Genomic DNA, 57,671 nt, shown 5'->3' with positions numbered 1-57,671 from the left:
GCGCCCGGCCGGCGTCGACTTCCAGACTGCCCAGCGTACCGTGGGTGATGTGTTTGAGCTCCGGCAGATATTCGGCGATCGGATGGCCGGACAGAAACAAACCCAGGGTTTGCTTCTCGGCTTCCAGTTTTTCTTTTTCGGTCCACGGTTCGACGGCGGTGGAATAGGCGTCGGCCTCGTTATCGCTTTCCTCGACTTCGACGCCCAAGCCGAACAAGTCGTTTTGGCCGGCCAGCGCCATTTTGCCATGTTGCTCGGCCACTCTGAGCGCGGTAGTCAGTTCGGCCATGTGGGCGGCACGGTTCGGATCGATGGTATCCAAGGCGCCGGCCTTGATCAGCGCTTCCAGCACTCGTCGGTTGACCTTGCGCAGATCGACGCGCTTGCACAAATCGTACAAACCCGAATACGGCCCGTTGGCGTTGCGCTCCTTCAGTAAATCCTCTATCGCGTTTTCACCGACACCCTTGATCGCGCCGATGCCGTAGACGATCTGGCCCTGGTCGTTGACCGTGAAGCGAAAATCGGACAGATTGACGTCGGGTGGCCGGATTTGCAATTTCATCTCCCGGCATTCCTCGATCAACACCACCACCTTGTCGGTGTTGTCCATATCGGAGGACATCACCGCCGCCATGAAGGCCGCCGGATAATGCGCCTTCAGCCAGGCGGTCTGGTAAGCAACCAATGCATAAGCCGCCGAGTGCGACTTGTTGAAACCGTAGCCGGCGAATTTCTCCATCAAGTCGAACACGTAGGTGGCGATACCTGCGTCGATCTGGTTGGCGACCGCACCGGCCATGAACTTTTCCCGTTCCTTGGCCATTTCCTCGGGCTTCTTCTTACCCATCGCCCGCCGCAGCATGTCGGCGCCGCCCAGCGTGTAGCTTGCCAGTTCGCGGGCGATCTGCATCACCTGTTCCTGATAGAGAATTACGCCGTTGGTCGGCTTCAGGATAGGTTCCAGCAGCGGATGGGCGTATTCGGCCTTGGCGCCGTGCTTGACGTTGATGTAGTCGTCGACCATGCCCGATTCCAACGGACCGGGCCGGAACAGCGCCACCAACGCAATGATGTCGTCGAAGCAGTCGGGTTTAAGCTTTTTGATCAGCGCCTTCATGCCGCTGGATTCGAGCTGGAACACCGCCGTGGTCTGGGCCTTCTTCAACAGCTCGTAACTGGGCAGGTCGTCGCGCGGGATTTGAGCAATGTCCACCGGCGGCTCGCCCTTCGCGGCGCGCTGGCGGTTAATCGTTTCCAGCGCCCAGGCTATGATGGTCAGGGTCCGCAGCCCCAAAAAGTCGAACTTAACCAGGCCGACCGCCTCGACGTCGTCCTTGTCGAACTGGGTCACCAAGTTGCCGCCGCCCTGCTCGCAATACAGTGGCGAAAAGTCGGTCAGTTTGGTCGGCGAGATCACCACGCCGCCCGCATGCTTGCCGGCGTTACGCGAGATGCCTTCCAGTGCGCGGGCCATGTCAATCAACTGCTTGACCTCTTCCTCGGCCTCGTACAAGTCCTTGAGTTCCGGGCTTTCCTTCAAGGCCTTGTCCAAGGTCATGCCGATTTCGAACGGAATCAGCTTGGCTAGCCTATCGACGAAACCGTAGGCATGGCCCATCACCCGGCCGACGTCGCGAATCACCGCTTTGGCCGCCATCGAACCGTAGGTGATGATCTGCGACACGTGGTCGCGACCGTAATGGCGGGCCACGTAGTCGATCACCTCGTCGCGGCGTTCCATGCAAAAGTCGATATCGAAGTCGGGCATCGACACCCGCTCCGGATTCAGGAAGCGCTCGAACAGCAAGTCGAACTCGATCGGGTCGAGGTCGGTAATCTTCAAGGCGTAAGCCACCAGCGAGCCGGCGCCCGAACCCCGGCCCGGTCCGACCGGAATGTCGTTATTCTTGGCCCACTGGATGAAGTCGGCGACGATCATGAAGTAGCCGGGAAAGCCCATCTGCACGATCACGCTCAATTCGGTTTCCAGCCGCTCGTCGTAGACCTTGCGGTTTTCCTCGAACGAGCCATTGCCGACCGGCGCGTGCTGCTGCAAGCGTTCTTCCAATCCCTCGCGCGACGCCTGCTTGAAATAATCGGCCAGCGTCATCCCCTCGGGGACTTCGAAATCGGGCAGGAAATTTTCGCCCAAGCGCAATTCCACGCTGCAACGCTTGGCGATTTCGACGCTGTTTTGCAAGGCTTCCGGCAAGTCGGCGAACAGCGCCAGCATTTCCTCGGCGCTGCGCAAATATTGCTGCTCGGTGTAATCCTTCGGCCGGCGGCTGTCGTCCAAAACCCGACCTTGATGGATGCAGACCCGCACTTCGTGAGCGTCGAAATCGCTCCGATTCAAAAAGCGCACATCGTTGGTCGCGACGACCGGCAAGTCCAATTCGGCGGCCAAATCCGCCGCCAGCTTGATGTAACGCTCCTCGTCCGGTTTGCCGACGCGCTGGACTTCTAGGTAAAAACTGTCCGGGAACAAACCGGCCCAGAATTCGGCGCAAGCCTTAGCCAGGGCAAAATTTTCCGACAACAGGGCCGCGCCAACATCGCCCTGCATTGCGCCGGACAAGGCGATCAGACCTTCGTGGTTTTCGGCTATCCAGGCTTTTTGCAGCATCGGAATGCCTTGATGCTGGCCTTCCTGGTAACCCCTCGACACCAGTTCGGTCAAGGTCACATAACCCCGTTGATTGCGAGCCAACAAAGTCAGGCGGTGCGGCGCGGCCGGTTCGTCGTCGTTGTAAATCAGCACATCGGCGCCGGCGATCGGCTTGATGCCGGCGCCTTGCGCGGCTTTGTAGAATTTGACCAACGAGAACAGATTGCTCTGCTCGGTAATCGCCGCCGCTGGCATATTGAATTCGCCGAGCTTTTTGACCAGCGGCTTGATGCGGACGATACCGTCAACCAGTGAGAATTCGGTGTGGATGCGGAGATGGACGAAACCGGGTGTCATTGATCAAAATCTTGAAAAGGATTGATCGGGAACGTTGAGTCTATATAGCGTGGCATTGGCGTCTTTATAGTCGAGGTTATGGCCTAATTTCGACTTTAGTACCGTCCGGCACCAAAGCCCATATCTGTTCAATTTCCTCATTCGTTAGAGCAATGCAACCACGAGTCCAATCCATTAGGCTATGAAATTTGCCTATCCAGCCTAAACCATTTCGGAGGCCATGAATCATGATGTCCCCACCTGGTTCACATCCCTTTGCGAGGGCAAACTCCGATTGTATTCTTTCCGGGTAGGATAGCCGTAGCGCACGGTGATAGTTAGAATTGGCCTTGTGCTCTGTGACGCGGAATAACCCTTCTGGTGTTTTATTGTCACCCGCGCATTCTTTGGCACCGATTGGAGAGCGTCCAAGAGCAACCTTAAAGGATGCAATTGGGTTGTAACCGGCATAAACAGTCAGTAACCGTTTCGATTTTTCAACCACGACCATATCAGAAATCGGATTTTGTTCTGCATATATGGCAGATGAAAACACTACAATCAGCCAAGCAAATGCATTAACTAATTTGCTCATGCTTCTCTCACAAACTTGTCAAGTTTTTAACCGGCGCATACGACCGACGATGTTGCGGCGATACGCCCAATTCCGCCAATGCGCTCAGATGGGTTTTGGTCGGATAACCTTTGTGAACGGCAAATTGGTAACCGGGATAGAGTCTATCCAGCACGTCCATTTCCGTGTCGCGCGCGACCTTAGCCAGGATGGACGCGGCGGAAATTTCGGCGACCAAGGCGTCGCCGCCGACCACCGCTTCGCCGGGGCAAGCTATGCCGGGCAACCGGTTGCCGTCGACCATGATGTAATCGGGTTTGATCGCCAATTGGCTGAAAGCTCTGCGCATCGCGACGAAGGTGGCTTGCAAGATGTTGATGCGGTCGATTTCGCTGGCTTCGGCGCGGCCGACCGCCCACGCCAGTGCCTTGACCTTGATTTCGTCGGCCAGCAGCATGCGCTTTTTTTCGGTCAGTTTTTTCGAGTCGTTCAAACGGGCAATCGGCTTGGCCGGATCGAGGATCACCGCCGCCGCGACGACCGGACCGACGAGACAGCCTCGCCCCACTTCGTCGATGCCGGCGATCAGGCGTGAAGGATTAACGGAGGATGCCGCGGGTGACATTGCGCAAGAAACTGACCATATTGGAAAGTTCGTTGCTTTCGCCGGCCATGCCTTCCATCTCTTCGATGGCGTCTTCCAGGCGCAAGTTGTTCTTGTACAAGATTTTGTAGGCCTGACGAATCTGGCGTATCACTTCCGGCGATTTACCGTTGCGTTCCATGCCGACCGAATTGATGCCGTGCGGCCGGGTTGGCCGGCCGCCAACCATCACGAACGGCGGAATGTCCTGAGTAATCGCGCTACCCATCGCCGAGAAGCTGTACTCGCCGATCTGGGTGAATTGATGGACCAGCGTAAAGCCGCCGAGAATGGCGTGATCGCCGATGTGTACGTGGCCGGCAATCGACGCACCGTTCGCCATGATCACGTGGTCGCCGATCTCGCAATCGTGAGCCACATGGGTATAGGCCATGAACAGATTATCGCTGCCGATCAACGTCAAGCCTTTATCCTGCAGCGTGCCGCGATGCATCGTGCAGAATTCGCGGATCACGTTGCGGTCGCCGATTTCCAACCGAGTCACTTCGTCGGCGTACTTTTTGTCTTGCGGGTCTTCGCCTATCGACGAGAATTGGTAAATCTTGTTGTCGCGGCCGATCGCGGTTGGACCTCGAATAACCACGTGCGGCCCGATTTCGGTGCCGGCGTCGATTTGCACTTCGGGACCGATGACGCTGAACGGACCGACCGAAACGTCTTCGGCCAATTCGGCCTTGGGATGGACTACCGCTCTGGAATCTATCATGACTTAGCTCGTCGCGACCGCGCACATGATTTGTGCGCCGGCCGCCAGTTCGCCATCGACTTCAGCGCGGCAGTCGAAAGACCATAGATGGCGTTTGTGTTTCAGATAGGTCACTTCCAGGCGCAACTGGTCGCCGGGCACGACCTGCTTTTTGAAGCGGGCGTTGTCGATGCCGGCCAAGAAGAAAGTGGTATTGCCCTGCCCCAATTTGTCGTCGCTTTTTGCGGTCAGTAGCGCGGTAGCTTGCGCCAGCGCTTCCAGGATCAGCACGCCGGGCATGATGGGTTGCGCCGGAAAATGACCTTGGAAAAACGGCTCGTTGAAACTGACGTTTTTAATACCGACCAATTTCGCGCCGGGTTCGCACTCGACGACTCTATCAACCAACAAAAAGGGATAACGGTGCGGGAGAAGTGCCTGAATTTGCAATATGTCTAGCGTACCTGTCATGATGGTCCGGAGTCGGTGGAGGTAAACGAAAAAGGGAGCCAGCCGGCGGGCCGTCTCCCTCGCTTTGAAGTCGGCGTTTCCGACGGAAACGCTCTTGAATTATTGCGACAGCGTTTCGAGCTTTTGTTGTACCCGCGCGGTCACGTCGATTTGGTCGTTGGCGTAAATGACGCCGTCGGTCAGCAGCAGGTCGAACGACTCTTCCTTGGCTAACGCTCTTACTGCTTCGACGATACGTTTTTGCAGGTTACCCAGTTCTTCGTTGCGGCGCATATTGAAGTCTTCGCTGAACTCTTGCTGAGCTCTGGCCGCATCGCGTTTTTTATCCAAAATGTCTTTTTCCAAACGGTGGCGTTCTTCTTCCCCCATCACAGCGGAATCCCTGCCGAGTTTGTCTTCCAAGGTTTTGATTTCTTTTTGCTGAGAAACCAAAGCTTTATCCCGAGGCGAAAATTCGGTTTCCAAACGCGTTTTTGCTTTCGCTGCCTGCGGGGCCTTCTCCAATACTTTTGCCACGTTGACGAAACCGATCTTCAGTTCCGCGTGACTAACGCCAGCAAACGCCATCAGCGTTAAGAATAAAGCAATACTTTTTTTCATGGTAATAACCATCTCCGGTTAAATTGTGTTAAGACAGAACGCAAGCCCGATTATAGGGTAAAACTGCCTTGAACTGAACTAAAATCCCGAGCCGAACGTGAACTGGAAGGCCTGAGTTCTATCTCCAGACTCGGAATTGAGCGGTTGAGCCACGCTGACCGCCAACGCGCCGAACGGCGACAGCCATTCCCCGGACAAGCCCACCGAATAGCGGAAATATTTGCGCAAATCGCCGGTGCTCAAGCCCGGCGACAAGGTACCGGCATCGACAAACGAGCCGATCCGCACCGACTTGACGTCGCTCAAAAACGGAATCGGGAAAAACAATTCGGCCTTACCGATCAGCTTGGTCGCGCCGCCGATCGGACGATTGGTGTAGGCATTCGAGTTGAGCGTAGTCGCGTCGATCACGCCCAGCGTATTCTGCATGAAGCCGCGCACGTCGCCGGTACCGCCGGCGAAATAGTTTTCGAAGAACGGCAAACCGTCCGTGCTGCCGTAGCCGCCACCGTGAGCCACCTCGCCCAATAAGCGGAACGTGAAATCGTTGGATAGCGGAAAGTAGTGTTGGTGCTTATAGCCGACCTTGTAATACTCGAGATCGCTGCCCGGTATCGTCGCCAACGCCGAAATCCGCTGCTGGCCGCCGCTATGCGCGAAGGTAGCCCGATCCAACGTGTCGTGGGTCCAACCGGCCGACGTGGACAAACTGGTAAAGCTTTTCGAGCGAATTTGACCGCTGGTATATTTGGTAAAGCCGAGAAACTTCAGAATGGTATCGGACGAATACGCGGTATTTTCGATTTCGGTCCGTTTCAATTCCAGGTCGAAACCCACCCTGTCGAATTCGTTTAGCGGAATGCCGAAGTTGACGCCGGCATTGGTGATCGTCGTGTTATACGCAGCCAAGTTGGCGGCATAGGCGTTACGCGAGGTATAGCCCAAATTGTAACCGAGCGACACACCGTCCAGCGTGTAGTAAGGATCGGTGAAACCCAAGTTGTAACGGGTCAAGATGCTACTGTTGTTGAACGCGAAATCCAGCCGCTTACCGGTACCGAAGATGTTGTCCTGCGACACATTGGCGTTGAAAATGATGCCCTGCACCTGCGAGTAACCGATACCGGCCTGCAAGTTACCGGAGGCTTTTTCCTTGACGGTGTAATTGACGTCGATCTGGTCGGCCACGCCGGTCACTGGCGGCGTTTCCACGCCGACTTCCTCGAAATAGCCCAAGCGGTCCAGACGAGTCTTGGTGCGCTCGATCTTACTGCTAGCCGCCCAACTGGACTCCATTTGCCGGGCCTCGCGGCGGATCACTTCGTCGCGGGTCTTGGTGTTGCCCTTCACGTTAATTCGTCTGACGTAAACCCGTTTACCCGGATCGACGAAAAAAGTCATCGCCACCGTTTTGGATTGCTCGTTGATTTCCGGCACCATATTGACGTTGGCGAAGGTATAACCTTCGTCACCCAGCCGGTCGGAAATCGCCTTCGAGGTCTCGGTGGCGTTTTTACGAGAGAAAATTTCCCCAGGTCCGACCTTAACCAGTTTGATCAAGTCCTCGGGCGGCACGATCAACTCGCCGGACAATTTGACCTTTTCCAGCGTATACACCTCGCCTTCCTTGACGTTGATCGTAATGTAGATTTCCTTCTTATCGGCGGTGATATCGACCTGGGTCGATTCGATCGAAAAATTGATGTAGCCGCGATCCAGATAATACGAACGCAGCTTTTCCAAATCGGCCGATAACTTTTGCTTGGAGTACTGGTCGTCCTTGGAATAGAAGGACAGAAAATTGGTGGTGCTGAGTTCGAATTCCTTGCGTAAGGCATCGCTGGCGAAGGTTTTATTGCCGACGATGTTAATCTGCTTGATCTTGGCCACCCGGCCCTCGGAAATCTCGATGCGGATGCCGACCCGGTTGCGGGTCAGATCGGTGACCTCGGTCTTGATCTTCAAGCCGTATTTACCGTGGCTGAAATATTGGCGGCGCATCTCCTGCTCGACCTTGTCCAACACTTGCTTGTTGTAAACCTTGCCTTCCGCCAAACCAATTTTCTTCAAGGCTTCGGTCAAGTCTTCCTTCTTGATGTCCTTGTTGCCTTCGATGACGATCTTGGCGACCGACGGCCGTTCGACCACGGTCACGATCAAGGTATTGCCGTCGCGCTCCAGCGTGATGTCCTTGAAAAAACCGGTATTGAACAAGGAGCGGATCGCCGAGGCTTGTTTTTCGTCGGTGAAGGTTTCGCCAACCGATACCGGCAGATAGTTGTATACCGTACCCGCCGAAATCCGTTGCAATCCCTTGACCTGGATGTCATCAACTACGAAGCTGCCGGCGTGGGCCAATTTGCCGGCCAAGGCACTCAGCAACAGTATTTGAAATAGCGGATTTTTCTTCACGCACTCAACCAAGATGTATAAATGGCGGCGATTGTAACACGCGTGCCCACCATTCTAGTGCGTTGAAAAGTAAATCATCGTTAATGCTGGCCGGGATTTTGCTTTACCTTTGAATTTCAAACGTAAACATCAACATTGCGAAATCCAACACAAAAAACAGCAGATAACAGCTTGATTTTATTTACGACGTCGTTGCTTTAACTCCAGCCCAAACGCAAACTGTCAATTCAACAGTCAAATGCGTTCCAAATCGTCTTAACAGCTTGTCCGACACCGATAAATCCGGGTTGTAAGGATTTTAATAGCAAGCCCTCTGGCGGAATCCAGCGACAAACGAGCACAAGACAATTTGGGCCATGAATCAAATGGGTTTGGGCGTTACCCAGATTTACCAAAAAACCACGTACTGGTAACGCTTGGGATTTTGCCAAACTGGCGTCTGAGATTGCTTACGTCAGAAATCGAGTCCTGATGGGTTACGGTATCAATCACTATCTGGAATACGGCCTATCGGTTCCTTGCTGCGATTCCAAACGTTCCGACCGGGCGATACGAATTGCTTTCGAGGCTATTAAACTGAATGGCCAATACAACGGCTAGCAAACCTCGCACAAACATTGGTTCGGCAAGGATACGGCTGATAGATCGGCGGCATTAACTATTACCGCGATAATCGGTTCGAACCAAGCCAAGAACAATTCGCCGAAATTTTTTATAGCGGCCGAATGTGCCGTGGACGCCGGGAATGAGGCCCTTCTTGAATCCGTAGAACAAGATGTGTGGGCTCTTCTTCATACAATGTCGTTAAATCAGTAAATTCTGCTCGATACACGCAACCGCGGCGGCCGAAGGTCTCATACCCAAGCATTCGGCTCGAATCAAAGGATTACCGCCGCGAGAAAACTCGATACATTCAAGAGTCAGCCGAGATACAAACCTAAGTTTCTAAGCCGACGCGCGCTTGGACCACGCCACCGCCGACCGCTAAGTCTCCGATCTGTTTCGCCGATGGCGTTTCGGGCCAGTGTCCTGTTCAGCGTTTCAAGCCGCCTCCCCCACCAACTCCAAGCCCCTAAACACCGAGCAGCGAATAAATACATCCAAGGTCGGCGCCAGTTGTTTTTGCATACAGAACTTGGCGACCAGCTTGGTTAGGCCCTTGATGTCGCGGCCGGAGGCGCCGGGGAACAGATCCACCAATTGCTCGATCAGTTCGTCCGAGATCGGCAGCGAGAACTGTTCGGTCATCACCTTCCAGATTTTGCGGCGGTCGGCGCTGTTCGGCGAGTGGTAGCGAATCATCGCGATGCAGCGGGAAATAATGGCTTCGTCGATGTCGTCGACCCGGTTGGTGGTCAGAAACAGCAGGCCGTTGAAGTATTCCAGCACCCGCAGGAACACGCCAACCACGGCATTGGAAGCCAGATTATCGGCGCGCTTTTTGATGTAAACGTCGGCCTCGTCGATCAGCATCACCGCGCCCCAGCGCTGGGCGCGGATCAGGGTTTCCTTCAGGGTTTTCTCCATTTCGGCGACGTTCAAGCCGAGCTGGCCGGAATGCACCCGATACAGCGGCCGCTTGATGATTTCCGAATACACCTCGGCGGTCAGGGTCTTGCCGACCCCGGCCGGCCCGGCGCACAGCACCGTGGTGCCGCCGGATTTGCCTTCGACGATGTCGTCCATCAGCATGTCCATTTCGGCGGTCAAGATGTCGATCAAATCGGTTTGCTCGGGCGGCAGGATCAGCTTTTGTTTCAGTTCCGGCTGGTAGACGTAGGGCTGCATATCGTCGACATGGACCCAGACGTGGTGGTGCAACTCCAGATGAAACAGCAGGATGTAGCCGTGTACCGGCAGTTCGGTGAACAAGCCCTTGCCGACCTCGGCCTTGGCTTGCTCCATCTGGCTCTCGGTTTTGCTGTCGTAGCGCATGCTTTTGCCGGCCTTGCGCAAATAGGTACCGAAGATGTCGCCGGAGGCTTCCAGCGTCAGCACCCGGTCGCTGAGGATATTTTCGTCGTTGACCAGCCGGCACGCGCCGCCGCCGGACGACAGCACCACGGTATTTTTGCGGGTCCAGTCGTTGCTGCGGTGGCTGGCGGTCGGGTCTTCGGCGTAGATGCCGGTACCCCAACCGGAGAATTGCTCGCCGTAGCGGCCGCGCCAATCGAAATAGCGGGCGGCCGCGTCATCGTAACTGGCCGTCAACTCGGCGGTCTCCTTCAAATAACCCTTGCCGGCAAAGATTTCGGGAATGGTTTTGTGGTCCAGATCCTTGCCGCGGATCACCAGGGTTTCGATGGCGATCTTGCCCTTGCTGTTGGCTTTTAATTCGATCAGGATGCGCCCGGCTTCTTCCTCGCCCGGCGGCGTGTAATCGACGCGGGTAACTAAATAAGCCAGGGTTCGGCCGCCATGCTCGACGTGAAACAACCAGCCGTGAATCGCGCCGTCCAACAAGTAGCTCGCGATGTCCGGCAGCAGTTTTTCCAGATCGTCCGGTCCGTAGCGGCGGTGATCGTCGGTTAAGGCTTGCCGCAACGCCGTCAGCAGCGCGGCCTGTTGCTGATAACTCTCGCCTTGTTGGGCGTAAATGCCGGCCAACGTTTCCATCTCGACGCCGCTGAGTTGATCGTAAAACACCTGGGCTTTATTGCCGAAACGCAGTTGCTCGTTCAAGCCGGTCAGGCGCGGGTGAGCGGTCAACAGTTGCTGAAGATGCGGTTTATCTATGGACAGTTTCATCGAACGATTCCTTATCAAAGCGGCGAAAAACAAAATGGGTTAGCGAGCGTGGACTCGCGGTCGAGGCAAAATCAACGCTGGTTACTCTGAACACCGGTGAGCGAGACATCTCTGTGTCGGAAGGTCTTCGATCGCGGTTAAAGCCGCGCTTACACCCACCTTTTTCAATCTCCCGAACGCAAGCTCTTTCACAAACATTAGCCGGCTTCTGCTCCACTCAACCGGTGCTAGCCTCTCCGTCCGGTTGGGGTAACGCCAAACACAGCAATTCGGCCAAATGCAGCGGCTTGGCGAAGCCGCCGCCAACAATTTGTTCGCGGCAGGAAAATCCGCTGCCGACCAATAGCGCATCGGGCTCTGCGCGTAGCGCCGGGAACAAGGCCAGTTCAGCCATCGCCTGGGCATCGTCGTAATGTTCGGCTTCGACGCCGAAGTTACCGGCCATGCCGCAACAGGACGACTCGATCAGTTCGAACGACAAGCCGGGAATTTGCTTCAAAATTTTGCGGACCGACTTGATCGAGCCGACCGCTTTCTGGTGGCAATGACCGTGCAGCAGCACCCGCGGTTGACTCGGGATCGCTTGAAAAACCAGATTCCAGCGCTTGGCGCTTTGCTCGCGGACGATAAACTCTTCCAGCAGTACGACTTTTTCGGCCAAGTTACGGGCCGATTCGCCCAAACCCAATTTCAGGTACTCGTCGCGTAAACTCAGAATACAGGACGGCTCCAGACCGACGATGGCGCGGCCGGCGTCGATATGCTCGCTCAACGCGGCCAGCATCCGGCGAGCCTCGGCGCGAGCTTGGTCGAGCATGCCGTTGGCAAAATAGGTGCGCCCGCAACATAGCGGCCGCTGGTCTTTATCGGTGGGGGACGGTGCCGCGACATGGACGTGGTAGCCGGCCGCCGTTAGCAAATTTTTTGCCGCCTCGGCCGAGGCCGGGTTGAAGTAGTAATTGAAGGTGTCGACCAGCAGCACGACTTGCCGGTCGCTCAACTCCGGGTGCAGGACCAAACTGGATTGTCGCGGGACTTGGAACGGACGCTCGGCCGGCAGCGGCAATTCGGCCTTGGCGCTGATGCCCAACACCGATTGCGCCAGTTTGGCCAGCAGCGGCGAACGGTTGCGCCACGCGATCAACCGACGCAGCACCGGCCACTTCAGTAATTTGGGCAGATGCCCCCACAATTGGTGACGCAACGGCAGGCCGCGCCGGGCCGCTTGCTGAGCCAGGAATTCGGCCTTGATCGCCGCCATGTCCACTTCGTTTTCGCATTCGCGCCTGCAACCCTTGCAAGCCACGCACAGATCCATCGCGGCGACCAAGGCAGGATCGAACAGCGCTTCCGCGTCGTCGGCGTTCAGCGCGGCTTTCAGCAACTTAACCCGTCCGCCCGGCGACAAATCCGGATTGCCGCTAACCCGAAAGCTCGGGCACATCACGCCCTTGTCGGCCTGCTGCTGGCATTGCTTGCTGCCGATGCAAACCGCGATCGCCTTGGCAAAATCGGCACCGTGCTTGGGGATGTCGGCGTAGGCATCGCCCATGCCGGCATTGCGGTAGGACGACCAGTCCAATAACAACTTCATAAATGCTGAACGAGTGAAAACCAGCATCAAGCAAAAACGAAGCCACCCTGCTCCGCCGCCCGAAATCGCTGGTTAGCGGCGAACGCAACGCGGCTGGGCCGGCGCCGTTTGTCGCAAAACCGACAATCAACGGCCGGCGCGAACGATTTACCACAGACTTTACGGGCTTAATCCGGCGAGAACCGTTGGAATAGCGACAACTCAACGATCAAGCCCTTGGCGTAAGCGCGGTTTCACCCGCCAACCCGGCTCAGCGCGTGGACTCGTCTATGCGCCGGATTAATTTCGGCACAAAACTTGCGGAAATTAGGCTTTCAAAAAATAACGAGGAAACCCACCGTGGAATTGGAAAACTGCGCCTGTCGCTATTTCATCAGCTACAGCGGCGTCAAGCTGCCGCTGAAACTGGTTAACGAACTGCCCGACGCAAGCCATCTGGAAAACCGCAACACCTACTTTCGCGGCTTTTTCGACGGCGACGAACGGCTATTGCTGCTGGAAAAACTGGTTTACGGCGACGTAGAACTGCGCCATCAATATAGCTATCACGGTAACGGCACGTTGAGCCAAGCGGAAATCACCGACGTGGACGGTGAGATCACGGTACTGAGCTTCGACGAAGCCGGTCAAGCGCTAGACTGATCGCACCGGGCCAAATCCGCTAGGTGTCGCGTTCCGGTTCGTTGGGATCGGTCAACTCCAGCAAATCGACGACATTGAGCTTGATCGCCAGCCGGGTCAGCTCGATGTCGCTGCCGACGCCCAATTTACGCTTGATCAGGTAATGGCTATTGCAAACGGTCTTGACGCTGATATTGAGCAGTTTCGCGATCTGTGCCGGCGTTCGCGCCGCGACCAATAAACGCAAAATTTCGAATTCGCGCGGTGTCAAGGCTTCCAAGGCCCAGCCCTCGCCGCCGAGTTTTTCCATCGCCAACGCTTGGGCCACGCTGCCGCTCAATACGTGACGGCCCCGCCGCACATCGCGGATGGCTTGCAACAGCGTTTCCGGGTCCTCGTTTTTACCGATATAGCCCAACGCGCCGGCCCGACAGGCCTGCCAAGCGAACGCCGGATTCTGATGCATGCTGAATACCAGGATTTTGGCGCGGAGGTCGCGCTGGCGAATCCGGCCGATCAATTCCAAGCCGCTTTGGCCGGGCAAGCTCCAATCGGTGACGACCACGTCGGGATCGACATCCCGGAATAAGCCGTAAGCCGTCGCCGCATCGCCGGCTTCGGCCACCAACAACATATCGGGCTGCTTGGCCAGCAAGGCGCGATACCCCTCGCGAACGATGGCGTGATCATCGACCAGCAGGATGCGAATCGCCGCGCCGTTCATTCGACCGCCTGTTCCGGCAAGGGCAGACTGACCCGCACCCGCAGTCCGCGCGGTTGGCGCACGACCAACTCGAACCGACCGCCCAGCGCGGTCACCCGCTCGCGCATGCCTACCAAGCCAATGCCTGGGCCGTCCGCAAACGGTAGGCCTTCGGCACATCCGTCGTCGCTAATCGTCAATTCGGCGCGCTCGGCGATCGTCAAGCAAATCTCGGCCAGACCGGCGCCCGAATGCTTGGCGATATTGTTGATCCCCTCCTGCACCAAGCGGTAAATCGCAGTGGCGGCGTCCGCCGACAAGAGCCGGCAGTCGCCGTCTATTTTTAGCGCGTAGCGGGTGTGGTTGGCGGCCGGCCGTTGCCAGGATTGCACCAAACCATCCAGCGCGGCCGCCAAACCCAGCTCGTCCAATTCCGCCGGCCGCAGCCGGGTCGTCAAGCCGCGCAACCCTTCATGTAACCCCCGTGTGTAGCGAGCAATGCGTTCGGTTTCGGCCAACAGTTCCGGACAGTCGCGACGAGCGGTTTGGGCGATCGCCGCATTGACCGCGTTGATCGCGGCCAGGGCTTGGCCGAAATCGTCGTGCAGTTCGCGGGCCAGATGACGGCGCTCATCCTCCTGCACTTGCAGCAAGCGCGCCGCCAAGCGCTGGCGCTCGCTCAGCAAACGTTGCTGACTGTCCGCCAAGCGGTTGATCGCCGCGCCAATCAAGCGCCATTCCAGCAAGGCGTATTCCGGCAAGCGATAGTCCAGCTCGCCGCGCGCCAGTCGCGCCAAACCGGCCGCCACGTCGCCGGCCGGCCGTAGCGCCCGGCCCACCGCCAGATAGACCAGTCCGGAAATCGTCAGCACTGTCAGCGCCGACAGTTCGGCCAGATCGGTCAAGGTTGCCCAAGCACGCGCCACGGTCAGCTCCGCGCCGGCTTCGACAACCACCGTACCTTTCGAGGCGCTGTTTAAACCGACCTCGCGACGGCCGACCGGCTCCGCGCCGAAACCGTGCCGGTACAGCACGTCGAACCAGACCGGCCAAGGTGCCGCCGCCAACGCGGCACCGGTGCAGACATGGCGCACCACGCGGCCGTCCGGTGCTTCGAAGCCGACGCACAAGCCCGGCACGCGGCTGGTTTGCTTCCACAACTCGAAATCCGGAAACCCGGCTGCCGACGGATAGCCTGAACGCTCCATCAATAATTGGTAATCCAGTTGGCGAGCCAGCGAATCGGCGCTCGCATCCACCAAGGCATTGACTTGCTTGGCACTGCGTTGCAACGCGTAATACGACATCGCGGACAAGCAGAGTACCGCCGCGATGGCGATGCGGGATAACAAATGCCACTTCAAATTCATCGAGCATGCCTGGAAAAACGGATGACCTCATTGTAAGCAGCCCGTCCCGAGCTGCCTAGCAAGTACCGCCCGGCGGGCAAATTGCCCGAATCGGCCGGGCAAATCTCGGCTGATCCGCTGGGTTGCATTGCGTAATCTGACGTCGCCGTCGCCGAGGACGATAGCCCCCTAGCTGGCGGCGGTAGCCAAATCGTCCAGTGGGTGGAAATAGAGGCCGGTAGCGCTGCCGCCGATGTCGGCACGCCGCCAATCGCGGCTAGAGCTGCTGCCGAATCGCCGATTTTCATGCCCGAGGGTCAACCGAAGTAATTGATCACTAGGAGATAATCATGACTAAAACATTGCTGAAACCAGTATTGGTTCTAGTCGGGTTGATCGCCGGCCCAACCCCGGCCGCGCCGCGCATCGCGATCCCCGCTTTCGAGCTAAACGACATTACCTCGCTGCCGAATACGCCGCAAGAAAAACAGCGTACCGCGTCGATGGCGCCGCTGTTGATCGCCGCGCTGTCCCACGACGGCGCCTACCTCGGCGAGCGCGTCGCGGACGCGGCCTTGACCTCGGCGAACGCCGGCTTCGGCTATTTATTCCATCATCCGGATCTGGCCGCCGATCTGGGCAAGGCTCAAGGCGCGGACTGGATCGTCATCGCCCAACACAGCAAACCCAGCTTTTTGGTGTCCTATCTTTGGGCATATCTGGTCGATACTCGCAACCGGCAAATTTTGGCCCGCTACGACATCGAACTGAAAGGCAACCACTCCAGCGTCACCGAGCACGCGATTGCCGCGCTGGCGCGCAAAATCAAGCAAAGCTTGGCCGGCCCCAGCAGCGCGCCGGTTTCTTTCTCGGCCACTCGATAGGCAATCAGGTGGCGCGGCGATCGGAATAGATTCGCGAGGAACGACCAGTTCGCGGTCCAGCGTTGGTTAATTAGTAAGGGAGTATCCCTGTTCGCGGCTCGGCTGGCGCATCCTCTGCCAGCGGTTTACCAAATCGGCTTAGGCAAACAAGCTCAGCAAGCCATTGCTGGCAATCGCCCGCCCGGTTTCGATTTCGTCGATGACCGGGTCGGCAACCGACACCTCCTGCCCAGAAGCTTGACCCTGCCGCCCACGCTGTTGGTCGCCGGCCATTTGAAAACCCTCGCGGCCCGAGCGTTGCTCGGACTGTTGCTGCGACACGTTGACATCGGCCAGATTCAAGTTTTGACCGCCCAGCATCTCCCTGAGCTTGGGAATCGCCGCCTCGATCGCCTCCTTGACCACCGCGTGCTGGGTGGTAAACGTGACGTTGGCCTGATCTTGATTGACATCGATCTTGATCGAAATCGGTCCTAAATGTTCGGGATTCAAGCGAATTTCCGCCGACGGTACCGCCTGATTGTGCATCCACAACAATTTCTGACCGAGCTCGGCATTCCATTCCGGGTGGTTGACCGGCCGTCCAATCACAGTGGCTTCAGGCTGCGGGCCTGCATTGGCCGCGACTCTATTCAATTGGCCCACATCCGCCGCGACCCGCGACCAGCGACTGTCGGCGCTATCGCCACTTTCGGCGGACACTTTAACGGCGGACAGACCGCTGTCCGACGACGGTTGCTGGGGCGCTTGCTCGTTGTTGCCAGTTTGCCCGCCGGCGTTACCGGTCGCGGTTTCAGTGCCCGCGGTGGAACCGATGCTGGTCGCCGCCGAGGCCGTCAAATTCTTGGCGTCGTCACCGGTCAACGTTGCCAGCAACGCATCCCGGCCGGCCGCGGTTTGCAATTTGGCGGGCTGGCGTTCCTGACCTATCGCCGAAGCGGTTTGCAAGGCGCTGGCCACTTGCTCATCAGTCTGGGCGGAAACCCTCGCGGCGGTCTGGGTAGAAACCTCCGCCGAGGTTTGAGAACCAAGCTCCGCCACCTTAGCCGCCGGCACCTTGGTAACGCCAGCGGCGTCCAGCGCGGCTTGTAACTGCTCGGTCAAGTTACGGATCTCGGAATCGTGGCTTTGCTCGGTAGACGTGTCGATCTCGGCGACCGGCGTTGCTTGAGCGGCTTCCGGCGCAGCGGCCTCAAGGCTTTGCAACGATTGCAGCACCTCGGCCAAAGCCTGCAAGGTGTCGTCCAGATCGATTTCGGATTTGGCCGAATCCGCTCCGCCGGCTTGACCGACCGTGGTAGCCGGCAAGCGTTTGCCGAATAACGCGGCAAAGTTTTGCAGGGTTTGCCCGTCGATCACCTGGCCTTCGCTGCCCGAAACTTGGCTCGGCAACGACAAATCGCCTGCGGTGCTTGCGCCGCCGGATGCCATGGCCTGCTGCAAGGCCGTCAACTGCCGCATCAGCGTATCGGAAAACCCGGCCGCACCGCCTTCGCCGGAAAATAAACCGTTCAAACCGTTCAAACCGTTCAAACCGGCGGCATTTTCGGTGCCGGCCAACAACGAAACCAAATTGAAACCTTGAATATTCATGGCGCCACTCCTCGGACTATATCATCGATCTAAGCACGTCCCGTGCCATCATCGCGGCGCGAGCGAGCTGCCCGGTCGTCTTGTTCGGCTTGCTCGCGTTTTTGTTCGGTTTTCGCTTCGTCGACGGCCGCCAATTCCTTGACGCGCTTCAAACTTTTAGTGCGCTGATGGCATTGTTCCCAAAGTCCACGGGCTTTTTGCAAATCCCTTTCGCATTGCAGCACCTGGCGGCGCTGACCTTCGATCGCCCCGTCCAGCTTGTCGGCGAACGCTCGAAACTCCAGCAACTGACCAACGTTAATCCCGGCCCGCTGACGTGCCTCGAAACGCTGCAAATATTCCAAGCGATATTGAACCAGTTGATCGAGCTGGTTTTGCTGATCGGCGAGCCGTTGCTGGCTGACGCCCATCGCCTCCAACGCTTCGCGTTCCTGGCGAACGTATAAATCGACGATGACATTCAGGCGCTGAGATTTTTTCATCGGCCGCCCAGCAATTGCGCCAGCTCGTCGATGCTACGACTCAAATCGACCGATTCGTCCATGTCCTGCCGCAGAAACGCCATGATGGCCGGATTGCGCTCGATCGCCTGATCGATGCGCGGATCGGCGCCGGGCCGGTAAGCACCGACGCTGATCAAGTCGCGGTTTTGCTGGTAAGTGGAATACAAACGCCGCAAATCGCGAGCCATGCGCATGTGCTCGTTATCCACAATATCCGGCATCACCCGGCTAACCGACGCTTCGACGTCGATGGCGGGATAATGGCCCGAGTCCGCCAGCGCCCGCGACAAAACGATATGCCCGTCCAACACGCCGCGAGCCGCGTCGGCGATCGGGTCGTTGGTGTCGTCGCCCTCGGCCAGCACGGTGTAAAACGCGGTGATCGAGCCACCACCTTCGTCGCCGTTGCCGGCCCGCTCCACCAACTGCGGCAATTTGGCGAATACCGACGGCGGATAACCCTTGGTGGCCGGCGGCTCGTCGATGGCCAACGCGATTTCGCGGTAAGCCTGGGCATAGCGGGTCAAGGAATCCATCAACAGCAGCACGTTCAAGCCCTGGTCGCGAAAATATTCGGCGATCGCCGTCGCCAATAGCGCGCCATGCACCCGCATCAGCGGCGAATCGTCGGCCGGCGACGCCACCACCACCGCGCGGCTCAAGCCTTCCTCGCCCAGGATCTTCAACACAAATTCGTTCACCTCCCGGCCGCGCTCGCCGATCAGGCCAACGACGACGATGTCGGCATTGGTGAATTTGGTCATCATGCCCAGCAGGATGCTCTTACCGACACCGGTGCCGGCGAACAAGCCCATCCGCTGACCGCGGCCGACGCTGAGAATTGAGTTGATGGCTCTGACGCCGACATCCAAGGCTTCGCGGATCGGTTTGCGGGTCAGCGGATTGATCGGCACGCCGGATAGCGAGACCTTGGCATCGGTGATCAAAGGTCCCTTGTTGTCCAGCGCCTGACCGGCGCCGTCCAGCACCCGGCCAAGTAAGCCGAAACCGACGCCGACCAGGCTGTCCTGCCCGAGCGGAATCACCCGGCAACCCGGCTCCAGGCCATGGGTATCGCCGGTCGGCATCAAAAACAAGCGGGCTCCGGAAAAGCCGACGACTTCGGCGGAAATGGTTTTACCGGACTTGGTGACGACTCGGCACAACGAGCCGATCGAGGCTCGGCAACCCTCGGCTTCCAAAGTCAGCCCCACCATTCGGGTCAAGCGGCCTTCGACGATTAACGGCGGCGGCTCGAGCAAACGTTGCCGATATGGTTGCAAACGTGCCAACCACAACCGTCCACGGTCCGGCGTGGGAATCATCGCTGAGCGTCTTGGCGGCGTTCGCCGCCCAAAACCGTGGCTATCACGGCGGCCAAACGGGTTTCGACGCTGGCATCGACGCTGGACACTTCGGTTTCGACGGTGCAACCGCCGCGGCTAAGCAAGGGGTCTTCCCGCAAGCACCAAGGCGGCATGCTTTCGTCCAGGCTCAACGCGGTTTTGACCAATGCCGCGTCTTCGGGATGTAGATTGACGGTAATTTTTTGCGAGGCTAGCGGCAGGGCCTTGACGGCTTCGCGCACCACCGCGACGACTTCGCCGGGTTCGGTTTTCAGTTCGCGGCGGACTAATTGGCCGGCTATCGCGCAGGCCAGTTTGACCAATTCTTCTTCGACGGCGGCGTCGAGCATTCGAAACGGCTCGCTCAAGGCTTCGAGCAGCACATTCAGTTCGGCGGCCTGCTTTTGCAACAAGTGCAGGCTTTCTTCGTAACCCTGCCGCCGTCCCTCTTCCAAGCCAATCTCGCGCCCTTCTTCCATGCCCTGTTGCCGACCTTGCGCGTAGGCTTCCTCGTAAGCCTGTTTTTGGATCGCTTCGATTTGATCGACCGTCAAGGTTTCCGTGGCTTCCTTGACATCGACGGGTTCGGAGCGCGGTGCGCTGAAATCCTGCAAATCGGTCCAGCGATTCAGCGCTTGCAGCTCGGCGTCGGAGAATTTATTGCCCTTAGACGAATTCATCGCCGCCGCCGCCGCCTAACGAAATTTCCCCGGCGTCGGACAAGCGTTTGGCGATCGCCAGGATGTCTTTTTGCGCGGCTTCGACTTCGCTGAGGCGAGCCGGCGGCGCGGCTTCGAGGTCGTCGCGCAGCATTTCCGCCGCGCGGCGGGACATGTTGGCGAAAATCTTGTCGCGTAAGGCGCCGTCCACGCCGCGCAAAGCCAACAGCAATTGGTCGGTGGAAACTTCGCGTAGCAGGGTTTGAATGCCGCGGTCGTCGACGTTGACCAAATCGCCGAATACGAACATTTTGTCCTGAATGCGTTGAGCCAGATCGGAATTGGCTTCGTTGATGTCTTGCATCATCGGATCGCTGACAGTGCTTTCGATGAAGTTGAGAATATTGGCGGCAGCGTCGATACCGCCGATTTGCGACGACTTGACGCCTTCGCTGCCGGTCAATTGTTTTTCCATGATGTCGTCCAGCTCGCGCAATGCCGCGGGCTGCACGCCTTCCAGCGTGGCGATGCGCATCAGAATGTCGGAACGCATGTTTTCCGGCAGCATCGTCAGCACATCGGCCGCCTGATCGGCGTCCAACAAGGACAAAATGATCGAGATGATTTGCGGATGTTCGAGACGGATCAAGTCGGCGATCGAGCGGGTATCCATCCATTTGAGCTGCTCGATACCCTTGCTGTTGGCGCCCAGCAAAATCCGGTCGATGATACTGCCGGCCTTGTCGGCACCCAATGCGTTGGTCAGCATCGCCCGGATGTATTCGTCGGAATCCAAACCCAGACCGGTTTCGTTCTTGATCTGAATAATGAACTCTTCCAAGACCTGATCCACCATCCCCGAGCTGATGGGTCCCAGTTGCGCCATCGTCGAGCCGATCAATTGCACTTCCTTGGGTCCCATGTGGCGCAGTACCGTCGCCGCCCGGTCCTGACCGACAGCCAGCAGCAGCAGCGAGGCGCGCTGGGCATGGGATAGGTCATTGGGATCCTCAGCCATTGTCCTTCAACCAGGTTTTGATGACTTGGGCGACCAGTTTGGGATCTTCGTCTATCAGTTTTTGCACGTATTCCAGCCTTTTTTCGTAGCTTTGCGGGGCTTCCAGCAGCAACAAATCCTCGGCGCCGGTCGTGATCGTCCGCACCTCGCCGGTTTCTTCATCGACCTTGACGGCGACCGGCACCGGCCGGCCTTCTTCGTCGAAGCGCACGATACCCCCGGACGCCTCGGCAATGGCCTTGGCCTCTTCCAACGCTTCGATCTGCGCTTCCTTGGCGATCAAGGTCCGCACCGCCGGCCTCAGCACACCCAAAATCAACATCAGCACCACCAGCACGGCCGCCAATTGCCGCATGCTACCGCCAAACCAAGCTTGTTGCCAGAACGGTTCGCTGGGCACTTCTTCCAGCGCTTCCGGCATTTTGAAAGCCACGTTAGTGACAGTGACCTGATCGCCGCGACTGTTGTCGAAGCCCACCGCCTGCTTGACCAAATCGCGCAATTGGTTGAGTTCTTCCTGGGAATACGGCAGTTGGCCGAATTGTCCGTCCGCCTGAGCGACCTTTTTGTTATCGACGACGACCGCCACCGACAGTCGCCGCAACGCGCCGGTCGCGAGCCGCGTGTGGGTAATGGTTTTATCGAGTTCGTAGTTGCGGGTCGCGCTTTTGCTGGTGGAACCGGTTTCTCCGCTGGTTTCGGTTTTCTCCTGGCCGCTGGCGACTTCCGGCGCCACGCCTGTCGGCGGCGGCTGGTTGGATAACGCGCCCGGAACGCCTTGCACCTTGGATTGCGAGTTTTTGTCTTCCTGGGTTTGCTCGCTACGCAGCGCCGGCAAATCGGGGTTGAACATTTCCTGGGTTTTTTCGGTCACCGTGAAATCGACGTCGGCGGAAATCTGCGCCCGCATGCCGTCGCCGCCAACCAGCGGCGTCAGAATATTCTCGATCCGCCCGCGCAGATGCTCCTCGAGATTGCGCTTGTAATCGAACTGTTTACTGGACAGAGACATGTCCTCCGAGGTTTCCTTGCTGTTCAGCAAACGGCCTTTTTGATCGACGACGGTGACTTGGCCCGGCTCCATCAAAGGCACGCTGGACGATACCAAGTGGACGATGGCTTCGATTTGTTCCTTTTCCAAGCTGCGGCCCTGATACAGCTCGACCACGACCGAAGCGCTGGGTTTTTTACGTTCGCGGACGAAGACCGACTGTACCGGAATCGCCAACAACACCTTGGCGGATTTGACGTTTTGGATGGTTTGCACGGTCAACGCAATCTCGCCTTCCAAGGCCCGCTGAAAGCGCATCTGTTCGACGTTTTTGCTGGCGCCGAAACCGTTGTCCTTGTCGAGCAACTCGTAACCGAGGCTGGTGCTGCGCGGCAGACCTTGCGCGGCCAGCTTGAGCTTGACTTCGCGGACTTTTTCGGCCGGCACCATGATCGTTCCGGTACCGGTCTCGACCTTATACTCGACGCCTAGCTTGGTCAACGCATCGAGGATTTCGGTGGCATCTTTTTCGGCTACTGCCGGAAACAATAAGTCGTAATGTTGCTCCTGCGACCAGAGCACGACGGCAACCCCAATAGCGACGCTTAAGGCCAGGCCCAGCATCAAGCCCAATTGGTTGGACAGCGGCAGTTTGCTCAGGCTTCTCAACGCCGTCTGCATTCTGCCCTTGTCCGTCGTCACCATCGGCAACGCGCTTTCCATCGGTAGGTTTCGGTCTATTTCGCTCATGGCTCACAGCATAGCAGCTTACATGGACATGCCCATAACGTCCTTGTAGGCATCGACCAGTTTGTTGCGGACTTGCAGCATGGCCTGGAACGATACGCTGGCTTTTTGCGAGGCGATCATCACCTCGGCCAGACTAACGTCCGGCTTGCCCATTTCGAAGGATTGCGCCATGTCGTTGGCGGTTTGCTGAGTGCGGTTCACCGAATCGATCGATTGCTTCAGCATCGCGGCGAAATCGCCGGAATTGTCGCCAACCGGCGGTTTGCCGCCGGCTTCGATAGACATGGTCCGCATTTGAGCCAGGACTTGGTTGATATTCATATCTGACATAAAAATGACTCGCTGGTGATTTTATATCGGACAAGCAGATTTCAAGCCAATTTTTAACAAGGAACCAACACCCCGGCCTCCTTCATCCGGGCAATTTTATAACGCAAGGTGCGCGGGCTAATTCCCAACCGCTCGGCCGTAGCCTTGCGGCTGCCGCTGGCCTCATGCAGCATCTGCAGGATGATCTTTTCCTCGGCCGAACGCACGCCTTCATCGAGACTGGCACTGCAAAGAGCACCCGCCGCCTCGGCAGCCCCATCGCTCGGCGAGGCAAGGCTTTGCAGTTCGGCCGGCAATTCCGGCAAGATTTCGCAGCCCTCTTCGAATATCAACTCGGCGCAGCCGATTCGACCGTTGTTTTGCAGAATCAGCGCGCGCTGTATCACGTTCTCCAGTTCGCGCACGTTGCCCGGCCAGCGGTATTGTTGCAAGCGAACGGCGGCTTCCGGCTCTATCGTGCAGGCCGGCCGACCATGCGGGCTGTGTTTCGCCAACAATTCGTAGGCCAGCGGCAGCACATCGCCGGGACGCTCGCGCAAGGGAGGGATGCGTAACGGAAATACGCTTAATCGGAAATACAGATCCTCGCGAAACCGGCCCTCGTTAACATAGGACTTCAATTTCCGGTTGGTAGTCGCCAAAATTCTGACGTTCAATGCAATCTTGCGGTGACTGCCCAGCCGTTCAACTTCTTTTTCCTGTAAGACTCTGAGCAATTTAGCCTGCAAGGCCAAATCCATCTCGGATATTTCATCGAGCAATAACGTGCCGCCGTGAGCGAGCTCGAATTTGCCGGGCATCGACTGCACCGCGCCGGTAAACGCGCCTTTTTCGTATCCGAACAACATCGCCTCCAGCATGTTTTCCGGGATTGCCGCGCAGTTGATCGCTTCGAACGGACCTTGATGAAAGTGCGAGTTTCGGTGTATGTACCGCGCCAACACTTCCTTGCCGGTGCCGCTTTCGCCTTCCAGCAACATGGTCACATCGGTCTTCGCGACCTTGGCCGCGAGAGCGTACAATTTTTTCATCAATGCGTCGGCGACGACTCTTTCGCACTGTTGCGGTTGCGGACCTTGAATAAATCCCGCCACCTTGTCGAGCAGAACCCCGGCTTCGAAGGGTTTGATCAGATAATCGGCGGCTCCGGCCTGCATCGCTTCGACCGCTTTCGGAATCGTGCCGTAAGCCGTCATCAGCAATACCGGCGGCGCCTCGGGCTTTTGCTGGAGGTTTTGCAATAATTGATAGCCGTCCATTACCGGCATCTGCACGTCGCTGACGATTAGCCGCGCCGTTTGCCGGGACAACAAGCCCAACGCGTCGGCGCCGTTTTTCGCTGACTTGACCTGATAGCCGGCCAGTTCCAACGTGTCGCACAAGGCTTCGGCCAAGGCCGGGTCGTCTTCGACGATCAATACGTCACACGGTTTCATAACGTTCTCCGCGGCCGGCGACACCGGCCGATAAACTGGGTTCGTAACGGGTTGATGGCAAAATTAACGTAAAACGGCTGCCGCGTTCGGGCAAGGGCCGATAAGTCGCCCGGCCGCCATGCGCCTTGGCCACGCTATCGACAACCGCCAGTCCGAGACCGGTGCCGTTAGCCTTAGTTGTGAAAAACGGTTCGAACAAGCGCTCCCGGCGCGGTTCGGGCACGCCCGGCCCATCGTCGACCACTTCGATGAGCAAATCGCCCACCTCGCCGGCCGTCGCGGTCAAAATGACACGCTGGGCTCCGGCCTCTACGGCGTTGGTCAGCAAATTCAGCAACGCTCCGAGCAATGCATCCTGGTTCCCGGTCAAACGTGCGATACCGGATCGGTCCTCGAGCGTAAAATCGCAAGTCAGCGCATCCGCACTATCCGCCAACAATAGCCACAAGGTTTGCAACTCGAAGTCCTGCATGGCCATTCGGCCTTGCTTGGCGAAAATCAGCATATCGTTAACCTGCCTTTCCAAATAGTGCAGGCGTTCCAGTATCTTGGCGGAGAATTGCAGGCGCTTGTCGCCGCTCAAGCCCGGCGTATTGATTTGCGAGGCGTACAGAATGGCGGTCGATAGCGGTGTGCGCACCTGATGGGCCAATCCGGCCACCATCTCACCCATCGCGCTCAATTGCTTTTGACGGGCCAATAAATTCTGCAGGGAACGCAATTCGGTAACGTCGGACAATAAAATCAGCTGCTCCGCGCCGTTACCCAAGGCGCTGTAGGTGATGTTGACGGTACGGCCGTCACGCAGTTGCCTCTCGTGCGGGGAATCGAACACCGGCTGCAGACTGCGACCAACGACTTGCCACCAACTCTCGCCCAATAAGGGCTCGCCGAGGAAATCGACCGCGTAGCCGTTGCAATCGATCACCACCCCTTCTCGGTTCAGCACGATCACCGCGGCAGGCAGCGCCGCCAGAATTTGTTGCAAACGGCTGGCCAGTCTTTCCTTTTCGATCAAGGTGTTCACGCGTTCGTCGCGCGCCGCCGCCAGTTCGCGATTCAGAGCGGTCACTTGCTCTTCCAACCCGTGATAGGACTGGGCTAGATTTTCGGACAAGGCATTGAAGGCCCGAAACGCATCGGTCAAACGTTCGGCTTGCCGTTGTTGGTGATAGCTGAAAGTCTCCATAATCTTGACGCCTAGTGGTTACGCCAGGCAAAAAGCAAAAACCGGACCATGAATAATTTACACATATTTTCAACCACTTAAACCATCACGCCAAGATTTTGGCGCCGCTCTCCCGCAGTCTGGCAAGTTCGATAGAACGGGTATCGATTCAATCGCGCGATACGGCTGGTGGCGGGACCTCTTTCAGGCTATGCTATCGGAGCTAACCAATCACCGTCATAACGCCATGCACAAGCATCCGCCCGAAATTCGCCCACCGTTACGCCGGATTCCCGCCGCGTTGTTGCTTGCTTCGACCTTGTCGCCGTTTCAAGCCGCTATTTCCGACGAAATTCGAGCCGGTCAATTTTACGAGCAAGCGATTCAGGCACAGCAGAATCAAAATTTACCGGAAGCGATCATTGACCTAAAAAATGCGCTGCAAGAAAACCCCAACTATGTCGCCGCGCATATTTTATTGGGCGAAATCTACCTCAAACAACAGTCGCTGTCGGAAGCCGAGGTGCAACTGACTCAGGCCAAGCAATTGGGCGCCGATCAAGCCCTGCTCATTAAGCCACTGGCGCAGTTGTACTTGTATCAGCTCAAATACGATCAATTGATTAAGGAAATCGATCCCAGCCGATTCAGCCGGGATCTGCAACCCACCCTTCACTTGTTTCGAGGCCACGCTTATGTGCAATTGGGAGAACTCAGCGCCGCCCTTAACGAATACGATATGGCCAGCCAAATCAATCCGGGACAAATCGACTCGCTGATTGGGCGCGCCAATACCTTATTACGTCGCGGCGATATCGACGGCGCGCGGACCGCCACGGACAAGGCACTGCAGATGAAGCCCGACGATCCCGGCGTACGCTTCGTTATAGGCTCGATCAAGCATTCTCAAGGAGACCTAAATGGGGCGTTGACGGAATACGACGCCACCTTGGCGGCCCAACCGGAACATCTTGACGCCCGCCTGGCCCGCATAGGGATACTGATGGATCAGCATCGTGACGATCAGGCCCTGCAAGATTTGGACTACGTCAAGGAACATTATTCGTTCGACCCAAGAGGCAACTATCTAAGATCGGTCATTCTGGCGCGCAACAATCGAATCGACGAGTCGGTTAAGGAACTCAATACCGCGGCGGATACGTTAGTCAATCTAAAGCCGGAACTAGTAACCGCCCACGCGCAGACCTTGATGTTGTCAGGCTTGGTAAATTTCGGCCTGCAGCGCTACGATATCGCGGTAAGCCATTTGCAGCTGTACGTCCGCCAATTTCCGGAACAAATCGGTGGCTATAAATTGCTGGCATCGGCACTGCTTGCGAAAAACGAACCGGAACAAGTGATTACCCTACTCAAACCGGTATTAGTCCGAAATCCTCGGGACTATCGCCTGATGTTTTTACTGGGAAGCGCCTATATGCGCACCGGCAGACACGATTTGGCCAGCACTATGTTGGAGAAGGCTTCGGCTTTAAGCGCGGATGGTGAGCAAATCCACACCGAAATCGGCTTAAACCTGCTGTCGATGGGGCAAGAGCAGATGGCCGCCGAAGAGTTGGAAGCGTCATTCAAAAACAACCCCGGCAATACTCAGGCCGGAACCCATTTAGTGTCGATTTACATCAGCCGGGGCGAATCCGCAAACGCGCTACGCGTTGCAAAGGCCATGGTTGAACAAGCGCCGAAAAATATTACACTGATCAACTTAATGGGCACCGCCCAAGTCAGCGCGAAACAATACAAACAGGCCAGACAAAGTTTTGAACGCGCGATCGAACTGGAACCTAATTTTGTAGCCGCTTATGTGAATTTGGGCCGATTGGATGCAGCCGAGAATAAACTCGATGCTGCAAAATCCAGACTGGAAAACCTGCTAAATAAACAAACCGATAATGTGACGCTGATGACGGAGTTGGCGCTGATCGAACTGGCCGCCGGGAATCCCGAACGCGCGGAGTCCTGGCTGGCCAAGGCCCGCAAAGTCGATCAAAAGTCCATACCGGTTCTACTGGCGCTGATCGAAGTCAAATTACACACCGGCAAAACCACGGAAGCCGTCAGTATCGCCGAAGCCGCCGAACTCATCGATAAAAACGACCATAAAGTGCTGGACGCGCTTGCGCGCTGCTACTTGGCGAACAATAGCCGAGATCGAGCGCTGGCAATTTACATCCGCATGGCGGATCAAGCCAGACTGAGCGCGAAACTGCTCTACAAAGTCGCCCGTCGTCAATTGGACGCCGAAGACCAATATGAAGCCATCAAAACGTTAAAGAAAGCGGTCCTGGCCGACCCTAAACATCTGCCATCGCAGATCGCGCTGGTGGAAACCGAGCTGAACTACGGCAAGCCGGTTTTTGCGCTTAGCCGCGCCGAAAATTTACGTCAGCAGTACCCAAACCGAAGTTTCGCCCGCACCTTGTTGGGCGATATCGCGATGCATGACAAAAATTACGCATTAGCCGTAACGCACTTTCAGGAAGGCTTCAATCTGGAGCCTAACTCGCAAGTATTGATGAAGTTGTTCGATGCGTTGAAGCAAGCCGACCGGAACCCGGAAGCCTACGGTCTGCTGAGCAACTGGATCGAAAAACACCCCGAAGATAGCGTACCGCTGGCTGCGTTGGCTGAAGAAAACATGCGTGCCGGCAGATTTGCCGCCGCCGAAAAACAGTACGATAAGCTCTTGAAAAAATTCCCTAACGAACCGCAATTTTTAAACAATCTCGCATACGTATACTTCAATCTGGGCAATCCCAAAGCTCTGGTTTTAGCGGAAAACGCCGTCAAATTGGCGCCCGAGCATCCTTCGGCAAACGACACATTAGGATGGATTCTGGCCAATACCGGGAACCCGGAAAAAGGCCTTCGCTACCTACGCGACGCACACTCTCGCTTATCCGGCGACCCGGAAATTCGTTACCATATTGCTGCGGCGTTAGAAATGCTGCAGCGGAATGACGAAGCCAAGGCCGAGTTGCAAGAAGCCTTGAATAGTGGCCAATCATTTAACGGGATCGACAAAGCAAAGATTTTATTGGAAAAACTCAACCGCTAACCCTCATGTCGGCTTATTTTACACGCGCAGTTCCCCGCCCCTCAAAAGCAACACCAAGCAATTGAAATTGCATATAAATCAAATATACGCACATTTCTTGCTGTAAAAATATTGACGCTTCCCGCTTTAATCCTTCAGTACAGTGTTTCTATATCGGAAATTATAGAGAATACCGGGCGAGCACACCTGCTAAATACGGAGATCCCCAAATGACTAGAACATACTTAGTGCTGGCAGCCTTCATTCTTTCGCCACTTTCCGCGCACGCTACCGCCTGGAATTTGTTAAATACTGCGAATTGTTTAAATGGCTGTACGGCAAACTACCCAACTTACTCTCCGACCTCTGGCAACAGTCAGGCATTCTCATCGTCCACGGCGGGCGCGCCTAACCTAACGGTATCGGCATTTTCAACGTCGTCCACCTCAGCCACACCCGCATCAACTTTTGCCGCGGCAACCCTGGCTTTGTATTCCGGTTACGGCTTAGGGGCGACCGCCGCTAGTAACGACGGAACACTCGGCAGCCAGCCGGACCATGCGTTCGACAATGATGGCAGCGCGTCGTCATATACCGACTACGCGCCTGACGGAAACGTCGACGCGGCGTTGCTGTATTTTGGCCCCAACGGTGTCGATATCGACAGCCTGAGTGTTGGCTACATCAATGGAGATGCCGACATTTCAGTGCTGGCCTACACTGGTTCTCTAGTAGGTGGCGCCTTGCCTGCGGCGGCCGCAATCGCCAACCATACCTTTGCTCAGTTACTCAGCGCCGGTTGGTCTTTCATCGGTAATTACAATATGGGTTCGACCAACACCGCTAAAGCGATCAATTCCGATAATGTGTCCTCCAGTTACTGGCTGATCAGCGCTTATACGACCAGCGCGGGAACCGGTAAAGGCGATTCGACTTCATTATTAAGCTTCGGCAACGACTACTTTAAATTGTCCGCCGTTTCAGGCATCGTCAGCACCACTACGGGCAGCGTGCCGGAACCCGCCAGCGCCCTATTGATTGCGCTGGGCTTGCTGGGTTTTAGAGCCAGGATGAGAGACACTCGCGGAAATTTGCTAATAGCCTAAGCCCGTCCATCGCTATTCGGCACCGAAACAAAAAGGCCCGCCCCAGTAACCGCTGGGACGGGCCTTTTTGTTTGTCATGGCATACAGGCTACGGATAAAGCGGCACCAACTCCAATCCGATAAACTCATCCAAACCCATCGTCAAATTCATCGCTTGCACCGCCTGACCGGAGGCGCCCTTAACCAGGTTATCAATGACCGACAGAATCACGACGACATCGCCACCCTGTGGCTGATGAACCGCGATCTGGCAGCGATTACTGCCTCTGACGTTACGCGTATCGGCATGACTGCCGGCCGGCAGCACATCGACAAATTTTTCATCTTGATACCGAGTTTCGTACAGGCTCTGCAAATCGACCGACTTGGTCAATCTGGCGTACAAGGTCGCGTGTATGCCGCGAATCATCGGCGTCAGATGCGGTACGAAGGTCAGGCCGACCCCTTCGGTCGTGGCGCGCCGCAAGCCTTGACGAATCTCCGGCAAATGCCGATGACCCGCCACGCCGTAAGCTTTGAAGCTCTCGCCGGCCTCGCTCATCAGCGAGGACAGCTCGGCCTTGCGACCGGCACCGCTAACGCCGGATTTACAGTCGGCGATCAGATTACCGACATCAACCAGCCCATGCTCCAGCAACGGCAAAAATCCCAGCTGCACGGCCGTCGGATAACAACCCGGACAGGCAATTAATCTGGCGGCGCGTATCGCCGCGCGATTCACTTCCGGCAGCGCGTAAACCGCTTCGCCGATCAGCTCCGGACAGGCGTGCTCGACGCCGTACCAATGCTCCCATTCCGCACTATCCTGCAGTCGAAAGTCGGCGGATAAATCGATCACTTTGATGCCCAGTGCGAGCAAAGCCTCTGCCATGGTCATCGCGATTCCGTTTGGCGTCGCGAAAAACACTACATCGCAGTCGCGAAGGTTTTCTATTTCCGGTCGCGTGAAGACCACATCGCAATAGCCGCGCAGACTAGGATAGACTTTGTCGACCCGCGTGCCCGCATCGGCCCGCGATGTCACCGCCGCGACCTCGACCTCGGGATGCAATGTCAGGATTCTTAACAATTCGACCCCTGTATATCCGGTGCCGCCTACGATGCCCGCTTTTATCATGTTGATCTCGCTGAAAATCCGCTAATACTCGAAATGGCCGCATATAATACGACACTCTTCCCCAACCGCAGACGCCGATGCGCGCGATCACCATTCTTCCCGGCGAAGCTCGTCAACTCGCTTTAACCGAATTGCCGACGCCCAAGCCAGACAACGGCCAAGTCCTGATCAAGGTCTCCGCCGCTGGCGTCAATCGCCCGGATCTCGTGCAGCGCGCCGGCTTATACCCGCCACCGGAAGGCGCATCCCCCATTTTAGGCCTGGAAGTCGCCGGCACGGTGATTGAAACCGGCTCGGACGTCGTCTCTCCCAAACCGGGGGACAGCGTTTGCGCCTTGTTGACCGGCGGCGGCTACGCTGAATACGCAATAGCCAGTGCGGTCTGCTGCCTACCGATACCGGCCGGCTTTGACTTTGTGCAGGCCGCCGCGATTCCCGAAACCTTTTTCACGGTCTGGAGCAATCTATTCGACCGAGCCAAGTTATGCTCCGGCGAATGTTTATTGGTCCACGGCGGTAGCAGCGGCATCGGCACGACAGCTATCCAACTCGCCGGTGCGCTTGGTGCCAGAGTGATCGTCACCGCCGGCAGCCGAGAGAAATGCGATTTTTGCATGACACTCGGCGCTGAAGCGGCAATCAATTATCGTGAAAGAGACTTTGTCGAGGCCTGCAAGCAATTGACCGTGGGGCGGGGCGTGGACGCGGTACTGGACATCGTCGGCGGCGACTATTTTCCGCGTAATCTGAAAGCGCTGGCGCCTGACGGCCGCCTGTTGCAGATCGCGATTCAAACCGGCGCCAAGGCCGAGATCAACTTGGCGGCGGTCTTAATGAAGCGGCTGACTATCGCCGGCTCCACCTTACGCGCAAGGGACGATACATTCAAGGCCGCGATTGCCCAACAATTGCTGAGCCAAGTCTGGCCCTTGCTTGAATCGGGCCGAATCAAACCCGTCATCGATTCACTCTATCCTCTGGCAAACGCCGCGGAAGCCCACGCCAGAATGGAAAGCTCTCAACATATCGGAAAAATTATCCTGGAGGTATAACGATGTCTTGCACTACGCTAGTCTCGGCCGACACCCTAAGCACCCACCTAGACGACCCGAATTGGCTGATCGTCGACTGCCGCTTCTCGCTGGCCGAGCCGGAAGCTGGACATCGGGCCTATCGCCAGCATCATATCCCAGGCGCCCGCTATGCGGATCTCAATCAAGACCTCTCCGCGCCCATCCGAGATTATACCGGCCGCCATCCATTACCGGACTTTCGGGCACTGACCGCAAAGCTGATTGCCTGGGGAGTCAGTGCCCGCCATCAAGTCGTGGTTTATGACGACGCTTCCGGCGCCTTTGCCGGACGGTTGTGGTGGCTGTTGCGTGCAATGGGACACGACCGGGTTGCGGTGCTGGATGGCGATTACCGAAACTGGCGGCGCCTGGGCAAACCGGTAACGACGATATTGCCGAAACCGATTTCCGGCACGTTTCGTTGCTATCTTGACGATAGCCGTTGGCTGAACGCGAACAAGGTTCGGGACGGTCTGGCCAAACATGAAATCGTTTTAATCGACGCTAGAACCCCTGAGCGCTTCGCGGGCCGGCAGGAACCGATCGACCCGGTCGCTGGCCATGTACCGGGCGCGCGGAATAGGCCGTTTCAGGCCAATCTGGATAGCAAAGGCTTTTTTTTACCGGCCAATTATCTGAAAGCGCAATTCCAGGATATTCTCGGTCCGATCGAGCCCCGACAAGTCGTCCATATGTGCGGCTCCGGCGTAACCGCTTGCCACAACCTGTTGGCAATGGAAATCGCCGGACTAGGCGGTTCTCGGCTGTATGCCGGCTCGTGGAGCGAATGGATCCGGGACCGCAATCGCCCGCTAGCGAAGGGTTGACATGGAGGTGTTTCAACGTGCCTTCGGCAAGGCCTCCGGATAGCCCAATTGTCGCCAGGCCTCATACAAAGCTACGGCGACAGTATTCGATAAATTCAGGCTACGGCTCTCTGCCCGCATCGGCAAGTAGAGCTTTTGCTCGGGCGGCAAACTCTCCAGGAATTCCTGAGGCAATCCGCGCGTTTCCGGCCCGAACAACAGGGCATCGCCGGCTTGATAGCGCACTTGGCTAAACACATTGGTGCCCTTGGTGGTAAACGCGAACAAACGTTTGGGCTTTCCGCGCTCCAAGTAGTCTGCCAACGAGCCGTGCTGACGAATATTAACCCACTCGTGATAATCCAAACCGGCTCTGCGCAAGCGCTTGTCGTCCAGCTCAAAACCCAACGGCCGGATCAGGTGCAGATGCGCACCGGTATTGGCGCATAGCCGGATAATATTACCGGTGTTCGCGGGAATCTCCGGTTCGAACAGCACGATATCCAGCATCGCCCGCCCGGCTATCCCTCGACTTGGATCGGCGTCAAGTGCCAAATGTCGTGATTATATTCGCTGATGGTCCGGTCGGTCGAAAACTTGCCGCTGGCGGCGGTGTTGATAATGCTCATCCGCGTCCAATGCTCTTGATCCCGGTACGCGGCGTCGACGCGTTTCTGCGCCTCCAGATAGCTGCGGAAATCGGCAAGGGTCATCCACGGATCGCTGGGGCTTTTAATCGACGCGATAATGTCATCGAACATACCCGGTTCGAAGCGATTGAAATGGCCGCATTCCAATAAATACATGACCCGCTGCAGATCGTTATCGTCACGGATGTACGCCTCCGGGTCGTAATGACCCCGCAACGCTTCCACCTCGGCTTCGGTCAAGCCGAACAGAAAAAAGTTCTCCTCGCCGACTTCCTCGCGGATTTCAATGTTCGCGCCATCCAACGTGCCTATCGTCAGCGCACCGTTCATCATGAACTTCATATTGCCGGTACCGGATGCTTCTTTGCCGGCCGTCGAAATTTGCTCGGACAAGTCCGCGCCGGGACAAATCTTTTCCATCGCCGAGACGCAGTAATTCGGCAAAAACACCAGTTTCAACTTGTCGCCGACATCCGGATCGTTGTTGATCACATGCGAGACATTGTTGATGAACTTGATGATTTTCTTCGCCATCGCATAGCCCGGCGCCGCCTTGCCGCCGATCAACACGCAACGCGGCACCCAGTTGTCGGTGTCGCCGCGCTTGATCCGGTCGTAGAGATGAATCACATGCAGCACATTCAGGACTTGCCGCTTGTACTCGTGGATCCGCTTGACCTGCACGTCGAACAAGGCATCGACGTTGATATCGATGTCGTACTCGAATTTCTTGAAATCCACCAAACGTTGCTTGCTGGCCCGGTTCAGCTCGTACCATTTCTTGCGGAATGCCGCATCGTCGGCATAGGGTTTGAGCTCGGCCAATTGCGACAAGTCGGTGATCCAGGCATCGCCGATGGTTTCGGTGATGAATTCCGCCAATTCGGGATTGCAACCGGCCAGCCAACGCCTCGGTGTGACGCCGTTGGTTTTGTTGTTGAATTTGCCTGGCCACAGTTCGTAGAAATCCCGGAACAAGCCTTCCTTCAGCAATTTGGAATGCAATTCGGCCACACCGTTGACCGAAAAACTCCCGACGATCGCCAAATAGGCCATGCGCACCATTTTGGTCGGGCCTTCTTCGATGATGGACATTCTCGCCATGCGCTCGCCGTCGCCCGGCCAACGCGCCGACACTTCAGCCAGGAAATGCGCGTTGATCTCGTAGATGATCTCCAACAACCTCGGCAACAAACTTTGCATCAGATTGACCGACCATTTTTCCAAGGCTTCCGGCAACAGCGTGTGATTGGTGTAAGCCATCGTGTTGCGGGTGATATTCCAGGCATCGCGCCAGGACAACCCATGGATATCCATCAGCAGACGCATCAATTCGGCAACCGCGATACTGGGATGGGTATCGTTTAGTTGAAAACAATTCTTTTCGGAAAACTTCGAGAAATTGTTGCCGTGCCGCCCGACCCAGTTTGCGATCACGTCCTGCAAACTGGCGGATGCCAGCAAATATTGTTGTTGCAGGCGTAGCGCCTTGCCGTTTTCGTTGGCATCGTTGGGGTACAACACCATCGTGATGTTCTCGGCGGTGACCTTCTGAGCGACCGCCTCGGCATAGTCGCCGGCGTTGAATTCCTGCAGATTAAACTCTTCGGTGGCGATTGCCTTCCAAAGCCGCAAAGTATTGACGGTACCGTTCTTGTAGCCAGGTACCGGCGTGTCGTAAGGCATGGCCAGAATATCGTGCGTTTCTATCCAACTGGTACGCCGATTGCCGTGTTCGTCAATGTGACTTTGAGTCCGGCCGCCGAATTTGATCCGATGCATGTATTCCGGACGTTCGATCTCCCAAACGTTGCCCATCCGCAACCAGTGGTCCGGCCGCTCGACCTGCTCGCCATTGACGATCTGCTGGGTAAACATGCCGTATTCGTAACGCAGCCCGTAACCGGTGACCGGCAACTGTAAAGTCGCGCAACTGTCGATGAAACAGGCCGCCAGCCGACCCAAGCCACCGTTACCCAATCCGGCGTCCGGCTCGCTCTCCACCAGTTCCTCGGCTTCCAAACCGAGATCGTATAGCGCTTGAGTAACCACGTCGTCCACGCCCAAATTCAGCATCGCGTTGCTCAGGGACCGGCCGATCAGAAACTCCATCGACAGATAAAAGGCCTTCTTGCAATCCGAATCGCGGTAGACGTTGTAAGTTTTTTTCCAGCGCTCGACCAACCTGTCGCTGATGGTCAACGACAAAGCCTCGTAGGCATAGTGCGGCGAACGGCAATTTTCGTCTCGCCCCAACCGATGGCTGTAATAGTGTTTGAAATCGGAGATGAAATGCTTCTTTTCCATCCCCAACTTGGGCAGCTTGGTGATGTCGGAAGCGGGATTGCTCTTATGAAAAACTCTATGCGGCATCGTGATTACCCTGTAAAACAATGAATCTCTGGAAGCCATAGCGCAAACATGGATGACGATACACTCCCGGCAAGCCGGGCAAACAATCCGATCCGCTCAAAACCGGACGACTTGAGTCGGGCGACTGGCGGAGCCGCCCGTCAACCCAATCAGCTCAGCTTACCGTGACACTGCTTGTACTTTTTACCCGAACCGCAAGGGCACGGATCGTTACGACCGACCTTACGATCGCCGCGTACAAACGGTACCCCATTCTCGTCGGCCGGCTCGGCCGTTTCGTCGCCGGATTCGAAAAGCGACGAAGCCTCGGCATGTTCGTAATGCATTTCCTGCGGCGCTTGGCGTTGTTGATCGATCGCTTCGACATCTTCCTCGCGACTGACCTGCACCTTGCAGAGTATAGTCACGACTTCCTGTTTGATGTGATTCAACAAGCTGGTAAACATTTGGAATGACTCGCGCTTGTACTCCTGTTTGGGGTCCTTTTGCGCATAACCGCGGAAATGTATGCCTTGGCGCAGTTGGTCCATCGCCGCCAAATGCTCCTTCCAACTGTTATCCAGGACTTGCAGCATCACCGATTTTTCGAAGTGCCGCATCACGGAAGCGCCGATACTGTCTTCCTTGGCCTTGGCTTCCTGCTCGGCTTTCTCGACGACCAAATGCCGCAGCTTGGCTTCGTTCAAGGTTTTGTCCCGCGCCATCATCTCGACCAACGGCATGCTCAGGTTAAAATCCTGCGACAAATGCTGTTCCAGACCGCGAATATCCCATTGTTCTTCCATCGTTTTCGGCGGGACGAACTGGGTCACCGCGTCGTTGAGCACATCCGCGCGTATCGCCGCCACGATGTCGCTGATATCCTCGGCGGCCATCAACTCGTTGCGCTGCGAATAGATCACTTTGCGTTGATCGTTGGCGACATCGTCGTAGGCCAAAATTTCCTTACGAATATCGAAGTTGCGGTTTTCCACCTTGCGCTGGGCGCTCTCGATCGACCGAGTCACCCAGGGATGCTCGATCGCTTCGCCTTCCTGCATGCCCAACTTCTGCATCAGGCCAGCTACCCGCTCAGATGCGAAAATCCGCATCAAATCGTCTTCCAACGACAAATAAAACCGGGTTGAACCCGGATCGCCCTGCCGGCCGGAACGACCGCGCAACTGGTTATCGATCCGCCGCGACTCGTGGCGTTCGGAACCGATCACGTGTAAACCGCCGGACGCCAACACTTTTTCATGGCGATCCAACCACGCACCTCGCACCTGTTCCTTGGCATCGTCGCTGGCGTCTTCGCCCAAGGTCGCCAGCTCAGCATTCAAATTACCGCCCAACACGATGTCGGTACCGCGACCGGCCATGTTGGTGGCAATCGTCACCGCGCCCGGCATACCCGCCAACTCGATGATATGGGCCTCGCGCTCATGTTGTTTGGCATTCAAGACTTCGTGCTGGATGCCTTGTTGCTTCAGCATCGCCGAAATCCGCTCGGAGTTTTCGATCGACGTGGTGCCGACCAGCACCGGCTGACCGCGTTTGACGCAATCCTTAATGTCTTCGATGACCGCGTTGTATTTTTCCCGCGCCGACAAGTACACCAAATCGCCCATGTCTTTACGGATCATCGGTCTATGGGTCGGGATAACGACAACTTCCAAGCCGTAAATTTTGTTCAGCTCGAACGCTTCGGTATCCGCGGTACCGGTCATCCCGGACAGCTTGTTGTACAGGCGGAAATAGTTTTGGAAGGTAATCGAGGCCAGTGTCTGGTTCTCGTTTTGAATGGTAACGCGTTCCTTGGCTTCGACCGCCTGATGCAAGCCGTCCGACCAACGCCGGCCGGTCATCATGCGCCCGGTGAATTCGTCGACAATGATGACTTGATCGTTTTTAACGACGTAATCGACATCGCGCTGAAACAAAATATGCGCCCGCAACGAGGCATTCAGGTAGTGCATCAAACGAATGTTGGCCGCGTCGTACAACGAGGAACCGGCCTCGATCAAGCCGTGTTCAACCAACAAACGCTCGACTTTTTCGTAGCCGGCCTCAGTCAGGTGTATCTGCCGCGATTTCTCGTCCACCGCATAATCGCCCGGCATTTTGTCTTGCAATTCCGGATCTTCGGATTTTTCCTGCTTGGTCAGCAGCGGGATGATCGCGTTGGTCTTCAAATAGACGTCGGTATTGCCCTCGGCCTGCCCGGAAATGATCAGCGGCGTTCTGGCTTCGTCGATCAAGATCGAATCGACCTCGTCGACGATCGCGAAATTCAGGTCGCGCTGAACTTTTTGCTCCAGACTGAACGACATGTTGTCGCGCAAGTAGTCGAAGCCGAATTCGTTATTGGTACCGTAGGTAATATCGGCGGCGTATGCGGCTTGGCGTTGTTCGTGGTTTAAGTCGCTAACGATCACGCCGGTGCTCAAACCCAGAAAACCGTAAAGCTTACCCATCCATTCGGCGTCGCGGCGCGCCAGATAGTCGTTGACGGTCACGACGTGAACGCCGCGGCCGGGCAAGGCGTTAAGATAGGCCGCGAGCGTGGCCATCAGGGTTTTACCTTCACCGGTTTTCATCTCGGCGATCTTGCCGGAATTCAACACCATACCGCCGATCAACTGCACGTCGAAATGTCGCATACCGAACACCCGGCTCGACGCTTCGCGCACCGTGGCGAAGGCTTCCGGCAATAGTTGGTCCAGTTTTTCGCCCCGTGCCAGGCGATCGCGGAATTCCTGAGTCTTAGCGGTTAACGCGGCATCGGACAGTGTTTCGTATTCGGCGGCCAACGCATTAATCTTCTTGACTATTCTGCGCTTTTTCTTGATCAGCCTGTCGTTCCGGCTGCCAACTACCATTTTAACCAGCTTCCCCAGCATGATAATTCCAGTATTAGAGTGAACCAAAGTTTGCGATTATAACGTTATGGGGGGGCGCTGACTAGAAAACAAGCCCATGCCACCGACGCCAAAACCGCTGGAACATGGACAAGCCAGGCAATGCAGGTATAATTTCTCTCCTTCACTTTCCCACCTCGCCACCCATTTTCCGGCACGCCTCCTCCGTATGAAAATTGTGATACTCGGCGCCGGCGTCACCGGCTCATCGGTAGCCGGCGCTCTCGCCAGCGAAGAAAACGACATCGTGGTCATCGATCAAAAATCGCACTTGCTGACGGCCCTTAAAGCGCGCCTGGACATCGCCACTGTCGAAGGCAACGCCACGCATCCCAGCGTTCTGGAGCAATCCGGGATTCGCGATGCAGACATGGTCATCGCGGTGACCGACCGAGACGAAACCAATATGCTGGCCTGCCAGGTAATCAATACGCTGTACAGCAAGCCGAAAACCATCGCCAGGGTAAGGGCCATCGATTTTCTGACCCACCCCGAACTGTTCCAACCTAACGGTATTCCTATCGATATCGTCATCAGTCCGGAACAAGTAGTCACCGAAGCCATTCGCAACCTGATCAAATTTCCGGGCGCGCTGCACGTCTCCGAATTCGCCGACGGTTTGGTGCGGTTGTTTTCGATCAAGGTAGTCGCCACCGGCTTTTTGACCGGCAAGCGCATCCAGGCGGTCAAGGAAAAACTGGCCGACGGTATGATCCGCGTTGCCGCGATCTTTCGTGACGGCAAGGCGATTCCGGTCAACGGCGAAGCGGTCATCGCCACCGGCGACGAGGTGTTTTTCGTCTGCCCGCGCGACAAGGTCCGTAAGACACTGATTGATTTACACAAACTGGAATCGCCGATCAAATCCATCATGCTGGCCGGCGGCGGCCACATCGGCAAACGTCTGGCGTTAGCGCTGGAAAACAACTATCACGTCAAGGTGATCGAACACAACATCGAACGCGCCAAGGACATCGCCAACGATTTGCGCAACACAATGATTTTGCACGGCGACTGCACCGACGAATCGCTGCTGCTGGAAGAAATGATCGAGGATACCGATCTGTTCTGCGCCATCACCAATAACGACGGCATCAACCTGATTTCGGCGGGGCTGGCGAAAAAGCTCGGCGCCAAGAAAGCCATCTGCTTGGTCAACAATAACTCCTACCTGAAATTGCTGGACGGCAGCGACATCGATTTGGCGATACAACCCAAGCTGGAAACCCTAGGCGGCATCTTGAAACACGTTCGCAAAGGCGACGTGGTCGGCGTCAGCTCGGTTTGCGGCGGCAGCGCCGAGGCCATCGAAGCGATCGCCCATCGCAGCAAAAACGCCTCTTCGGTGGTGGGGCTAAGGGTCGATCAGGTCAATCTGCCCGACGGCGTGATTCTGGGCGCGTTGATTCGCGAGAAGGAAGTGATTCCGGTACATCACGACACCGTGTTCGCGGAAGGCGATCATGTGGTGATGTTTGCGCTGAACAAGAAACACGTCAAGGATATCGAGGAATATTTCCAACCGATCTGAACGCGCCGCGGGCATCACTCCGACAGCGGCTTACCTTCGCGATCAGCATCGATACACGCCAACGCGCGTTGCGGCATGCCGGCTGCGCTGGTCTCCTGCTGCAACGCGGCGCGGCTATCCTCGTGCACCGCCGCCATGAATTGCAACAAGGCCATCTCCATCCGCAATTTTTCGTCCGGTTCGTCACTATCCCACATCCGGTTCAACAACTGCTTGGCGTGGTGATGTATCGTAAATGCCACGGCCTCCGGCAAATGCGCGTAACTGGCGCGTAGCGAGTTTTTCAATTTGTCCAACGATTCCAGATATTGCCGGTAGTCCTTTAAATCCTGCTGGCATTGAACCTTGACCATCGCCAGTTCGTTGGCGTTGCGCGCTTTGTTCACTGCCAACTCGTGGGCCAATTGCTGAGCCTGTTTGCGCAGCTGGGCGGCTAGCGCCTGCTCCGCGACGGCTTGATTTCGGCGCAATTCGGCGGCCAAGTCTTGGCGCGCCAAACGCCAATCAAGCTGATCGTCGCTAGCCCGCCGCCAAAATGAAAGCGCCGCGCTCAGCCAGCGCCCGATCGCCGCCATCAGACTTGCTCGCGGACCGCAAGGATGCCCGCGACGTCGCCGCTGCGCAGACAATGTTTCAATTCGCGCCTAAGCGTTTTGAAACGCTTGGCCGGCAACAGAGCCTTGCCCGCCAACAATTCCGACTCAACAGCCGCCGACAACTCCCGCAACTGCTTGCGATCGTCGGCCGCCAGGATGCGCCGGCGCCGCATGGCCGCCCGATATTGCAACTGCTTGAACTCCAAAGCCCGGCGCGTCGCGGCTGCGCGCCTGGCCAGTTCCAGCGCGGCGACGCGCCGCAAAGCCGCCGCGGTTTCGCTGCAAAAAGCCCGCAGATCGCGACTGACCTCTCTAATCAAACCGAATAACCCTAGGCCGCCCCATAAGGCCAAGGCCACCAGTAAAATTTTGGCGCCCAGCAGATAAAGCAAACCGGTTAGCAACGCCAAGCCCGCTTGCATCGCCAAAAACCCGGCCAACAATAACAGCATGGCTAAACTACCGAGCAGCAACGCCGCCCAAACCAAACGTCCGGACATCGTTACGGACGCTCGATAAACTCCAGGGCGTTGCCGTCCCGGTCCCGGCAAAACAAGGCTTTACGCCCGGAGATACTCAGTGTGAATTCTATACCGCTCCGCTCCAAGCTTTCCCTGAGGGCATCTATGGAATCGACATGCATCGCCACATGCCGATCTCGCCCGCCATGCGCCGCACGTCCGCTGATGGGATCGGGATTGGGCAGCTCCAGTAGATGAATTTGTTGGGCACCGATCTGCAGCCATGCACCCGGAAACGGCAAGTCCGGTCGCTCGGTCTGCGGCATACCCAATATGTCGCGGTAAAACCTTAAAGACTGTTCGGTATCGGACACCAACAGACTGGCATGATGTAACGTAAAATTGTGTGCGGTCATGGCGCTACCCCGGATTGAAAATCCCGTCGATTATACCGTCGATGCCGGCAGCCAAGCTAAACTGTCGGCCGTGGCGCCGGACGGGCGGTATTCGGCGCCGAGCCAACCGCGATAGGCCGATCCGGCAATCGAATCGAACAGGGCGGCAAAATCGATAGCCCCGCTACCCGGCTCGCCGCGCCCCGGCACGTCGGCAAACTGTATGTGGCCGATACGCTCGGCATGTGCCGCGATAAACGCCGCGCAATCCTCGCCCATCCGGGTCATGTGATAAATGTCGTACTGCATTTTTAAATGCGGATGGCCGATTTGATCGAGGATATCCAGCATTTGCCGACCGCTATCGACCAAAAAACCCGGCATGTCGAAGGTGTTGATCGCCTCGAACACTGTCTCGACGCCCAATTCGGCAAACTGGTCAGACGCGAATCGCAAATTATCCAGCAAGGTTTGCCAATACGCCGGTCGGCACTCGGCAGTCAAGCACCGGCCCGGCAGCACGTTGACGAACGCCGGTCGCAACACTTGGGCGTAACGGTAGGCTTGCGCCACCGCTCGCCGAAACTCGGCGACGCGCTCCGGTACAGCCGCGAGGCCTTCGCCGCCCTGCAACAAAGTGGCCGCGTCGACATTGAACAGCACCAGGCGCAAATCATGATACTGCAATTGGTCGGTGATCGCTTCGGCCGGCAAATCGTAGGGAAACTGGATTTCGACAGCGTCGAAACCGGCGCGGCGCGCGGCCTGGAACCGTTCGAGCAGTGGGTATTCGTCGAACAACAAACTGAGATTGGCCGAAAAACGCAACATCGCCAATCAAGTCTCGCGGTAAAGTTTGATCAAGGTCGCCGGATCTTGATTCAGAAAGCCGCGACCGGCGTGGAGCCGCAGCAGTTGCGCGGCCAGACCGGACATTGGTACCGCAGAACCCGCTTGACCGGCAACATCCGCCGCCATCGTCAGGTCTTTCAATAGCGTGCCTACCCGCCATTTCACCGGCTCGAAACGACCCTCCGCCATTTCCGGACCGACAATTTGCAGCGGCTTGGAATCGGCGAAGCCGCCGGCCAGCGCTTGCGGAATCCGCTCGGCGTCGACCCCGGCCGCCCGAGCCAGCGCCATCATTTCGGCGATGACCAGCACGTTGCAACTGACGATCATCTGATTGCAGATTTTGGTAATCTGACCGCTGCCGACCGGCCCCATGTGGGTTAAGCGACTGTAAAGTGGTCGCAACACCTGCCGGGCAACATCGATATCGTCCGCTTCGCCGCCCGCCATGATCGCCAGACTGCCCTCCTCGGCACCGACCGTACCGCCGGACACCGGCGCATCCACCCAACGCATGCCGCAACCGGCCTTGACCGCAGCGGCCAAGCGCCGGGTAACATCCGGATGAATGCTGGACAGGTCGATCAACAATTTCTGGGCGTTGCCGGCGGCGATGACGCCTTGGGCCACGACGCTTTCCACGGCGGCACTATCGGCCAGACACAGCAAGATCACATCGGAATTGGCGACCAACTCAGCAACGCTGGCACACACGGCCGCACCGGCGGCGGCAACGTCGCTCAGCTTTTCCGGGCTGCGATTCCAGACGCGCACGGTAAACCCCGCATCCAGCAAGCGCAAGGTCATCGGCCTACCCATCAAGCCGATGCCGACAAATCCCAATGTATAGCGCATCGCGGCCCTCTTCTGCCTTATTCGAACAATGCCGGACTCAGATCGATCGGTTGGCTATCGTCCAGGCCGGCCATCAGATGACCGTGGACCAACTGAAACGCCTGATCGAAATCGGCATTCACGAAGCGTTGCGCCAAATGCCCGCATAACGCATACAAGGCCGAGTAGTGCACGGTTTCACCGGAGACGCACTGGTGGACTTTATCGGATAAGGCTCGTACCAACGACAATACCGAGCCGTCCTGGCGCCAATTGACCGACACCGTGACCACCTCGTCGCCGCGGCAGGCAATCGCCGCCAAGGCGTTGAACGCCAAATCGACCAAACCCGCCAGTATTTTCAACAAATCGCCGCCAGCGACCGCTTTGAAGGTGTAACTGGCACAATCCAACAACAGCGCCTGGCGCATGACGATATCCATGTCAGACAGATGCGCTAAATCGCCGTCATCGGGTTGAGCAATGCCGAATTGACGATGAAATTCCTTAACCAATTGTAAATGCTTGTTCATAGTTACCCGCTGTTAATGAAATTTAGAATGCGCGTGGATTGCCGGCCGGATTCGTTCCGCGTTACTGAATACGCTGCCGGGACTGGATCAACGAAATCGAGACGATGACGATCAAGGCCAGCAACGAGGCTTCTAGGGTCAGAAACGCGGCAATCTTGAAATAGGCAAAACGGGGGTCAACAAACCTGACCAGCCAACCGGCCGCTTCGTCGGCCAATGCCGCCGCGTATATGATGCCGCTTAACCACACTTTCAACAGAGTCGGCAACGAGGTCATCAGCATCAAATGCGTTAAAGTCAACACCAGCATGCCCATCGCAAACAGATGAAAGTGGGTAACTTCGAGCAAACTTTGATAGCTTCTGGGTTGAGTGAAGGCTTCTTCCGAACCGAGATAGAAAGCGACCACCGACTCGACGGTTAAACTCATCTTATGAAAATACATCAAGCCGTTACTGACCCATAACAGCGCCACGTAGACCAAAAACATCAGGATCAAGGAATTGATCAACAATTGGCGGTTTTGTTCGCCGGTCACAAAAAATCGCATTAGGGTTTTGCTGGTTTCAACAGGACTTCGAAGATGGCAACCAGTTTTCTGGCGCTGTTTAACGCCGCCCGCGAGCTCAAGGTGGCGCCGGCCACGGCCTGAACTTCTTTGTCGAAGCTCAAATCCTCCAGGCCGCGATTAGTTAATAGCGTAAACCAACGTTCCGGCGGCTGATATTCGGTAGGCTCATGAAAAGCCAAAGTATACACGTTGCGTAGACGCCCATCGGGGTTCAAAACCAGTAGCAGGGTTTCGGGCTGCGTTCTGACAGTGTGCGACTCGATCAACGCATATCCGACAATCTGGCCCTGCTTTTTGCCGACATGCAGACTAATCAGGCTGGAATCGAGCTTGACCTTAGCTAGTCGTTCGATTTCCAAAACCTGCTCCGGCGTCGGAAACAGCGATAGCACTTCGACGCTGACGTCCTCCGCAAAGGCCAGTTTCAGCGCTTCCGCCTTGCTGTAATACACCGTCGCCAGCGCCGAACTTGCGGCAGTCAACAGGGCAATCAACGCTATTGATAATCTGATCAGGCTAAAAATATTCACTACCGTTCCCGCAAATAAAGGGTGGCTATGATAGAGACAGCCAACCGATTTGCCAAACCTTTCCCGATACCACTTCCTCCATTATCGGCCACTTCGTTCTGCGTACCGCATCTTTTTCGCCTCGTTTCCCGCTCGGATAGTCCCTGTCGTTCGTGAAATACCACAGATGGCCTAGCAATATTTCTTGCAAATGAGAATGCTTGGCATTTATTATTTGAAAAACTCACCTTATTGTTCAACATCCTATCAAGGGGTTATCCGATGATTATTAGCAAACCATTCAAACCAACCGTTTGCCTGGCGGGCGCTATTAGCTTGGCGCTGGGCACGGCACACGCAGCGCCACCGATGCCGAATACGATGGAGGAGATGTGGAAAATCGTTCAGCAACAACAACAGGAAATCGAAGCGCTGAAGGCCAAAACCGCCCAAAACGAGGCCTTGCAACAGGAAGTCAATACATTGAAGGAACAACAAAAGTCGACCCAAGCAGTGGCGCAATCCACCCCGGTAGTTAACGGAAAGACCGGACAAAACGGCGAGCTGGAACGCAAAACCGATGTGCTGGCAACCGAAGTCGAACGCCTGAAAACCCAATTGTTCATACCCGAGTCTCGCGAATATAAGAGCCAATACGGTCTAGGTCCGGCCGCATCCAATGTCTACCGCGTCAATCGGGGTATTTCAATCGGCGGTTACGGCGAAGCAATGTACACCAATTACGCCGATCCGCGCGGCGACAGTGCCACTAATAAAGACACCGCCGACCTGGAACGCGCCGTCATTTACCTGGGTTACAAATTCAACGACTGGATCGTGCTGAACAACGAATTCGAATTCGAACACGCCTCGACCGGCGAGGGCTCCGAGGAAAAAGGCGAAATTTCCGTCGAGTTCTCGCAACTCGATTTCCTGCTCAATCCCAAATACAACGTCCGTGCCGGATTGATGTTGATGCCGATGGGCTTTATCAACGAAATGCACGAACCGACCACCTACCATGGCAATCACCGCCCGGACGTCGAGCGCTACATCATCCCGTCCACTTGGCGAGAAATGGGCGCCGGCCTGTTCGGCGAGATCTTGCCGGGCCTGGAATATCGGGCCTACGCCGTCAACGGCCTGAATGCCGCGAATTTCTCCAATATCGGTATCAAGGAAGGTAGAGGCGGCGGCAGCAACGCCCAGGCCGAGGATTTTGCCTTCACCGCCCGCCTGGACTATTCGCCGAATTTTGTGCCGGGCTTGATGGTGGGTGCATCGACGTTTCAAGGCAACAGCAGTCAAAAGAATTTGGTCGACTTCGACGGCAAGGGCGTGGATTTTTACACCCAACTCTACGAAGGCCATCTGCAATACAAATACCGCGGCCTGGAACTGCGCGCCTTGGGGGCGTGGAGCCGTATCGAGAACACCGAATTCTTAAATCCGATCATCGCTGGCGACGGCCCAATCGGTAAGGAAAGTTTCGGCTGGTACCTCGAAGCCGCTCACGACATCATGCCGTTCGTCTGGAAGGAAAGCAGCCAATACCTCGCACCATTCGTCCGGGTCGAGCGTTACGACACCGTCGCCGCCGTCGCTAGCGGTTTCGAGAAAGGCAGCGGCCTCGATCGTTGGATTTATCAAGCCGGCCTCAGCTACAAACCGATAGACAATATCGTCATCAAGGCCGACTACCGCAACATCCGCGATCGAAAACTGGTCCCGGCCGGCGTACCGTTCGGGGACGAGTTCAATCTAGGCTTCGGCTTTATCTATTAATAATAACCACAGCTAATAATAACCACGGCGACGAGGCGGCGACCTGACCAATATCCGCCGCCTCGGGTGCGCTCGCCTCGCGCGAAACGGTCCCCACGAGATACGATCATGAAATTATTTTCGCTGCTTACTACCCTCGCCGCCGCTTGCTTCGCCGCGACTGCCGGGGCCGACGTTCCGGTTCTGCCCGGTGCCGGCAATCTCAGTACCAAGGCGCAACTGGGCCAACAGTTATTTTTCGACACCAATCTATCCGAACCGGCCGGCCAGGCCTGCGCTACCTGCCACGATCCGGCGTTCGCCTTTACCGACCCGGACAAAAACTCGCCGACATCGCAAGGCATACTGAGCAATTTGCAGGGCAACCGGAACACGCCGACCGCGATGTATTCCGGTTACGCCCCAGCGTTTTATTACGACCGCGCCTCGGGTCTTTACCTCGGCGGCCAATTCCTGGACGGCCGAGCCGCGACGCTGGAAGACCAAGCCAAAGGGCCGTTTTTAAACCCCGTGGAAATGGCCAACCCCGATAGCGCGACGGTCGTGTCCAAGGTCCGCTCCGCCGCGTATGCCGCGATGTTCGACTCCGTTTACGGCAACGGCGCGCTGGACGACGTCGACCTCGCCTACGACAGGATCGCCAACGCGATTGCCGAGTTCGAGCGCAGTCCGGTATTCAACCGCTTTACGTCCAAATACGACTTTTACTTATTCGGCAAAGCCAAATTCACCGCTCAGGAAAAACGCGGCTTGCAACTCTTCGAAGCCGGCAACAAAGGCAATTGCGCGGCCTGCCACCCCAATCGTCCGCTGGCTAACGGCACTCCTCCGCTATTCACGGACCACAGTTACGATAACCTCGGCGTGCCGAAGAACCCGGCGAACTTGTTTTATACCTTGAGCGCGGAATTGAACCCGGAAGGCGCGACCTTCATCGACGAGGGCCTGGGCGGCCGCCTGCACCTCAACGCCGAACTCGGCAAAATCAAAGTGCCGACCCTGCGCAATGTCGCGGTCACCGGACCTTATATGCACAACGGCTATTTCAAAACCCTGCGAGGCGCGGTTGAGTTGTACAGCAACCGCGACATCAAAAAACGTTGCGGGAATACGTTAACGCTGGAAGCGACCGCTTTGTCGAAAAAGTGTTGGCCGGCTCCCGAGGAAAATACCAACGTCAACCATGCCGAGCTCGGCGCATTGAACCTGAAGAAAAAGGAAGTCGACGATTTGGTGGCGTTTTTGAAGACTTTGACCGACGGCTACAAATCCGAATCGCCGTGGCCGTACAAGGCGCCTAAATAACGACCGGCAACCGGACCAGGTATCGGCTAGGCTACCAATCCCAGCGGTTTACAGCGTTTCACGCCCGCCCGCCGCTTCGATCAGTGCCAGCTTCCGCCGCTTGGACAGCTTCTTGATCGCGGCCTCCCGCCGAGACGCCGAGGCGCGGTCGTGTCCGGTTTCGCGATAGGCAACCGCGAGCGGAATTCGACTCCGAAAAAACTTAGCGCCGCGCCCGCTCCGATGTTCGTCGAAGCGGCGCGCCACGTCGGTGCTGATTCCGGTATACAAACTGCCATCCTGGCACAACACAATGTAAACCGACCAAGCGGCGGACGCGACTTCCGCATTGGGGGCCATTTGCCCGCCATCGTCGCCGGCCACCAAGCCCACCGATAGCCCGACAGCATTCATCGGCGCTTGAGTTCGTCGATGCCTTGGTTGGCCAAGCGGTCCGCCCGCTCGTTGCCGTCGTTGCCGGAGTGGCCCTTCACCCATACCCAATCGATGCGATGGCGTTGGATCGCCGCGTCGAGCCGCCGCCACAAATCCTCGTTCTTGACCGCTTGATTGGCCGAGGTTTTCCAGGACCGCTTCTTCCAATTGACCATCCATTCGGTAATACCCTGCAACACGTATTTGGAATCGGTATGCAAACGCACGTTGCAAGCGTGCGTCAACGCTTCCAGGGCCTGAATCGCCGCCATCAACTCCATCCGGTTATTGGTGGTTTCCGGGTCGCCGCCGTGCAGCAGTTTCTGCTTGCCTTTATAGTGCAGACAAACCCCCCAACCGCCCGGACCGGGATTGCCGCGACAAGCGCCGTCGGTATAGATTTCAACTAACTCGCTCATGATTTAATTTGTTTTAGTAATTCGGTAATCGATTTTCGACGCCGGCTCCGGCGGTCGCCAAACCGGCTTTGCGCTTAAATTCCGCCGCCAATGGAATCAGAGAATACTGACGCTTCACAACCTTGACACCGTAAGCCATCGTCAGCAACGAAGGATAACCGGTCCGAAATTGGCCGTGGGTGATCGTAAAACGGTCCAAGCCAAATTCCACGGTGTTCAAGACTTCGAAATTCAGCAGTTTCAGCCAGTCCAACAGCCGGGCGCGGCTGATGAAATGCGCGCGCCAGGAATCGGCCAGTTTGCGGTCCCAAACGAATTGAAAGCGCACCGACGGGCTGAACGGATTGAAATTCAGCATTACCAACTCACCGCCCGGTTTTAGCACTCTATTCACTTCCCGCAGGGTTCGAAAACGCTGGGCATCGAATTCCAACAAATGAGGCAATATCACCAAGTCCATCGACTCTGTCTGTATCGGCAAGCTGTAGGCCTTGGCGGTTACCTTTAACGCCTCGGCGCTACCAAGACGCTTGGCATCCAGAATTAAATAATTTTGGTAGAGCGAGCAATCCACGAAGTCCCGTTCCCAACCCAATCCGCCGATCTGCAATTGCGTCTGCTTACAACTGACCGTGATCGAGCGTTTCAAATAACTCGCCTCCATGCTTTGCAACAGCTTGCCCCTAGGCGTCTGATACAGTGCGAACAAAAAGTCTCTCTTCATTTACCCCAACCGTTTTAGAGCATGTTTTTTTGGCTAATCGGGAAAGCCATGCTAGCATCTAATTTTTTTATTTTAGCGAGTACAGACAATGCCCTGCTCATTTTCGAAAAAAACAGCCTGTCATCTGTCTTTGATTCTGCCGATACTGCTGTTGTCCGGCTGTAGCCAGTCCACCAAAAAAGACCATTTGGGCCAGGCCGTCGGCAGCAAGTTCTCGATATTTACCCGCAACGGCCAAGCCAACCGTAACGAAAAATCACCGAGCGAAACCAAGGAGTTTTCGACTATCTGGGACCGGATGCTGTCATTGTACGCGTTACCGGAAATCGATAACGCCCGAATCGATCGCGAGGTTAACTGGTACCTGAGAAATCCGGAATACCTGACCAGGGTACAACAGCGCGCCGAGCCTTATCTGTACTTCATCCTGAACGAACTCGAAGCCAAAAACATTCCCGGCGAGCTGGCGCTGTTACCGGCCGTCGAAAGCGCATTCCGACCCGACGCCATGTCGCCGGCCCAAGCCTCGGGCCTGTGGCAATTCATTCCGCCCACCGGCAAACTCTACGGGCTGAAACAAAACAGCTGGTTCGACGGCCGCCGCGACGTCATAGAATCCACCCAAGCTGCCGCGACCTTCTTGAAGGAACTCAGCGAGTGGTTCAACAACGATTGGCTATTGGCACTGGCCTCGTATAACGCCGGCAAAGGCAATATCAAAAACGCGATAGATCGCAATCTCGATCGAGGCCAACCCACCGACTTCTGGTCGCTGGACCTGAACAACGAAACCTCCGCCTACGTGCCGCGACTGTTGGCCATTGCGAAAATCTTCGCCAACCCCGAGAAATACAACGTCAGTTTGCAGCAATTCCCCAACGAACCCTACTTCGAACTGGTCGATATCAAATCGCAACTGGATTTGGGCAAGGCCGCCGAACTGGCGCAATTGCCGATGGACCATTTCTTCAAGCTGAATCCGGGGTTCAACCGCTGGAGCACCGATCCCGAAGGTCCGCACCGTTTACTGATTCCGGTCGACAAAGCTCCGGCCTTCAAGGAAAAGCTGGCGGAATTGCCCCACGAAGAGCGCATCAAATGGATGCACCATACCGTGGGCTACCGCGAAAGCTTGAAAGTCATCGCCAAGAAACACAACACGTCGGTGGACGAGATCAAGCAGGTCAATCACCTGGACGGCGAAACGGTCGCCGACGGCAAGGTTTTGTTGATACCGACTTCTTACAAAGCTTTGCGTGACGAACCGACCGGCAACCTAGCCGCCGCCCAACCTTCGGCGCCGATCCAAGCCGCGCCGAGCAAGCAAATCTACACGGTCAAAAAAGGCGATACGCTGTGGAGCGTCGCGCAACATTTAGGCGTGGATAGAGACGACATCGTCAATTGGAACAAACTGCCGAAAAAAGCGGTTCTGAAGCCTGGTCAAAAAATCACCGTCAAAAAAGGCGGAGATATTACTGTCGCTTCGGCGGCACCGGCGTTCAAGCAAATCAGCTACACGGTTAAATCGGGCGACACCCTGGCGCAAATTTCCAAGAAATTTAACGTCGCCGTCACCGAGCTGCGCAAGTGGAACAATGTCCCTAAAAACAAGGCCGATATAAAACCCGGCACTAAACTCAAGATCATCGTAGAAACCGCCCATCCTTCGACCTAAGCCTAAGAACCGCGAGCGCTGCTTAAGTCCGTCCCACGGAACACCATCTCTGTTTGCCGCCGGACGGGGCACATCAACCGTCCGGACTCACACCCTTCGAGCAGGCCTCACGTTAGCCTAATCCCATCCGACTCCAGCACTATTCGGCGTTGCTTGTACAAGCCGCCGATAGCCTGCTTGAACACCTTCTTACTGACACCAAACGTGTCGTAAATCAATTGCGGGTCGCTTTTGTCGGTCAACGCGATATAACCACCGCGCTCCGCCAAGATGTCCAGGATTTTTTGCGAAGTGCTATCGACTTTCTCGCCGTATTTAGCTTGCGTTAAAATCAGATCCAACCGTCGATCCGGCCGTATCTTTTTGATGAAGCCGGCCAGCTTCTGGCCTTTTTTTAACGGCTGGAACACCTCGCTTTTATATAAAACACCCCAGTATTTGTGATCGACAACGGCCTTAAAACCCAGTTCGGTATGCTCGGCGATGATCAACTCCACCGCCTGGCCGTCCTGATAATAAAACGCCTCATCTTGGATAAAATCGTCCAGACGCATCGACGCCGCAATCCGATTATCTTCATCCAGAAACAGCCGCACCAGGCAGAAACGCCCTTCGATCACCTTGCCTTTTTGCTCGCTGAACGGTAACAGCAAATCCTTGGGCAAACCCCAATCCAAAAACGCGCCGGCGTGACTCAGCGATACCACTTTCAGCCAAGCGACTTCGCCGGCTTGCGCCTTAGGCGTTTGCGAGGTGGCAACGACTTGATTCTTGCCGTCAATATAGACGAAAACCGTTAGGCGATCGCCGACCGGCTTACCGGCCGCCCCGCCGGAGTCGGCCAACGCGATTTCGCCCCATTCGCCGCCATCGAGATAGCATTGATCATCGCGATGGCTGACGATGCTTAAAGTATTGAGTTTGCCGAGTTCTATCATGATTTCAGTCCTGTTGGGCGCGGTTATACGTCAGCCAAATTGCCTTTGTCTTCCAGCCAACTCTTACGGTCGCTGGCACGTTTTTTGGCCAACAGCAAATCCATCTGCTCGCGGGTATTGTCGTTTTCCGCGACGGTCAACTGTACTAGTCGGCGAGTGTCCGGATTCATCGTGGTTTCCCGCAATTGGGACGGGTTCATTTCGCCCAAGCCCTTGAAGCGCTGAATATTGACCTTACCGGTCAATTTTTCGGCTTCGATACGCGCCAATACCCCCAGGCGTTCGGATTCGTCCAATGCATAAAACACCTTTTTACCAACGTCGATCCGGTAAAGCGGCGGCATCGCCACGAATACGTGACCGGCATCGACCAAGGCCCTAAAATGCTGATAAAACAGCGCGCAGATCAAGGTCGCGATGTGGTTGCCGTCGGAATCGGCGTCCGCCAATATACAGACCTTGCCGTAGCGCAGGTTTTGCAAATCGTTACTGTCCGGCTCTATGCCCAAGGCGACGGCAATATCGTGGACTTCTTGAGAAGCCATCACTTCGCCGGAATCGACCTCCCAAGTATTTAGAATCTTGCCGCGCAGCGGCATGATGGCCTGAAACTCGCGGTCGCGAGCTTGTTTGGCCGAGCCGCCGGCCGAATCGCCCTCGACCAGAAACAGTTCGGTTCGACTGAGATCCTGCCCCGAACAATCGGCCAATTTACCGGGCAAGGCCGGACCGCTGGTGATTTTCTTGCGGACGATCTTCTTGCCGGCTCGCAAGCGCTTCTGGGCGCTGGCGAGAATGATCTCGGCGATTTTCTCGCCTTCCTGCGGATGCTGGTTTAGCCACAAGCTGAAAGTATCCTTGGCGACGCCGGAAACGAAAGTCACGCACTCGCGCGAGCTCAAGCGTTCCTTGGTCTGGCCGGAAAACTGCGGGTCTTCGAGTTTTACCGACAACACAAAATGACAATTTTCCCAGACGTCTTCAGGGGCGACTTTGACGCCGCGCGGCAGCAAATTACGAAAATCCAGAAACTCACGGATCGCCTCGGTCAGACCGGCGCGTAATCCGTTGACGTGGGTACCGCCTTGCGCGGTCGGCACCAGATTGACATAGCTCTCGGCAACGGCTTCCGGCAGGCTGTCGGGCGTCCAGACGATACCCCATTCCACCGCTTCGGTGCTGGCGGCCATCTTAGCCATGAACGGCGGTTGCGGAAAGATCTCGGCGTCGCCGACCCTGTCCAACAAATACTCTTGCAAACCGTTCTGGTAACACCATTCGATGCGTTCATCGCTGAGCTCGGACACCAACACGATTTTCAGCCCCGGACACAGCACCGCCTTCGCCCGCAATACGTGCTTTAGCTTGCTGACCGAGACTCGGTTGGAATCGAAATATTTGCCGTCCGGCCAAAAGTGTACGCTGGTACCGGTATTGTTCTTGCCGACCGTACCGGTCTGCTGTAGTTCGCCGACCTTATCGCCGCCGGCGAATTCCATCTGATAGATGCCCCCGCCGCGCTTGATCTCGACCAACAATTTCTCGGACAGCGCGTTGACCACCGAAACGCCGACCCCGTGCAAGCCTCCGGAGAACTGGTAATTCTTATTGGAAAACTTACCGCCGGCATGTAACTGAGTCAGGATCACCTCCACGCCCGGCATGCCTTGCTCTGGGTGAATATCGACCGGCATGCCGCGACCGTTGTCGATCACCTTAACCGAACCGTCTTTGTATAGGGATACTTCGATACTGTCGGCGTGTCCGGCTAGAGCCTCGTCGACGCTGTTATCGACCACCTCCTGCACCAGATGGTTGGGCCGGGTGGTATCGGTGTACATGCCGGGGCGCTTGCGCACCGGGTCCAAGCCGCTCAGCACCTCAATCGCGGCGGCGTTATATTCTTGGGTCATCGTTACTCATCAAATGGCGGTTAATTCATACTATAATGCTCGGTCATTTTTTCGAGCACATCAGCGCATTATATGTCGAGACGCAAAAGCGCATCCCAATTTGAGGAAGCGATGGAAGAACTGGAGAAATTGGTCGAGCAAATGGAGCGCGGCGACATCTCTTTGGAAGAATCGTTAAAGTCGTTCGAGCGCGGCATCAAGCTCACCCGCACCTGCCAGCAAGCCTTGCAGGACGCCGAGCAAAAAGTGCACATCCTATTAGAAAAAAACGGCCAACAAACCCTGGAGCCATTCACCGATGAGTAAACTGAAAGACTACCTGACCGCCTGTCAAAATCGCGTGGAACGCGCTCTGGACGTTCGACTACCGGGCGAAAATATTCTGCCGCAAACTTTGCATCAAGCCATGCGTTATTCCGTGTTGGATGGCGGCAAACGGACCCGCCCGCTATTAACTTACGCAACCGGTCAAGCATTGGGCATTGCCGAGGACGCCTTGGACGCCCAAGCTTGCGCGGTCGAGTTCATCCACGTTTATTCGCTAATTCACGACGACCTGCCGGCCATGGACGACGACGACCTGCGCCGCGGCAAACCGACCTGCCATAAAGCCTTCGACGAAGCCACCGCGATTTTGGCCGGCGACGCCTTGCAGGCGCTGGCCTTCGACGTGTTGGCCAACGACGCCGCCATCAAGGTCGGCGCGGAAGCCCGAGTCAAGATGATCGCGGCGTTGACTCGCGCCAGCGGTTCGCAAGGCATGGTGGGCGGCCAAGCCATTGATTTGGGATCGGTAGGCCGTAAACTGACGTTACCCGAGCTGGAGAACATGCACATCCATAAAACCGGGGCGCTGATTCGCGCGAGCGTCAATCTGGCCGCGCTCTCCAAACCGGATTTAGCGACCGATGCCGCCAAGAAACTGGATCATTACGCTAAATGCATCGGTCTGTCGTTTCAGGTCAAGGACGACATACTCGACATCGAGGCCGACACCGCCACCTTGGGCAAAACCCAAGGTAAGGATGTGAACAATGATAAACCGACCTACCCCGCGTTGCTGGGCATGGCCGGCGCCAAACAAAAAGCCCAAGAACTGCACGAGCAAGCCGTCGAAAGTTTGGCCGGTTTCGGTGACGAAGCCGATCTGCTGCGCGAGCTGTCTTTATACATTATCGAGCGCACCCATTAATCGAACCGCAACACGACCGCCATCGGTAATCCGAAGAAACCCAATCACGACATGACGCTTTCCGGAACATTCCCGTTACTGAACACCATCGCCAGCCCGACCGACATCCGCGCGCTGGCGCCCGAGCAGCTCCAGGCCTTGGCCGACGAGGTGCGCCGGTTTCTGACCCACACCGTCAGTATTTCCGGCGGCCATTTCGCGGCCGGCCTGGGCACCGTGGAATTGACCGTGGCGCTGCATTACGTATTCAATACCCCGGTCGATCAATTGGTTTGGGATGTCGGCCATCAGGCCTATCCGCACAAGATTCTGACCGGCCGCAAGGATAGGATGACCACGATCCGCACCCTGGGCGGGGTGTCGGCCTTTCCGTGCCGGGCCGAGAGCGAATACGATGCCTTCGGCGTCGGCCATTCCTCGACCTCGATCAGCGCGGCCTTGGGCATGGCCATCGCTTCGCAGTTGCGCGGCGAGGATAAGAAGATGGTGGCCATCATAGGCGACGGTTCGATCACCGGCGGCATGGCCTTCGAGGCGATGAATCATGCCGGCGACGTCAATGCCAATCTGTTGGTGATTCTGAACGACAACGAGATGTCGATTTCGCCGCCGGTCGGGGCGATGAACAATTATCTGACCAAGATTTTGTCCAGCAAGCTGTATTCCTCGGTCCGTCAGGAAAGCAAGAAGGCCTTGTCCAGCATGCCCAGCGTTTGGGAGTTGGCGCGCAAGGCGGAAGAACACGTCAAGGGCATGATCGTGCCGGGGACCTTGTTCGAGGAGTTGGGCTTTAATTATTTCGGACCGATCGACGGCCACGATCTGGAGATCCTGGTGTCGACCCTGGACAAGCTCAAGGATTTGCGCGGACCGGTGTTTTTGCATGTGGTGACCAAGAAGGGCAAGGGTTACGCCCCGGCCGAGAAGGACCCCTTGGCTTACCACGGCGTGCCGGCCTTCGATCCGACCCAGGATTTTCTGCCCAAGGCGGCGCCGTCGCCGCATCCGACCTATACCGAGGTGTTCAGCCGTTGGTTGTGCGATATGGCGGCCGAGGACGAGCGGCTGCTGGGGATTACCCCGGCGATGCGCGAAGGCTCGGGGTTGGTCGAGTTTTCCCAGCAATACCCGCAACGCTATTTCGACGTGGCCATCGCCGAGCAGCACGCGGTGACCCTGGCCGCCGGCCAGGCTTGCCAGGGCGCCAAGCCGGTGGTGGCGATTTATTCGACCTTTTTGCAGCGCGGTTACGACCAGTTGATCCACGACGTGGCCTTGCAGAATCTGGATGTGTTGTTTGCGTTGGATCGAGCCGGTCTGGTCGGCCCGGACGGCCCGACCCATGCCGGCGCCTTCGACTACAGCTATCTGCGCTGCATTCCGAATATGTTGGTGATGGCCCCGGCCGACGAGAACGAGTGCCGGCAGATGCTGACCACCGGCTTCCATTACCACGGCCCAGCCTCGGTGCGCTATCCGCGCGGCAAGGGGCCCGGCGCGGCGATCGATCCGCGCCTGACCGACCTTGAGATCGGCCAGGGCGAGATTCGCCACCAGGGCGGCCGGATTGCGATCCTGGCCTGGGGGGCGATGGTCGCCCCGGCCGTCGAAGCCGGCAAGCAACTGGGGGCGACAGTAGCCAACATGCGCTTCGTCAAGCCCCTTGATGAAAGCTTGATTCTGGAACTCGCCAAAACCCACGACGTGTTCGTCACGGTCGAGGAAAACGTCATTGCCGGCGGGGCCGGTAGTGCGGTACTGGAATTCCTGCAAGCGCAGCGGATACTGATGCCGGTCCTGACCCTCGGCCTGCCCGACCGCTTCGTCGAGCAGGGCTCCAGAGAACAACTGCTCGGCTTGTGCGGACTCGACGCCAAAGGCCTGTTGGCCAGCAT

General features: G+C 56.7%; 50 protein-coding genes (1 of these 50 running past the window's edge). 13 read left to right on the top strand and 37 right to left on the bottom strand.

Features of this window, described 5'->3' with window-relative positions:
• The 9 genes from dnaE to BJL95_RS08540 all read right to left on the bottom strand — a co-directional run.
• Nucleotides 1–2,968, bottom strand: the 5' portion of a protein-coding gene (dnaE, locus tag BJL95_RS08580) for a DNA polymerase III subunit alpha (protein WP_071157148.1). 521 nt of this gene lie to the left of the window's left edge; the window shows 2,968 of its 3,489 coding nt (coding positions 1–2,968); its start codon is at nucleotides 2,966–2,968; the stop codon falls past the left edge of the window.
• A 76-nt stretch (nucleotides 2,969–3,044) separates the two neighbouring features.
• Nucleotides 3,045–3,542, bottom strand: a complete 498-nt coding sequence (locus BJL95_RS08575) for a murein L,D-transpeptidase family protein (protein WP_071157146.1) — start codon at nucleotides 3,540–3,542, stop codon at nucleotides 3,045–3,047.
• Between the two features lie 7 nt (nucleotides 3,543–3,549).
• Entirely contained in the window at nucleotides 3,550–4,146 is a 597-nt protein-coding gene (rnhB, locus tag BJL95_RS08570) for a ribonuclease HII (protein WP_071157144.1), read from the bottom strand.
• Complete coding sequence (gene lpxA, locus BJL95_RS08565) at nucleotides 4,121–4,891, bottom strand: acyl-ACP--UDP-N-acetylglucosamine O-acyltransferase (RefSeq protein ID WP_064030326.1); 771 nt, start codon at nucleotides 4,889–4,891, stop codon at nucleotides 4,121–4,123. The genes rnhB and lpxA overlap by 26 nt, the downstream gene beginning before the upstream one ends.
• Before the next feature lie 3 nt (nucleotides 4,892–4,894).
• Nucleotides 4,895–5,341, bottom strand: a complete 447-nt coding sequence (gene fabZ, locus BJL95_RS08560; protein WP_064030328.1) for a 3-hydroxyacyl-ACP dehydratase FabZ — start codon at nucleotides 5,339–5,341, stop codon at nucleotides 4,895–4,897.
• A 99-nt stretch (nucleotides 5,342–5,440) separates the two neighbouring features.
• Complete coding sequence (locus tag BJL95_RS08555; protein ID WP_082885606.1) at nucleotides 5,441–5,941, bottom strand: OmpH family outer membrane protein; 501 nt, start codon at nucleotides 5,939–5,941, stop codon at nucleotides 5,441–5,443.
• A gap of 78 nt (nucleotides 5,942–6,019) precedes the next feature.
• Entirely contained in the window at nucleotides 6,020–8,329 is a 2,310-nt protein-coding gene (bamA, locus tag BJL95_RS08550; protein ID WP_254786745.1) for an outer membrane protein assembly factor BamA, read from the bottom strand.
• A 1,065-nt stretch (nucleotides 8,330–9,394) separates the two neighbouring features.
• Nucleotides 9,395–11,101, bottom strand: coding sequence for an ATP-binding protein (locus BJL95_RS08545; protein ID WP_071157142.1), 1,707 nt, complete (start codon nucleotides 11,099–11,101; stop codon nucleotides 9,395–9,397).
• Nucleotides 11,102–11,318: 217 nt separating this feature from the next.
• The gene (locus BJL95_RS08540; protein ID WP_071157139.1) at nucleotides 11,319–12,695 is read right to left on the bottom strand and encodes a (Fe-S)-binding protein; all 1,377 of its coding nucleotides are present in this window, start codon (nucleotides 12,693–12,695) and stop codon (nucleotides 11,319–11,321) included.
• Nucleotides 12,696–13,034: 339 nt separating this feature from the next.
• On the opposite strand from BJL95_RS08540, the gene BJL95_RS08535 reads away from it, so the two are divergent.
• Nucleotides 13,035–13,337: a DUF6156 family protein gene (locus BJL95_RS08535; protein WP_071157137.1), complete on the top strand. Its 303-nt coding sequence runs from the start codon at nucleotides 13,035–13,037 to the stop codon at nucleotides 13,335–13,337.
• 19 nt (nucleotides 13,338–13,356) lie between these two features.
• On the opposite strand, the gene BJL95_RS08530 is transcribed toward BJL95_RS08535, so the two are convergent.
• Both BJL95_RS08530 and BJL95_RS08525 read right to left on the bottom strand, forming a co-directional pair.
• Complete coding sequence (locus BJL95_RS08530) at nucleotides 13,357–14,040, bottom strand: response regulator transcription factor (protein WP_071157136.1); 684 nt, start codon at nucleotides 14,038–14,040, stop codon at nucleotides 13,357–13,359.
• Complete coding sequence (locus tag BJL95_RS08525; RefSeq protein ID WP_071157134.1) at nucleotides 14,037–15,389, bottom strand: histidine kinase; 1,353 nt, start codon at nucleotides 15,387–15,389, stop codon at nucleotides 14,037–14,039. Before BJL95_RS08525 ends, BJL95_RS08530 begins: the two co-directional genes overlap by 4 nt.
• A 329-nt stretch (nucleotides 15,390–15,718) precedes the next feature.
• Here BJL95_RS08525 and BJL95_RS08520 point away from each other — a divergent pair, with 329 nt between their 5' ends.
• Nucleotides 15,719–16,252 (top strand): DUF2380 domain-containing protein, encoded by a 534-nt coding sequence (locus BJL95_RS08520; RefSeq protein ID WP_071157131.1) that lies wholly within the window; start codon nucleotides 15,719–15,721, stop codon nucleotides 16,250–16,252.
• A gap of 138 nt (nucleotides 16,253–16,390) precedes the next feature.
• On the opposite strand, the gene BJL95_RS08515 is transcribed toward BJL95_RS08520, so the two are convergent.
• The 9 genes from BJL95_RS08515 to BJL95_RS08475 are packed head-to-tail and all read right to left on the bottom strand — an operon-like array spanning nucleotide 16,391 to nucleotide 26,067.
• Complete coding sequence (locus BJL95_RS08515; protein ID WP_071157129.1) at nucleotides 16,391–17,845, bottom strand: flagellar hook-length control protein FliK; 1,455 nt, start codon at nucleotides 17,843–17,845, stop codon at nucleotides 16,391–16,393.
• A 29-nt stretch (nucleotides 17,846–17,874) separates the two neighbouring features.
• Complete coding sequence (fliJ, locus tag BJL95_RS08510; RefSeq protein ID WP_071157127.1) at nucleotides 17,875–18,327, bottom strand: flagellar export protein FliJ; 453 nt, start codon at nucleotides 18,325–18,327, stop codon at nucleotides 17,875–17,877.
• Nucleotides 18,324–19,673: a flagellar protein export ATPase FliI gene (gene fliI, locus BJL95_RS08505; protein ID WP_071157125.1), complete on the bottom strand. Its 1,350-nt coding sequence runs from the start codon at nucleotides 19,671–19,673 to the stop codon at nucleotides 18,324–18,326. The genes fliJ and fliI overlap by 4 nt, the downstream gene beginning before the upstream one ends.
• Complete coding sequence (locus BJL95_RS08500; protein WP_071157123.1) at nucleotides 19,670–20,374, bottom strand: flagellar assembly protein FliH; 705 nt, start codon at nucleotides 20,372–20,374, stop codon at nucleotides 19,670–19,672. Before BJL95_RS08500 ends, fliI begins: the two co-directional genes overlap by 4 nt.
• Entirely contained in the window at nucleotides 20,361–21,371 is a 1,011-nt protein-coding gene (fliG, locus tag BJL95_RS08495) for a flagellar motor switch protein FliG (protein ID WP_064030356.1), read from the bottom strand. Before fliG ends, BJL95_RS08500 begins: the two co-directional genes overlap by 14 nt.
• Nucleotides 21,364–23,112, bottom strand: a complete 1,749-nt coding sequence (gene fliF / locus BJL95_RS08490; protein WP_139306178.1) for a flagellar basal-body MS-ring/collar protein FliF — start codon at nucleotides 23,110–23,112, stop codon at nucleotides 21,364–21,366. The genes fliG and fliF overlap by 8 nt, the downstream gene beginning before the upstream one ends.
• Nucleotides 23,113–23,130: 18 nt before the next feature.
• On the bottom strand, nucleotides 23,131–23,442 hold the full coding sequence (gene fliE / locus BJL95_RS08485) for a flagellar hook-basal body complex protein FliE (RefSeq protein ID WP_064030358.1): 312 nt from the start codon (nucleotides 23,440–23,442) through the stop codon (nucleotides 23,131–23,133).
• Nucleotides 23,443–23,495: 53 nt separating this feature from the next.
• Nucleotides 23,496–24,878 (bottom strand): sigma-54 dependent transcriptional regulator, encoded by a 1,383-nt coding sequence (locus BJL95_RS08480; RefSeq protein ID WP_071157121.1) that lies wholly within the window; start codon nucleotides 24,876–24,878, stop codon nucleotides 23,496–23,498.
• A complete protein-coding gene (locus tag BJL95_RS08475) occupies nucleotides 24,865–26,067 on the bottom strand; it encodes a PAS domain-containing sensor histidine kinase (protein ID WP_071157119.1) in 1,203 nt (400 codons plus the stop codon). The genes BJL95_RS08480 and BJL95_RS08475 overlap by 14 nt, the downstream gene beginning before the upstream one ends.
• A gap of 226 nt (nucleotides 26,068–26,293) precedes the next feature.
• Here BJL95_RS08475 and prsT point away from each other — a divergent pair, with 226 nt between their 5' ends.
• Nucleotides 26,294–29,122: an XrtA/PEP-CTERM system TPR-repeat protein PrsT gene (prsT, locus tag BJL95_RS08470; RefSeq protein WP_139306177.1), complete on the top strand. Its 2,829-nt coding sequence runs from the start codon at nucleotides 26,294–26,296 to the stop codon at nucleotides 29,120–29,122.
• A gap of 209 nt (nucleotides 29,123–29,331) precedes the next feature.
• The gene (gene xdp1 / locus BJL95_RS08465; RefSeq protein WP_139306176.1) at nucleotides 29,332–30,207 is read left to right on the top strand and encodes an exosortase-dependent surface protein XDP1; all 876 of its coding nucleotides are present in this window, start codon (nucleotides 29,332–29,334) and stop codon (nucleotides 30,205–30,207) included.
• An 88-nt stretch (nucleotides 30,208–30,295) separates the two neighbouring features.
• Here the strand turns inward: xdp1 and argC are convergent, their stop codons facing one another.
• Nucleotides 30,296–31,324, bottom strand: coding sequence for an N-acetyl-gamma-glutamyl-phosphate reductase (argC, locus tag BJL95_RS08460; RefSeq protein WP_064031814.1), 1,029 nt, complete (start codon nucleotides 31,322–31,324; stop codon nucleotides 30,296–30,298).
• 77 nt (nucleotides 31,325–31,401) lie between these two features.
• Between argC and BJL95_RS08455 the strand changes: the two genes are divergently transcribed.
• Both BJL95_RS08455 and BJL95_RS08450 read left to right on the top strand, forming a co-directional pair.
• A complete protein-coding gene (locus tag BJL95_RS08455) occupies nucleotides 31,402–32,376 on the top strand; it encodes an NAD(P)H-quinone oxidoreductase (RefSeq protein WP_071157115.1) in 975 nt (324 codons plus the stop codon).
• A gap of 2 nt (nucleotides 32,377–32,378) precedes the next feature.
• Nucleotides 32,379–33,224 carry a sulfurtransferase gene (locus tag BJL95_RS08450; RefSeq protein ID WP_071157113.1) on the top strand — a complete coding sequence of 282 codons (846 nt, stop codon included), beginning with the start codon at nucleotides 32,379–32,381 and terminating at the stop codon, nucleotides 33,222–33,224.
• Between the two features lie 12 nt (nucleotides 33,225–33,236).
• Here the strand turns inward: BJL95_RS08450 and trmL are convergent, their stop codons facing one another.
• The 3 genes from trmL to secA all read right to left on the bottom strand — a co-directional run bounded on the left by trmL (nucleotide 33,237) and on the right by secA (nucleotide 39,108).
• Nucleotides 33,237–33,713: a tRNA (uridine(34)/cytosine(34)/5-carboxymethylaminomethyluridine(34)-2'-O)-methyltransferase TrmL gene (trmL, locus tag BJL95_RS08445; protein WP_064031817.1), complete on the bottom strand. Its 477-nt coding sequence runs from the start codon at nucleotides 33,711–33,713 to the stop codon at nucleotides 33,237–33,239.
• 11 nt (nucleotides 33,714–33,724) lie between these two features.
• Nucleotides 33,725–36,226 (bottom strand): glycogen/starch/alpha-glucan phosphorylase, encoded by a 2,502-nt coding sequence (locus BJL95_RS08440; protein ID WP_071157111.1) that lies wholly within the window; start codon nucleotides 36,224–36,226, stop codon nucleotides 33,725–33,727.
• 149 nt (nucleotides 36,227–36,375) lie between these two features.
• A complete protein-coding gene (gene secA, locus BJL95_RS08435; RefSeq protein WP_064031819.1) occupies nucleotides 36,376–39,108 on the bottom strand; it encodes a preprotein translocase subunit SecA in 2,733 nt (910 codons plus the stop codon).
• Nucleotides 39,109–39,295: 187 nt separating this feature from the next.
• On the opposite strand from secA, the gene trkA reads away from it, so the two are divergent.
• Nucleotides 39,296–40,657, top strand: coding sequence for a Trk system potassium transporter TrkA (trkA, locus tag BJL95_RS08430; protein ID WP_064031820.1), 1,362 nt, complete (start codon nucleotides 39,296–39,298; stop codon nucleotides 40,655–40,657).
• A 14-nt stretch (nucleotides 40,658–40,671) separates the two neighbouring features.
• Here the strand turns inward: trkA and BJL95_RS08425 are convergent, their stop codons facing one another.
• From BJL95_RS08425 to BJL95_RS08390, 8 genes are all read right to left on the bottom strand, one after another.
• Nucleotides 40,672–41,232: a hypothetical protein gene (locus tag BJL95_RS08425; RefSeq protein ID WP_071157109.1), complete on the bottom strand. Its 561-nt coding sequence runs from the start codon at nucleotides 41,230–41,232 to the stop codon at nucleotides 40,672–40,674.
• Nucleotides 41,232–41,753 carry a hypothetical protein gene (locus tag BJL95_RS08420; RefSeq protein WP_071157107.1) on the bottom strand — a complete coding sequence of 174 codons (522 nt, stop codon included), beginning with the start codon at nucleotides 41,751–41,753 and terminating at the stop codon, nucleotides 41,232–41,234. The genes BJL95_RS08425 and BJL95_RS08420 overlap by 1 nt, the downstream gene beginning before the upstream one ends.
• Before the next feature lie 2 nt (nucleotides 41,754–41,755).
• Nucleotides 41,756–42,130 carry a VOC family protein gene (locus BJL95_RS08415; protein WP_071157105.1) on the bottom strand — a complete coding sequence of 125 codons (375 nt, stop codon included), beginning with the start codon at nucleotides 42,128–42,130 and terminating at the stop codon, nucleotides 41,756–41,758.
• Between the two features lie 30 nt (nucleotides 42,131–42,160).
• Nucleotides 42,161–42,940, bottom strand: a complete 780-nt coding sequence (locus BJL95_RS08410) for a hydroxypyruvate isomerase family protein (RefSeq protein WP_071157103.1) — start codon at nucleotides 42,938–42,940, stop codon at nucleotides 42,161–42,163.
• A gap of 6 nt (nucleotides 42,941–42,946) precedes the next feature.
• Entirely contained in the window at nucleotides 42,947–43,816 is an 870-nt protein-coding gene (locus BJL95_RS08405; protein ID WP_071157101.1) for an NAD(P)-dependent oxidoreductase, read from the bottom strand.
• Between the two features lie 17 nt (nucleotides 43,817–43,833).
• Complete coding sequence (locus BJL95_RS08400) at nucleotides 43,834–44,328, bottom strand: hypothetical protein (RefSeq protein WP_071157099.1); 495 nt, start codon at nucleotides 44,326–44,328, stop codon at nucleotides 43,834–43,836.
• Nucleotides 44,329–44,389: 61 nt separating this feature from the next.
• A complete protein-coding gene (locus tag BJL95_RS08395; protein ID WP_071157097.1) occupies nucleotides 44,390–44,878 on the bottom strand; it encodes a hypothetical protein in 489 nt (162 codons plus the stop codon).
• Nucleotides 44,878–45,429, bottom strand: coding sequence for an FMN-binding protein (locus BJL95_RS08390; RefSeq protein ID WP_175463667.1), 552 nt, complete (start codon nucleotides 45,427–45,429; stop codon nucleotides 44,878–44,880). Before BJL95_RS08390 ends, BJL95_RS08395 begins: the two co-directional genes overlap by 1 nt.
• Nucleotides 45,430–45,690: 261 nt before the next feature.
• On the opposite strand from BJL95_RS08390, the gene BJL95_RS08385 reads away from it, so the two are divergent.
• Nucleotides 45,691–47,193, top strand: a complete 1,503-nt coding sequence (locus BJL95_RS08385; protein WP_071157095.1) for a hypothetical protein — start codon at nucleotides 45,691–45,693, stop codon at nucleotides 47,191–47,193.
• Between the two features lie 108 nt (nucleotides 47,194–47,301).
• Nucleotides 47,302–48,498 carry a cytochrome-c peroxidase gene (locus BJL95_RS08380; protein WP_071157093.1) on the top strand — a complete coding sequence of 399 codons (1,197 nt, stop codon included), beginning with the start codon at nucleotides 47,302–47,304 and terminating at the stop codon, nucleotides 48,496–48,498.
• A gap of 48 nt (nucleotides 48,499–48,546) precedes the next feature.
• Here BJL95_RS08380 and BJL95_RS08375 read toward each other — a convergent pair whose 3' ends face one another.
• The 3 genes from BJL95_RS08375 to BJL95_RS08365 are packed head-to-tail and all read right to left on the bottom strand — an operon-like array spanning nucleotide 48,547 to nucleotide 50,055.
• Nucleotides 48,547–48,891 carry a GIY-YIG nuclease family protein gene (locus BJL95_RS08375; protein WP_254786739.1) on the bottom strand — a complete coding sequence of 115 codons (345 nt, stop codon included), beginning with the start codon at nucleotides 48,889–48,891 and terminating at the stop codon, nucleotides 48,547–48,549.
• Nucleotides 48,888–49,331, bottom strand: coding sequence for a ribonuclease HI (gene rnhA, locus BJL95_RS08370; RefSeq protein ID WP_064031830.1), 444 nt, complete (start codon nucleotides 49,329–49,331; stop codon nucleotides 48,888–48,890). Before rnhA ends, BJL95_RS08375 begins: the two co-directional genes overlap by 4 nt.
• A gap of 13 nt (nucleotides 49,332–49,344) precedes the next feature.
• Complete coding sequence (locus BJL95_RS08365) at nucleotides 49,345–50,055, bottom strand: class I SAM-dependent methyltransferase (protein ID WP_071157091.1); 711 nt, start codon at nucleotides 50,053–50,055, stop codon at nucleotides 49,345–49,347.
• 88 nt (nucleotides 50,056–50,143) lie between these two features.
• On the opposite strand from BJL95_RS08365, the gene BJL95_RS08360 reads away from it, so the two are divergent.
• Nucleotides 50,144–51,733, top strand: coding sequence for a LysM peptidoglycan-binding domain-containing protein (locus tag BJL95_RS08360; protein WP_071157089.1), 1,590 nt, complete (start codon nucleotides 50,144–50,146; stop codon nucleotides 51,731–51,733).
• A gap of 107 nt (nucleotides 51,734–51,840) precedes the next feature.
• On the opposite strand, the gene BJL95_RS08355 is transcribed toward BJL95_RS08360, so the two are convergent.
• Complete coding sequence (locus BJL95_RS08355; RefSeq protein ID WP_071157087.1) at nucleotides 51,841–52,671, bottom strand: S1 RNA-binding domain-containing protein; 831 nt, start codon at nucleotides 52,669–52,671, stop codon at nucleotides 51,841–51,843.
• A gap of 23 nt (nucleotides 52,672–52,694) precedes the next feature.
• The gene (gene parE, locus BJL95_RS08350; RefSeq protein ID WP_071157085.1) at nucleotides 52,695–54,584 is read right to left on the bottom strand and encodes a DNA topoisomerase IV subunit B; all 1,890 of its coding nucleotides are present in this window, start codon (nucleotides 54,582–54,584) and stop codon (nucleotides 52,695–52,697) included.
• A 72-nt stretch (nucleotides 54,585–54,656) separates the two neighbouring features.
• Between parE and BJL95_RS08345 the strand changes: the two genes are divergently transcribed.
• The 3 genes from BJL95_RS08345 to dxs form a co-directional block, all read left to right on the top strand.
• Nucleotides 54,657–54,890: an exodeoxyribonuclease VII small subunit gene (locus BJL95_RS08345; protein ID WP_064031835.1), complete on the top strand. Its 234-nt coding sequence runs from the start codon at nucleotides 54,657–54,659 to the stop codon at nucleotides 54,888–54,890.
• Nucleotides 54,883–55,776: a (2E,6E)-farnesyl diphosphate synthase gene (gene ispA / locus BJL95_RS08340; RefSeq protein ID WP_064031836.1), complete on the top strand. Its 894-nt coding sequence runs from the start codon at nucleotides 54,883–54,885 to the stop codon at nucleotides 55,774–55,776. Before BJL95_RS08345 ends, ispA begins: the two co-directional genes overlap by 8 nt.
• Before the next feature lie 51 nt (nucleotides 55,777–55,827).
• A partial coding sequence (gene dxs, locus BJL95_RS08335) for a 1-deoxy-D-xylulose-5-phosphate synthase (RefSeq protein ID WP_071157082.1) occupies nucleotides 55,828–57,671 on the top strand: 1,844 nt, incomplete at its 3' end.

Origin of the sequence: Methylomonas sp. LWB, assembly GCF_001856095.1 — a bacterium.
In the GTDB taxonomy this organism is placed as follows: Bacteria; Pseudomonadota; Gammaproteobacteria; order Methylococcales; family Methylomonadaceae; genus Methylomonas; species Methylomonas koyamae_A.
This window is presented reverse-complemented; position numbering and strand designations above follow the sequence as displayed.

Bases quoted from the DNA above. Each gene is read 5' to 3' on its own strand.
- BJL95_RS08555 (WP_082885606.1), bottom strand. From the start codon at position 5,941: ATGAAAAAAAGTATTGCTTTATTCTTAACGCTGATGGCGTTTGCTGGC.
- BJL95_RS08425 (WP_071157109.1), bottom strand. From the start codon at position 41,232: ATGGCGGCGATCGGGCGCTGGCTGAGCGCGGCGCTTTCATTTTGGCGG.
- fliE (WP_064030358.1), bottom strand. From the start codon at position 23,442: ATGTCAGATATGAATATCAACCAAGTCCTGGCTCAAATGCGGACCATG.
- BJL95_RS08475 (WP_071157119.1), bottom strand. From the start codon at position 26,067: ATGGAGACTTTCAGCTATCACCAACAACGGCAAGCCGAACGTTTGACC.
- fabZ (WP_064030328.1), bottom strand. From the start codon at position 5,341: ATGACAGGTACGCTAGACATATTGCAAATTCAGGCACTTCTCCCGCAC.
- BJL95_RS08575 (WP_071157146.1), bottom strand. From the start codon at position 3,542: ATGAGCAAATTAGTTAATGCATTTGCTTGGCTGATTGTAGTGTTTTCA.
- fliI (WP_071157125.1), bottom strand. From the start codon at position 19,673: ATGATTCCCACGCCGGACCGTGGACGGTTGTGGTTGGCACGTTTGCAA.
- xdp1 (WP_139306176.1), top strand. From the start codon at position 29,332: ATGACTAGAACATACTTAGTGCTGGCAGCCTTCATTCTTTCGCCACTT.
- argC (WP_064031814.1), bottom strand. From the start codon at position 31,324: ATGATAAAAGCGGGCATCGTAGGCGGCACCGGATATACAGGGGTCGAA.
- parE (WP_071157085.1), bottom strand. From the start codon at position 54,584: ATGACCCAAGAATATAACGCCGCCGCGATTGAGGTGCTGAGCGGCTTG.
- BJL95_RS08400 (WP_071157099.1), bottom strand. From the start codon at position 44,328: ATGAACAAGCATTTACAATTGGTTAAGGAATTTCATCGTCAATTCGGC.
- BJL95_RS08360 (WP_071157089.1), top strand. From the start codon at position 50,144: ATGCCCTGCTCATTTTCGAAAAAAACAGCCTGTCATCTGTCTTTGATT.
- BJL95_RS08520 (WP_071157131.1), top strand. From the start codon at position 15,719: ATGACTAAAACATTGCTGAAACCAGTATTGGTTCTAGTCGGGTTGATC.
- BJL95_RS08530 (WP_071157136.1), bottom strand. From the start codon at position 14,040: ATGAACGGCGCGGCGATTCGCATCCTGCTGGTCGATGATCACGCCATC.
- BJL95_RS08480 (WP_071157121.1), bottom strand. From the start codon at position 24,878: ATGAAACCGTGTGACGTATTGATCGTCGAAGACGACCCGGCCTTGGCC.
- BJL95_RS08395 (WP_071157097.1), bottom strand. From the start codon at position 44,878: ATGCGATTTTTTGTGACCGGCGAACAAAACCGCCAATTGTTGATCAAT.
- rnhB (WP_071157144.1), bottom strand. From the start codon at position 4,146: ATGTCACCCGCGGCATCCTCCGTTAATCCTTCACGCCTGATCGCCGGC.
- BJL95_RS08380 (WP_071157093.1), top strand. From the start codon at position 47,302: ATGAAATTATTTTCGCTGCTTACTACCCTCGCCGCCGCTTGCTTCGCC.
- BJL95_RS08405 (WP_071157101.1), bottom strand. From the start codon at position 43,816: ATGCGCTATACATTGGGATTTGTCGGCATCGGCTTGATGGGTAGGCCG.
- trkA (WP_064031820.1), top strand. From the start codon at position 39,296: ATGAAAATTGTGATACTCGGCGCCGGCGTCACCGGCTCATCGGTAGCC.
- secA (WP_064031819.1), bottom strand. From the start codon at position 39,108: ATGCTGGGGAAGCTGGTTAAAATGGTAGTTGGCAGCCGGAACGACAGG.
- trmL (WP_064031817.1), bottom strand. From the start codon at position 33,713: ATGCTGGATATCGTGCTGTTCGAACCGGAGATTCCCGCGAACACCGGT.
- BJL95_RS08365 (WP_071157091.1), bottom strand. From the start codon at position 50,055: ATGAAGAGAGACTTTTTGTTCGCACTGTATCAGACGCCTAGGGGCAAG.
- BJL95_RS08420 (WP_071157107.1), bottom strand. From the start codon at position 41,753: ATGTCCGGACGTTTGGTTTGGGCGGCGTTGCTGCTCGGTAGTTTAGCC.
- BJL95_RS08345 (WP_064031835.1), top strand. From the start codon at position 54,657: ATGTCGAGACGCAAAAGCGCATCCCAATTTGAGGAAGCGATGGAAGAA.
- BJL95_RS08515 (WP_071157129.1), bottom strand. From the start codon at position 17,845: ATGAATATTCAAGGTTTCAATTTGGTTTCGTTGTTGGCCGGCACCGAA.
- BJL95_RS08410 (WP_071157103.1), bottom strand. From the start codon at position 42,940: ATGTTGCGTTTTTCGGCCAATCTCAGTTTGTTGTTCGACGAATACCCA.
- BJL95_RS08355 (WP_071157087.1), bottom strand. From the start codon at position 52,671: ATGATAGAACTCGGCAAACTCAATACTTTAAGCATCGTCAGCCATCGC.
- BJL95_RS08455 (WP_071157115.1), top strand. From the start codon at position 31,402: ATGCGCGCGATCACCATTCTTCCCGGCGAAGCTCGTCAACTCGCTTTA.
- prsT (WP_139306177.1), top strand. From the start codon at position 26,294: ATGCACAAGCATCCGCCCGAAATTCGCCCACCGTTACGCCGGATTCCC.
- BJL95_RS08450 (WP_071157113.1), top strand. From the start codon at position 32,379: ATGTCTTGCACTACGCTAGTCTCGGCCGACACCCTAAGCACCCACCTA.
- fliG (WP_064030356.1), bottom strand. From the start codon at position 21,371: ATGGCTGAGGATCCCAATGACCTATCCCATGCCCAGCGCGCCTCGCTG.
- BJL95_RS08525 (WP_071157134.1), bottom strand. From the start codon at position 15,389: ATGAATTTGAAGTGGCATTTGTTATCCCGCATCGCCATCGCGGCGGTA.
- BJL95_RS08500 (WP_071157123.1), bottom strand. From the start codon at position 20,374: ATGAATTCGTCTAAGGGCAATAAATTCTCCGACGCCGAGCTGCAAGCG.
- BJL95_RS08385 (WP_071157095.1), top strand. From the start codon at position 45,691: ATGATTATTAGCAAACCATTCAAACCAACCGTTTGCCTGGCGGGCGCT.
- ispA (WP_064031836.1), top strand. From the start codon at position 54,883: ATGAGTAAACTGAAAGACTACCTGACCGCCTGTCAAAATCGCGTGGAA.
- fliJ (WP_071157127.1), bottom strand. From the start codon at position 18,327: ATGAAAAAATCTCAGCGCCTGAATGTCATCGTCGATTTATACGTTCGC.
- BJL95_RS08545 (WP_071157142.1), bottom strand. From the start codon at position 11,101: ATGAAACTGTCCATAGATAAACCGCATCTTCAGCAACTGTTGACCGCT.
- BJL95_RS08540 (WP_071157139.1), bottom strand. From the start codon at position 12,695: ATGAAGTTGTTATTGGACTGGTCGTCCTACCGCAATGCCGGCATGGGC.
- BJL95_RS08375 (WP_254786739.1), bottom strand. From the start codon at position 48,891: ATGAATGCTGTCGGGCTATCGGTGGGCTTGGTGGCCGGCGACGATGGC.
- fliF (WP_139306178.1), bottom strand. From the start codon at position 23,112: ATGAGCGAAATAGACCGAAACCTACCGATGGAAAGCGCGTTGCCGATG.
- rnhA (WP_064031830.1), bottom strand. From the start codon at position 49,331: ATGAGCGAGTTAGTTGAAATCTATACCGACGGCGCTTGTCGCGGCAAT.
- BJL95_RS08415 (WP_071157105.1), bottom strand. From the start codon at position 42,130: ATGACCGCACACAATTTTACGTTACATCATGCCAGTCTGTTGGTGTCC.
- BJL95_RS08440 (WP_071157111.1), bottom strand. From the start codon at position 36,226: ATGCCGCATAGAGTTTTTCATAAGAGCAATCCCGCTTCCGACATCACC.
- lpxA (WP_064030326.1), bottom strand. From the start codon at position 4,891: ATGATAGATTCCAGAGCGGTAGTCCATCCCAAGGCCGAATTGGCCGAA.